The sequence below is a fragment of the Conservatibacter flavescens genome, assembly GCF_002795425.1.
Lineage (GTDB): Bacteria > Pseudomonadota > Gammaproteobacteria > Enterobacterales > Pasteurellaceae > Conservatibacter > Conservatibacter flavescens.
Genome location: NZ_PHHA01000002.1, coordinates 173,015 through 230,685, shown reverse-complemented (window position 1 = coordinate 230,685; position 57,671 = coordinate 173,015). Strand labels below are relative to the sequence as shown.

The 57,671-nt window shown below is 38.0% G+C and carries 59 protein-coding genes and 1 riboswitch (2 of these 60 running past the window's edge); of the genes, 38 read left to right on the top strand and 21 right to left on the bottom strand.

Annotated features, from left to right (window positions below):
• The 24 genes from CVP05_RS01100 to dld form a co-directional block, all read left to right on the top strand.
• On the top strand, nucleotides 1–287 hold the 3' portion of the coding sequence (locus tag CVP05_RS01100; RefSeq protein WP_100287715.1) for a helix-turn-helix domain-containing protein. The gene continues 34 nt to the left of window position 1, outside the view; the window shows 287 of its 321 coding nt (coding positions 35–321); its start codon lies off the left edge, out of view; its stop codon occupies nucleotides 285–287.
• Nucleotides 288–1,618: 1,331 nt separating this feature from the next.
• Nucleotides 1,619–2,086: a hypothetical protein gene (locus CVP05_RS01095; protein WP_100287714.1), complete on the top strand. Its 468-nt coding sequence runs from the start codon at nucleotides 1,619–1,621 to the stop codon at nucleotides 2,084–2,086.
• A gap of 246 nt (nucleotides 2,087–2,332) precedes the next feature.
• Nucleotides 2,333–2,617 (top strand): hypothetical protein, encoded by a 285-nt coding sequence (locus CVP05_RS12530; RefSeq protein WP_133118691.1) that lies wholly within the window; start codon nucleotides 2,333–2,335, stop codon nucleotides 2,615–2,617.
• Nucleotides 2,618–2,626: 9 nt separating this feature from the next.
• Nucleotides 2,627–2,767 carry a hypothetical protein gene (locus tag CVP05_RS12555; RefSeq protein ID WP_165773104.1) on the top strand — a complete coding sequence of 47 codons (141 nt, stop codon included), beginning with the start codon at nucleotides 2,627–2,629 and terminating at the stop codon, nucleotides 2,765–2,767.
• A gap of 114 nt (nucleotides 2,768–2,881) precedes the next feature.
• Nucleotides 2,882–3,244, top strand: coding sequence for a phage tail terminator protein (gene gpU, locus CVP05_RS01090; RefSeq protein WP_100287713.1), 363 nt, complete (start codon nucleotides 2,882–2,884; stop codon nucleotides 3,242–3,244).
• Nucleotides 3,245–3,287: 43 nt separating this feature from the next.
• A complete protein-coding gene (locus CVP05_RS01085; RefSeq protein ID WP_100287712.1) occupies nucleotides 3,288–3,944 on the top strand; it encodes a hypothetical protein in 657 nt (218 codons plus the stop codon).
• A 69-nt stretch (nucleotides 3,945–4,013) separates the two neighbouring features.
• Nucleotides 4,014–4,427, top strand: coding sequence for a hypothetical protein (locus tag CVP05_RS01080; RefSeq protein WP_100287711.1), 414 nt, complete (start codon nucleotides 4,014–4,016; stop codon nucleotides 4,425–4,427).
• Between the two features lie 44 nt (nucleotides 4,428–4,471).
• The gene (locus tag CVP05_RS01075) at nucleotides 4,472–4,699 is read left to right on the top strand and encodes a phage tail assembly protein T (protein WP_100287710.1); all 228 of its coding nucleotides are present in this window, start codon (nucleotides 4,472–4,474) and stop codon (nucleotides 4,697–4,699) included.
• 169 nt (nucleotides 4,700–4,868) lie between these two features.
• Entirely contained in the window at nucleotides 4,869–5,201 is a 333-nt protein-coding gene (locus CVP05_RS01070; RefSeq protein ID WP_100287709.1) for a hypothetical protein, read from the top strand.
• Nucleotides 5,202–5,481: 280 nt separating this feature from the next.
• Nucleotides 5,482–6,045 carry a YajG family lipoprotein gene (locus CVP05_RS01065; protein WP_243389184.1) on the top strand — a complete coding sequence of 188 codons (564 nt, stop codon included), beginning with the start codon at nucleotides 5,482–5,484 and terminating at the stop codon, nucleotides 6,043–6,045.
• A gap of 496 nt (nucleotides 6,046–6,541) precedes the next feature.
• Nucleotides 6,542–7,867: a chromosome partition protein MukF gene (mukF, locus tag CVP05_RS01060; protein WP_100287708.1), complete on the top strand. Its 1,326-nt coding sequence runs from the start codon at nucleotides 6,542–6,544 to the stop codon at nucleotides 7,865–7,867.
• A gap of 43 nt (nucleotides 7,868–7,910) precedes the next feature.
• Nucleotides 7,911–8,645 (top strand): chromosome partition protein MukE, encoded by a 735-nt coding sequence (gene mukE / locus CVP05_RS01055; protein ID WP_100287707.1) that lies wholly within the window; start codon nucleotides 7,911–7,913, stop codon nucleotides 8,643–8,645.
• Nucleotides 8,645–13,168 (top strand): chromosome partition protein MukB, encoded by a 4,524-nt coding sequence (gene mukB / locus CVP05_RS01050; RefSeq protein ID WP_100287706.1) that lies wholly within the window; start codon nucleotides 8,645–8,647, stop codon nucleotides 13,166–13,168. The genes mukE and mukB overlap by 1 nt, the downstream gene beginning before the upstream one ends.
• A 172-nt stretch (nucleotides 13,169–13,340) precedes the next feature.
• Entirely contained in the window at nucleotides 13,341–14,021 is a 681-nt protein-coding gene (locus CVP05_RS01045; RefSeq protein ID WP_341476348.1) for a Fic family protein, read from the top strand.
• A 66-nt stretch (nucleotides 14,022–14,087) separates the two neighbouring features.
• Entirely contained in the window at nucleotides 14,088–14,957 is an 870-nt protein-coding gene (locus CVP05_RS01040) for a hypothetical protein (protein WP_100287704.1), read from the top strand.
• Between the two features lie 12 nt (nucleotides 14,958–14,969).
• Nucleotides 14,970–16,391, top strand: coding sequence for an exodeoxyribonuclease I (gene sbcB / locus CVP05_RS01035; RefSeq protein WP_100287703.1), 1,422 nt, complete (start codon nucleotides 14,970–14,972; stop codon nucleotides 16,389–16,391).
• Between the two features lie 88 nt (nucleotides 16,392–16,479).
• Nucleotides 16,480–17,205: a potassium channel family protein gene (locus CVP05_RS01030; RefSeq protein WP_100287702.1), complete on the top strand. Its 726-nt coding sequence runs from the start codon at nucleotides 16,480–16,482 to the stop codon at nucleotides 17,203–17,205.
• 776 nt (nucleotides 17,206–17,981) lie between these two features.
• The gene (gene ftnA, locus CVP05_RS01025; protein ID WP_100287701.1) at nucleotides 17,982–18,470 is read left to right on the top strand and encodes a non-heme ferritin; all 489 of its coding nucleotides are present in this window, start codon (nucleotides 17,982–17,984) and stop codon (nucleotides 18,468–18,470) included.
• Between the two features lie 13 nt (nucleotides 18,471–18,483).
• Nucleotides 18,484–18,981: a non-heme ferritin gene (gene ftnA, locus CVP05_RS01020; RefSeq protein WP_100287700.1), complete on the top strand. Its 498-nt coding sequence runs from the start codon at nucleotides 18,484–18,486 to the stop codon at nucleotides 18,979–18,981.
• Nucleotides 18,982–19,168: 187 nt separating this feature from the next.
• Nucleotides 19,169–19,807: a stringent starvation protein SspA gene (gene sspA / locus CVP05_RS01015; RefSeq protein WP_100287699.1), complete on the top strand. Its 639-nt coding sequence runs from the start codon at nucleotides 19,169–19,171 to the stop codon at nucleotides 19,805–19,807.
• A 1-nt stretch (nucleotide 19,808) separates the two neighbouring features.
• Nucleotides 19,809–20,267 carry a ClpXP protease specificity-enhancing factor gene (locus CVP05_RS01010; RefSeq protein WP_100287698.1) on the top strand — a complete coding sequence of 153 codons (459 nt, stop codon included), beginning with the start codon at nucleotides 19,809–19,811 and terminating at the stop codon, nucleotides 20,265–20,267.
• Nucleotides 20,268–20,403: 136 nt separating this feature from the next.
• Nucleotides 20,404–21,231 carry a 2,3,4,5-tetrahydropyridine-2,6-dicarboxylate N-succinyltransferase gene (gene dapD / locus CVP05_RS01005; protein WP_100287697.1) on the top strand — a complete coding sequence of 276 codons (828 nt, stop codon included), beginning with the start codon at nucleotides 20,404–20,406 and terminating at the stop codon, nucleotides 21,229–21,231.
• 153 nt (nucleotides 21,232–21,384) lie between these two features.
• A complete protein-coding gene (locus tag CVP05_RS01000) occupies nucleotides 21,385–22,098 on the top strand; it encodes a hypothetical protein (protein ID WP_243389183.1) in 714 nt (237 codons plus the stop codon).
• An 88-nt stretch (nucleotides 22,099–22,186) separates the two neighbouring features.
• Nucleotides 22,187–23,881 carry a D-lactate dehydrogenase gene (gene dld, locus CVP05_RS00995; RefSeq protein WP_100287696.1) on the top strand — a complete coding sequence of 565 codons (1,695 nt, stop codon included), beginning with the start codon at nucleotides 22,187–22,189 and terminating at the stop codon, nucleotides 23,879–23,881.
• 38 nt (nucleotides 23,882–23,919) lie between these two features.
• Here dld and CVP05_RS00990 read toward each other — a convergent pair whose 3' ends face one another.
• From CVP05_RS00990 to CVP05_RS00980, 3 genes are read right to left on the bottom strand one after another with little or no spacing between them, the layout of a single operon-like run.
• Nucleotides 23,920–24,498: a UbiX family flavin prenyltransferase gene (locus CVP05_RS00990; protein WP_100287695.1), complete on the bottom strand. Its 579-nt coding sequence runs from the start codon at nucleotides 24,496–24,498 to the stop codon at nucleotides 23,920–23,922.
• Nucleotides 24,498–26,006 carry an amidophosphoribosyltransferase gene (purF, locus tag CVP05_RS00985; protein WP_100287694.1) on the bottom strand — a complete coding sequence of 503 codons (1,509 nt, stop codon included), beginning with the start codon at nucleotides 26,004–26,006 and terminating at the stop codon, nucleotides 24,498–24,500. The genes CVP05_RS00990 and purF overlap by 1 nt, the downstream gene beginning before the upstream one ends.
• 28 nt (nucleotides 26,007–26,034) lie before the next feature.
• Nucleotides 26,035–26,520: a CvpA family protein gene (locus tag CVP05_RS00980; RefSeq protein WP_100287693.1), complete on the bottom strand. Its 486-nt coding sequence runs from the start codon at nucleotides 26,518–26,520 to the stop codon at nucleotides 26,035–26,037.
• A gap of 242 nt (nucleotides 26,521–26,762) precedes the next feature.
• Between CVP05_RS00980 and hpaC the strand changes: the two genes are divergently transcribed.
• Nucleotides 26,763–27,248 carry a 4-hydroxyphenylacetate 3-monooxygenase, reductase component gene (hpaC, locus tag CVP05_RS00975; protein ID WP_100287692.1) on the top strand — a complete coding sequence of 162 codons (486 nt, stop codon included), beginning with the start codon at nucleotides 26,763–26,765 and terminating at the stop codon, nucleotides 27,246–27,248.
• A gap of 1 nt (nucleotide 27,249) precedes the next feature.
• On the opposite strand, the gene yfbV is transcribed toward hpaC, so the two are convergent.
• Nucleotides 27,250–27,690: a terminus macrodomain insulation protein YfbV gene (gene yfbV, locus CVP05_RS00970; RefSeq protein ID WP_100287691.1), complete on the bottom strand. Its 441-nt coding sequence runs from the start codon at nucleotides 27,688–27,690 to the stop codon at nucleotides 27,250–27,252.
• A gap of 289 nt (nucleotides 27,691–27,979) precedes the next feature.
• On the opposite strand from yfbV, the gene CVP05_RS00965 reads away from it, so the two are divergent.
• Complete coding sequence (locus CVP05_RS00965) at nucleotides 27,980–29,185, top strand: acetate kinase (RefSeq protein WP_100287690.1); 1,206 nt, start codon at nucleotides 27,980–27,982, stop codon at nucleotides 29,183–29,185.
• Between the two features lie 71 nt (nucleotides 29,186–29,256).
• Nucleotides 29,257–31,395, top strand: coding sequence for a phosphate acetyltransferase (gene pta / locus CVP05_RS00960; protein WP_100287689.1), 2,139 nt, complete (start codon nucleotides 29,257–29,259; stop codon nucleotides 31,393–31,395).
• A 45-nt stretch (nucleotides 31,396–31,440) separates the two neighbouring features.
• Here pta and CVP05_RS12525 read toward each other — a convergent pair whose 3' ends face one another.
• The gene (locus CVP05_RS12525; protein WP_133118690.1) at nucleotides 31,441–31,620 is read right to left on the bottom strand and encodes a hypothetical protein; all 180 of its coding nucleotides are present in this window, start codon (nucleotides 31,618–31,620) and stop codon (nucleotides 31,441–31,443) included.
• Between the two features lie 101 nt (nucleotides 31,621–31,721).
• Here CVP05_RS12525 and CVP05_RS00955 point away from each other — a divergent pair, with 101 nt between their 5' ends.
• The 3 genes from CVP05_RS00955 to uspE all read left to right on the top strand — a co-directional run bounded on the left by CVP05_RS00955 (nucleotide 31,722) and on the right by uspE (nucleotide 35,956).
• Nucleotides 31,722–32,492, top strand: a complete 771-nt coding sequence (locus CVP05_RS00955) for an FNR family transcription factor (protein ID WP_100287688.1) — start codon at nucleotides 31,722–31,724, stop codon at nucleotides 32,490–32,492.
• A 151-nt stretch (nucleotides 32,493–32,643) separates the two neighbouring features.
• Nucleotides 32,644–34,869, top strand: a complete 2,226-nt coding sequence (locus CVP05_RS00950; protein ID WP_100287687.1) for an NADP-dependent isocitrate dehydrogenase — start codon at nucleotides 32,644–32,646, stop codon at nucleotides 34,867–34,869.
• A 157-nt stretch (nucleotides 34,870–35,026) separates the two neighbouring features.
• On the top strand, nucleotides 35,027–35,956 hold the full coding sequence (gene uspE, locus CVP05_RS00945) for a universal stress protein UspE (RefSeq protein ID WP_100287686.1): 930 nt from the start codon (nucleotides 35,027–35,029) through the stop codon (nucleotides 35,954–35,956).
• Between the two features lie 25 nt (nucleotides 35,957–35,981).
• Here uspE and CVP05_RS00940 read toward each other — a convergent pair whose 3' ends face one another.
• The 7 genes from CVP05_RS00940 to sohB form a co-directional block, all read right to left on the bottom strand.
• Entirely contained in the window at nucleotides 35,982–36,140 is a 159-nt protein-coding gene (locus CVP05_RS00940; RefSeq protein ID WP_100287685.1) for a YoaH family protein, read from the bottom strand.
• A 64-nt stretch (nucleotides 36,141–36,204) separates the two neighbouring features.
• Entirely contained in the window at nucleotides 36,205–36,627 is a 423-nt protein-coding gene (locus tag CVP05_RS00935; protein WP_100287684.1) for a universal stress protein, read from the bottom strand.
• A 9-nt stretch (nucleotides 36,628–36,636) separates the two neighbouring features.
• Entirely contained in the window at nucleotides 36,637–39,273 is a 2,637-nt protein-coding gene (locus tag CVP05_RS00930; RefSeq protein WP_100287683.1) for a TRAP transporter permease, read from the bottom strand.
• Nucleotides 39,274–39,355: 82 nt separating this feature from the next.
• A complete protein-coding gene (locus tag CVP05_RS00925) occupies nucleotides 39,356–40,315 on the bottom strand; it encodes a TAXI family TRAP transporter solute-binding subunit (RefSeq protein WP_100287682.1) in 960 nt (319 codons plus the stop codon).
• A gap of 162 nt (nucleotides 40,316–40,477) precedes the next feature.
• Nucleotides 40,478–41,245 carry a tRNA pseudouridine(65) synthase TruC gene (gene truC, locus CVP05_RS00920; RefSeq protein ID WP_100287681.1) on the bottom strand — a complete coding sequence of 256 codons (768 nt, stop codon included), beginning with the start codon at nucleotides 41,243–41,245 and terminating at the stop codon, nucleotides 40,478–40,480.
• Nucleotides 41,238–41,558, bottom strand: coding sequence for a YqcC family protein (locus CVP05_RS00915; RefSeq protein WP_100287680.1), 321 nt, complete (start codon nucleotides 41,556–41,558; stop codon nucleotides 41,238–41,240). The genes truC and CVP05_RS00915 overlap by 8 nt, the downstream gene beginning before the upstream one ends.
• A 55-nt stretch (nucleotides 41,559–41,613) precedes the next feature.
• Complete coding sequence (sohB, locus tag CVP05_RS00910; protein ID WP_100287679.1) at nucleotides 41,614–42,678, bottom strand: protease SohB; 1,065 nt, start codon at nucleotides 42,676–42,678, stop codon at nucleotides 41,614–41,616.
• A gap of 169 nt (nucleotides 42,679–42,847) precedes the next feature.
• Between sohB and trpE the strand changes: the two genes are divergently transcribed.
• The 5 genes from trpE (at nucleotide 42,848) to trpCF (ending at nucleotide 48,092) form a co-directional block, all read left to right on the top strand.
• The gene (gene trpE, locus CVP05_RS00905) at nucleotides 42,848–44,389 is read left to right on the top strand and encodes an anthranilate synthase component I (protein WP_100287678.1); all 1,542 of its coding nucleotides are present in this window, start codon (nucleotides 42,848–42,850) and stop codon (nucleotides 44,387–44,389) included.
• 184 nt (nucleotides 44,390–44,573) lie between these two features.
• Nucleotides 44,574–45,173 (top strand): aminodeoxychorismate/anthranilate synthase component II, encoded by a 600-nt coding sequence (locus CVP05_RS00900; protein WP_100287677.1) that lies wholly within the window; start codon nucleotides 44,574–44,576, stop codon nucleotides 45,171–45,173.
• On the top strand, nucleotides 45,170–45,556 hold the full coding sequence (locus CVP05_RS00895; RefSeq protein WP_100287676.1) for a tautomerase family protein: 387 nt from the start codon (nucleotides 45,170–45,172) through the stop codon (nucleotides 45,554–45,556). The genes CVP05_RS00900 and CVP05_RS00895 overlap by 4 nt, the downstream gene beginning before the upstream one ends.
• A 10-nt stretch (nucleotides 45,557–45,566) precedes the next feature.
• Complete coding sequence (gene trpD, locus CVP05_RS00890) at nucleotides 45,567–46,568, top strand: anthranilate phosphoribosyltransferase (protein ID WP_100287675.1); 1,002 nt, start codon at nucleotides 45,567–45,569, stop codon at nucleotides 46,566–46,568.
• 102 nt (nucleotides 46,569–46,670) lie between these two features.
• Nucleotides 46,671–48,092, top strand: coding sequence for a bifunctional indole-3-glycerol-phosphate synthase TrpC/phosphoribosylanthranilate isomerase TrpF (trpCF, locus tag CVP05_RS00885; protein WP_100287674.1), 1,422 nt, complete (start codon nucleotides 46,671–46,673; stop codon nucleotides 48,090–48,092).
• A 48-nt stretch (nucleotides 48,093–48,140) separates the two neighbouring features.
• On the opposite strand, the gene moaE is transcribed toward trpCF, so the two are convergent.
• From moaE to moaA, 4 genes are all read right to left on the bottom strand, one after another.
• Nucleotides 48,141–48,599 (bottom strand): molybdopterin synthase catalytic subunit MoaE, encoded by a 459-nt coding sequence (gene moaE / locus CVP05_RS00880; RefSeq protein ID WP_100287673.1) that lies wholly within the window; start codon nucleotides 48,597–48,599, stop codon nucleotides 48,141–48,143.
• Complete coding sequence (gene moaD, locus CVP05_RS00875) at nucleotides 48,600–48,845, bottom strand: molybdopterin synthase sulfur carrier subunit (protein WP_100287672.1); 246 nt, start codon at nucleotides 48,843–48,845, stop codon at nucleotides 48,600–48,602. It lies immediately after the preceding gene.
• A 2-nt stretch (nucleotides 48,846–48,847) separates the two neighbouring features.
• Nucleotides 48,848–49,327, bottom strand: coding sequence for a cyclic pyranopterin monophosphate synthase MoaC (gene moaC / locus CVP05_RS00870; RefSeq protein WP_100287671.1), 480 nt, complete (start codon nucleotides 49,325–49,327; stop codon nucleotides 48,848–48,850).
• Between the two features lie 23 nt (nucleotides 49,328–49,350).
• Complete coding sequence (gene moaA, locus CVP05_RS00865; RefSeq protein WP_100287670.1) at nucleotides 49,351–50,361, bottom strand: GTP 3',8-cyclase MoaA; 1,011 nt, start codon at nucleotides 50,359–50,361, stop codon at nucleotides 49,351–49,353.
• Nucleotides 50,351–50,487: riboswitch (molybdenum cofactor riboswitch) on the bottom strand. It overlaps the preceding gene by 11 nt.
• A 222-nt stretch (nucleotides 50,488–50,709) precedes the next feature.
• Here moaA and CVP05_RS00860 point away from each other — a divergent pair.
• Both CVP05_RS00860 and CVP05_RS00855 read left to right on the top strand, forming a co-directional pair.
• A complete protein-coding gene (locus CVP05_RS00860) occupies nucleotides 50,710–51,630 on the top strand; it encodes a gluconeogenesis factor YvcK family protein (protein WP_100287669.1) in 921 nt (306 codons plus the stop codon).
• 110 nt (nucleotides 51,631–51,740) lie between these two features.
• Complete coding sequence (locus tag CVP05_RS00855) at nucleotides 51,741–52,286, top strand: NADPH-dependent FMN reductase (RefSeq protein WP_100287668.1); 546 nt, start codon at nucleotides 51,741–51,743, stop codon at nucleotides 52,284–52,286.
• A gap of 131 nt (nucleotides 52,287–52,417) precedes the next feature.
• Here CVP05_RS00855 and folE read toward each other — a convergent pair whose 3' ends face one another.
• The 5 genes from folE to CVP05_RS00830 all read right to left on the bottom strand — a co-directional run bounded on the left by folE (nucleotide 52,418) and on the right by CVP05_RS00830 (nucleotide 57,478).
• The gene (folE, locus tag CVP05_RS00850) at nucleotides 52,418–53,074 is read right to left on the bottom strand and encodes a GTP cyclohydrolase I FolE (RefSeq protein ID WP_100287667.1); all 657 of its coding nucleotides are present in this window, start codon (nucleotides 53,072–53,074) and stop codon (nucleotides 52,418–52,420) included.
• 109 nt (nucleotides 53,075–53,183) lie between these two features.
• Nucleotides 53,184–53,720: an elongation factor P hydroxylase gene (locus tag CVP05_RS00845; protein WP_100287666.1), complete on the bottom strand. Its 537-nt coding sequence runs from the start codon at nucleotides 53,718–53,720 to the stop codon at nucleotides 53,184–53,186.
• Nucleotides 53,721–53,770: 50 nt separating this feature from the next.
• Nucleotides 53,771–54,634 (bottom strand): protease HtpX, encoded by an 864-nt coding sequence (gene htpX / locus CVP05_RS00840; RefSeq protein WP_100287665.1) that lies wholly within the window; start codon nucleotides 54,632–54,634, stop codon nucleotides 53,771–53,773.
• A 116-nt stretch (nucleotides 54,635–54,750) separates the two neighbouring features.
• Nucleotides 54,751–55,830 carry a DNA polymerase IV gene (gene dinB, locus CVP05_RS00835; RefSeq protein ID WP_100287664.1) on the bottom strand — a complete coding sequence of 360 codons (1,080 nt, stop codon included), beginning with the start codon at nucleotides 55,828–55,830 and terminating at the stop codon, nucleotides 54,751–54,753.
• 73 nt (nucleotides 55,831–55,903) lie between these two features.
• The gene (locus CVP05_RS00830; RefSeq protein ID WP_100287663.1) at nucleotides 55,904–57,478 is read right to left on the bottom strand and encodes a DUF2813 domain-containing protein; all 1,575 of its coding nucleotides are present in this window, start codon (nucleotides 57,476–57,478) and stop codon (nucleotides 55,904–55,906) included.
• A gap of 87 nt (nucleotides 57,479–57,565) precedes the next feature.
• Between CVP05_RS00830 and CVP05_RS00825 the strand changes: the two genes are divergently transcribed.
• A protein-coding gene (locus CVP05_RS00825; RefSeq protein WP_100287662.1) for a LysO family transporter crosses the window boundary here: on the top strand, nucleotides 57,566–57,671 show its 5' end (the start). The gene runs 803 nt beyond the window's last position; only the first 106 of its 909 coding nucleotides appear in the window; the start codon lies at nucleotides 57,566–57,568; its stop codon lies beyond the right edge, outside the window.

Below are 57,671 nucleotides of genomic sequence, written 5' to 3'. Positions count from 1 at the left end.
TAATGGAAGGGCTAGAGGCGATGAAAGCACACATAGAGGGTAAAATCACTTTACCAAGTTATACCCTTACACGCCCACAAAAAGAAACTATCACGCAACAAGAGATCAAGGCAATAAGAGAACAGCTAAATCTATCTCAAGCCGTTTTTGCTTTACAGCTAAGAGCAAGCCTAAAAACTTATCAAGGTTGGGAACAAGGCAAAAGCAAACCAAATCCGCAGGCAGCATTTTTGATCCGTTTGGCACAACGAGAACCCGAACTATTTCAGCAAGTAGCGTTATCGTAGGCTCAAATTTGAGCTTGTTTAACGTTACCATATGACTACAGTTAAACCGTGTTCTATAGCAAACGGCTACGTATTGAGCCTAAAACCGCACAAATCCACCACCAACACTTAAACACCTCAAATAAAAGGAAACTGAAAGCCCTTAACCAATCTAGCAGGAGGGGAGGGGTTTTCTTGACTGTGTACATCACGAGTTTTGCTAATCAAAATCGCCCCAAAATGAGCAGCAACACTTTTTATTACTCACAGATGAAGAATGATGGTGGATTTATTCAAGTGTTAGAAGCTTAGTTTTTGCCGCTAAATTAAAAGGTACTCCCACCGGCACACCCTTTACACGGGGTCACGCACTCACGGCAAACGGCAGATTTTCACATTCTAAGCCGTCATCATCATTGAGCCGTTAAAGCCCTTATAACCGTTGATATATAATAAAATGATTAAATAATAAGCTAAAAATCACCTATCACAGAGCCAAAACCGCCAAAAAGTGAAAAAATAGTGAAAGAATGAAAATTCATTTCACTTTTTCACTATTCCTTTTAAATCAATATATTACAGGGCATTTTTGAGCAAGTTTGAGTGAAAAGAAGTGAAATAAAAAATCATCACTATTTTTAGTAAAATCATAGTGTTAAGTGCTAAAAAAGTGAAAAAGTGAAATGAAATTTTTTAGATTTTTATTTTTATTCTTTGTGTGCTTTTAAAATTCATAACCAAAAGGAATAAAAAGTAGTCTTTGCTATGATGGACTATGGCGGCTATTTATTGGCATAATCCACCATGAACCACAGAGCAAAATTAAAGGCTAATTTTTAGCCTTTAATGGGGTGACTTTGAATTTTAGTGATACGTTTAGTGATACGTTGACTAATTCCACTTACGAGAACCTAGTAATAACAAGGCTTGAAGAGGGGTAATTCAGATGACCCCAGCCCAATACAGTCCAAAGAGATACAATAAAGCCTTGAGCCATAACGGTTTAAGGCTTTTTTCTTGTCCTATCCGTACCTATACAGTCCGATGAAATCCTAGCTTTTTTGTACCATCTTTTGTACCATAAAGAAGATGGTACTAAATTTGCGTGGTACAAAAACACGAAAAACACCAGTATCTAAAAGGCTTGAGAGGTTTTTTCATATGGCAAAAACAGTTAAACCACTAAAACACAGAGAGAGAATGCTAAATGCTAAACCTCTTGATGAGCTGAACGATGTAAGAGCTTATCTTTAGTGGTAAATAAGGCAAGGTATAAGATATGGCGGCTTAAATATGTAATCAGTATAATATAAATAGTGGTGCTTCATTATTTTCACGACAAGGAGATGACTATGTCCGAGATTTCAGCGGTGGTTACCGCTATTTGTGCTGTTTTAGGTTTGTTCGGTGGCTTTTGGGTTTGGTTTCATAATATTGCCCAATCAAGAATGCCTTTTGTTCATTTTCAAGTAAAATCCTCTGCTTATGATAGGAATATTCTGATTGTTAAGCTTATTCCTCAACGTATCGATTATGCTTATCAGGTTGAGAATATTCGCTCAAGCCTAGAAATTTATTCTAAATTTAGTGGAGTTGATATATTAGGCAATGGAAAGATGAAACTTGAAAATCCACTCTCTTTATCTGAACGTCAGTTGATTGTTCCTTCAAAAAATCAAGTATTAGATGATGAGAAGATCATTAATTTTTATATTGATTTAAGAAACTGCCCTCGTGCTTTTCATCGTATTCAGGTTGATTTGAAATCTCAATATTTTCCGTGGAAATGGGCAAGACCGATTGATGTACCTGTTTGTTAATCCGATGTGAGGCTTTCTTTCAAGTATCTTAGCCCTGAGCATAAAGATTTGAGGCTTTTTATTAGTGAAATAAAGGAGCTATCCCGTAACAGGGAAATACAATAGAATAACACACACTCACTATTGACAGAAATTGTTGAAATTGATCCTGAAATATCAGATGATATCCTATGTAATAGTATTCCTTTAGAGGAGTTGAATGAGAATCCTAAACTTTTTGATTACTGTTTCAATCGTTTTTAAATCATGAAAAAACAACTATTTTCTTTATTAAGCCTATTGCCTTTATGTGTCAATGCACAAATTTATCCCCCTCAAAATGTCTATTTTTCTTGTAGGCTAGAGAATGCGGAATATATCAAAATAACTCAAGAGGAAAATCAATTTGTACTTAGGGTAGGACAGGATTTATCTCACCCTCGTATTAAGGTCATGCATGATGTAAAAGATAGGACTTTTAGAGGCTCACAAAGAATTTTTGATGATAAAGGTTATCCGCACGTTACGGGGTATTATTTTGATTTTAGGTAAGGAGATTCAATGTATTTTGTTGAGTTTAGCTTGCCTGAATATGAAAAAATGACCAATTATTATCCTTTTGGAATTTTGACAATTGATAACAAAGGTGAAGATGGAATTATGTGCGATGCTAATACCATTTTTATCAAAGATTTTTGGTAATTAAAATTTACTAACACGAACCCGCTTTTTAGCGGGTTTTTTATTACTTAAAAAAACAGGAACTCAAAATGGCTAAAAACGTTATTCAAACTTAATCAATCTCTGAGGTAAATCATGTTAATTCATAAAAAAATTCGCGAAGAATTAACCGCACTTTTGGAAGCAGATATCAATCTTGATGCCGCTTTTTATGCTGGACGACCAGTTTCTATTGACTTGGAAAATCAGCCTATAGCAATAGTCGTTCTTATTGATAAAGCTACTCGCCAGAAAAACACGCTCTGTGATGATGAATGGGCTGCAACACTGAGTGTTGTGATTTATCACAAAAGCTTTGAGGGCGAGGGGAAATTGGATGATATTGCTGAACAAATTATTCATCTTCTTGAAAATGTAGAGCTTAAACATTTGGCAAGTCACGAATTAGTACAGTATGAGTATGAGAAAGATACTCAACAGCGTATGGTATATCGCTAATTTGCGGTATGAAATTACTTATCAACATAATGAGGAATAAATTATGGCAACACAAACTACGCCTTTTCAGGGCACGAAATTTTATATTGGCACAGGTTTAGGGGCTGAAAAAGCGATTTCTGATTGTACAGTCACGCCTAATGCCACCATCACAGTAAGTGGTCATGGCGCTAAAACAGGGGATTTTATCAAAATTACCGGTTTGGGTTCTCTTGATGGATATTATCCGGTAAAAGCAGTTGCAACGGATAAGCTCACTCTTGCCGATGAAGTAGATTGGTCAACACAGGATAAACCAACTGATTTCACCAAGGCTACTGTTTCGGTGGTAACGTGGTCATCTAATTTCTGTGCGATTAAAAATATTGAGGGAGATGGTGATACCTTAACCGAAGAAGATATTACGACCATGTGCAGTGAAGGGACAGAAACCGAGCCGGGCGCAATTGAATTAGGTTCAATTAAACTCACATTCTTTTACGCACCAGCCACCACAATGCAACAAGATTTGCGTAAAAAATTCTTTGCGAAAGACACTTTTCCGTACATGTTAGTATTAAAAAACAATCAAGGTTCTTTATATGGCACCGGATTTATTCAAACTAGCCCAAACTTTAGTGGTGAAGTAAAAGGGAAATTTGAATCAGGTGTAACCATCAAAAAAGCTAAACGAGATTATCTATTAGCTGTAAATGAGTAAACATTGGATTGCATCTTGATAGCCCACTTTCATTTGTGGGCTTTTTAAATTTAATAAAAGGGAAATATTATGACAATCGGTACGCGTGAAACTTTACTGGCTAAAAAACCAAAACTTACCCAAATTACCATTGATAATGAAACCTATCATTTGCGTAAATTTACGGTGGGTGAAATGAATAACCTGCTATTCGGCCAGCAACAAGAAATGATCAAATTAGCAGAACAACAAGGCATTGAGTTAGATTTTGACAATGAAGAAACGCTGACCAAACAGCTTGCTAAAATCCACGATCCGCACCGTTTAGCACGCACATTGGCTATGCGTTTATGTGATAAAGAGGGGAATAATCTATTTGATGTGAATAATCCGGAAGATTTGACCGCACTTTCACAGCTAGATAAGTCTGTATTTGAACAGCTTAACAAAGCCATTGCGGAACAATCCCCAAAAAACTCAACGCCCGACGCAAGTTCCAAATAACCCTGTCTCTTGCGTTGGGTAAAACACTCTCGGAAATCGAACAAATGTCCGAGAGCCATTTGGTTGAATATGAATTATTTTACCAAGAACAACCGTTCGGGCTGTGGCGTGAAGATTACCGAACTGCTCAGATTTCGCATTTATTGGCGATGATAAACAGCGATCCCAAAAAAGAGCGGTCAACATTGAACGATTTTATGCCGTTCTTTCCGCAAGAAAAACAAGCGGAAAATATTGATGACGGTTCGGCGGAATATTTGGCGAATAGGTAAATTGGCTTGAAAAGTGCGGTTAAATTTGCTACTTTTTTCTTATTGAATAAGGGGCATATTATGGAAAATAAAGGTACCGCTCTTTTTTAAATGATCTTGGGAAATGTATGCTGAGATTGGGATTACTTTAGCCATTTTGATTATAATGCTCAGAATCTTTGGAGGAACGATGAAAAAATTGTCTATGGTATTTTTTGTTCTCTTGCTTTCAGCTTGTTTTTCTGAAACCACATTAATAAAAAATGAAAATGTCGCTATAGAAAAAGTCACTCAATCCATTGAAAAGCATAAATTAACTTCATTACATCAGGAATGTTTATTGTTTATCTCTGATGATAAAGTCGACTATTATGAAGTTGAAGTTAGAGAAAAGCACAATGAAACGTGCGGGGGCGATCCGCAAACTTCGCCAAGATTATTTACTTATGAAATCAATAAACGAACAGGAAAAATGCGAACAGATGAGCCGGTTTGGTCTGGGATTATGAGAGATATTAATTAGTTGCTAATAATCTTTATGAAAGCCTATTAAGATTTATTCTTAATGGGCTTTTTTATTCATAATTTAAGGGAGGTAAATATGGCAACAAAAGCACAGATTGATGGATTTATGGCTATTCGTGAAGCTGCAGAAAATGCACAGCATTTGGTATTTCTCAAGCTCAAAAGATAAAACTGCAGTGAAAAATATTTGAGTGACGTTTTGATATTGCGATCTCAGTCTCAGAAATCCTTATAAAAGTGCTGTAGAATCTACCGCACTTTTAACTTAGGGAGATTTAATGATGAAAAAATTGTTGTTAGTTGGATTGGCTAGTGCTTTATTAGTTGGGTGTTCTGCCCCTGCGGCATTAAATTTTACACCGACTGATCTTGCTCCAGTGACACCAGCTCAAAAAATCAACTCAGAACTAAAAACAATTAGCGTATCTATTGCAACAAAAGAAGAACAAAAGGGAGAATTACAAGTTGGTTTTATGGGAAATGATTATGAACAATCATTCAAAACAACCTTTAAAGATTCGTTAGAAGATTCTTTTGCTAGAACAGCAATTTTTAGTGATGATGCTTCAAATAAATTGAGTTTATCTGCAAAAATATTACGTTTTGAAACTCCCGGAATGGGGTTTACTTTTGATACAAAATTATTAGTTCGTTATGATTTTATTGATAGGAAAAAGGGCATAAGTCAATATGTTACGGAAATTGAAAGTGATGGTTCAGTGCCACTTGATTATGCCTTTATGGGAGCGATTAGAGCAACAGAAGCAAGAAATCGAGCGGTGAAAGCGAATATTCAGAAATTAATTAATGATTTGAAATTAAATACAAGTAAGTTTAAGTAATTGGATTTAAACCCTGCTTGATAACAGCAGAGGAAATTACTTAGTTTCACAAATCCCACTTTCCACAGTGGGATTTTTTATAAAAGTGGTTTCAGGGGAATTTGTCGGAGGTGCAGTCAAGCAAGGTAATATCTATTACCTAAAGGGAGTTTAAGCTATTCCTTTTATGATGAATTTACCGATCCTTATGATACCTTTAATATTTATCCAACAGATATTAATTTGGGTTGGACTGACTATAACTTTTCTCATATTAAAACAAATATGGCGAAAGCATTTATTATTTAGAATTTTTTATTGTTTAATAATTCTATTATATGTATTCGCATTATGCGTATTTCTTATTCCTCATTTTATAGGCTATTTTAACAATAGCTTGTTTCATTTTTGTCTATTTTTCTTGCTGTAGTTATGGCAAAAAAACTGTATAATGCGTAATATTTTTAAGTAAATTTTATTTTTCCCCTAAAGTGCGGTCGTTTTAGAGAATTTTTTAATGAGTGAAATTTCGCAGACAATTCCGGAGCTAGTATCCTGGACAAGAGAACGGGAGTTCTCTTTGAGCTTATCCACCGAACGCCTTGCGTTTTTGCTTGCCGTTGCTATTTATAATAACGAGCGCTTAGACGGTGAAATGATTGAAAGCGATTTGGTTGATATGTTCCGCTTGGTATCCAATGCCTTTGGTCAAGCGGAGGAAACCATTACCCAGCGTGCGAATAATGCTATCAATGAATTAGTGAAACAGCGATTTCTTAACCGATTTAGTAGTGAATTTACTGAAGGTTTAGCGATTTACCGCTTAACGCCACTGGGCGTGGGGGTTTCGGATTATTATATTCGTCAGCGCGAATTTTCAGCCTTGCGTTTATCCGTGCAACTTTCTATTGTGGCAGATGAAATTCAACGCGCCTCTAATGCGGCAGAAGAAGGTGGTGATGAACATTATTGGCGACGTAATGTGTTTGCGCCGTTGAAATATTCTGTTGCAGAGATTTTTGACAGTATTGATTTATCACAGCGCATCATGGACGAAAATCAGCAAAGCATTAAAGAACAAATCGCTGATTTATTAACTAAAGATTGGCAAGCCGCGATTATCAGTTGTGAACAACTATTAAACGAAACCTCTGGTAATTTGCGTGAATTACAAGACACCCTCAATGCGGCAGGTGATAAGTTACAAGCGCAATTATTACGTATCCAAGATTGTGTGATTGGTCATGAAGAACTTTATTTTATTGATCAATTGATCACAGATTTACAAGCCAAGTTAGACCGTATCATCAGCTGGGGACAACAGGCTATCGACCTATGGATCGGCTATGACCGCCACGTACATAAATTCATTCGTACTGCTATAGACATGGATAAAAATCGTGTCTTCTCTCAACGTTTACGCAATTCTATTCATCAATATTTTGATGCACCTTGGTATTTATGGACTGCACAAGCCGAGCGCTTAGTGGACTTACGTGATGAAGAGTTGGCATTGCGTGAAGAAGATGCATTAGGTGAACTGCCGGAAGAGTTACAGTATGAATCCTTAGCAGATTTACATGACCAAATCGTCGAACATATGCAACTCTTGCTAATTAAATATCGAGAAAATAATCAGCCGATTAATTTAAGTTTGGTGCTGAAAGAACAGCTGGAAAGCTACCCGCTATCTCGTCATTTTGATGTGGCACGGATTATCGTGGATCAGGCTGTACGACTTGGTATGGCAAGCGAAGATTTTTCAGGTTTCTATCCACAATGGCAGGAAATTAACGATCATGGTGCCGAAGTGCAAGCGAATGTGATTGATGAATATAAATAAAGTGCGGTATAAATTTTAAGAATTTTTAATAAAGAGATACACAATGACAGACAACAATCAACCCGAAGTAATTTCTCCGAAATTGGCGAATGCCATTGCCAATCCGTTATTTCCTGCAGTGGACAGCCAATTGCGCAGTGGTCGTCATATTAGTCAGGAACATATTGATAATTATGCTTTTTTAGCCGATTTTCAAACCGAATTGGATTTATTTTATCGCCGTTATAATGTGGAATTAATTCGCGCTCCGGAAGGCTTTTTTTATTTGCGTCCTAAAGCGACAACCTTAATTGCTCGTTCTGTATTGACGGAGTTGGAAATGCTAGTTGGTAAAGTGTTGTGCTATTTGTATCTCAGCCCTGAGCGTTTGGCGCAACAAGGCATTTTCAGTGTTCAGGAAGTATATGATGAACTGCTTAATTTAGCTGATAATGAAAAATTGCTGAAAGCAGTGAACCAACGCTCTTCCGGTTCAGATTTAGATAAACAGAAATTAGCCGAAAAAGTCCGCGCCGCCATTGGACGATTACGCCGTTTAGGTATGATTTATACCGTCGGAGATCAACACAGCGGGAAATTTACCATTTCTGAATCCGTGTTCCGTTTCGGGGCTGAAGTACGCGCTGGCGATGACCCACGTGAGGCGCAATTACGCTTAATTCGTGATGGTGAAGCGGCAACACCGGATTCATTACGTTTAGAAAAAGAAGCTTTAGCCGAAAGTGCGGTGGAAAATGATGAAGAATTTGATGAAAATGATGTAGAGGAATCAGCATAATGTCAGACTTAGAATTAGAACAAGAAAAATTTGAAGCCCTTGATTCCATTGATGAGGTTCATGATAGCGATGATACTTCGCCTCAAATATTCACCCCGCTAACAGGTCAAAACCAAGTAGAACGTGGTAAATTCCGTTCACTAACCTTAATTAACTGGAATGGTTTTTTTGCCCGTACTTTTGATTTAGATGAATTAGTGACGACCTTGTCTGGAGGTAACGGAGCAGGGAAGTCGACCACTATGGCCGGTTTTGTTACTGCCCTGATTCCGGATTTGACCCTTTTACATTTCCGCAATACCACAGAAGCAGGCGCAACCAGTGGTTCACGAGATAAAGGTTTACACGGTAAATTGCGACCGGGTGTGTGTTATGCTGCTTTAGATACTATCAATTCCCGCCATCAACGTATTTTAGTCGGTGTACGTCTACAACAGGTAGCAGGGCGAGACCGCAAAGTAGACATTAAAGCATTTTCTATTCAAGGATTAGCGCTCTCAGTTGAGCCGACAGAGGTATTTACTGAAAAAGTCGGCGAGCGACAAGCCCGAGTATTGAATTTAAATGAGCTGAAAGACAAAATTGAAGGCGCTGGCGCACAATTTAAGCAATATCATTCTATCAGCGATTACCACAGTATGATGTTTGACTTAGGGATTATCCCAAAACGCTTACGTTCTTCTTCTGATCGTTCAAAATTTTATAAATTGATTGAGGCCTCGTTGTACGGCGGGATTTCCAGTGCCATTACCCGATCATTACGGGATTATTTATTACCGGAAAATTTAGGCGTGCGCAAAGCGTTTCAGGATATGGAAAGTGCGTTACGTGAAAACCGTATGACTCTTGAAGCCATTAAGGTTACTCAATCAGATCGAGATTTATTCAAGCATTTAATTACCGAATCCACAAACTATGTGGCAGCAGATTATATGCGTAACGCCAACGAACGACGTGGCAATATTGAAAATGCGTTGGGATATCGTAAAGAATGGTATGCTGCTAAAAGTGAATTAGATTTGTCTCAACATCGTTTCGTGGATTTAAGCCGCGAAGCGCAAGAGCTGAGCGAAAGCGAGAGAGCGCTTGAAGTGGATCATCAAAGTGCTTCCGATCACCTGAATTTAGTATTAAATGCTTTACGTCATCAAGAAAAAATCACGACATATCAAGAAGATGTGAATGAACTCACAGAAAAACTGGAAGAACAACAGGTTGTCGTAGAGAGTGCGAATGAACAATTGGAAGAAGCGCAAGCACAATTTGAACAAAGTGAGCAGGAAGTCGATCAATTGCGTGCGCAACTGGCTGATTATCAGCAAGCCCTAGATGCTCAGCAAACCCGTGCATTGCAGTACCAACAAGCGATTCAAGCCTTAGAAAAGGCAAAACAATTATGCGGTTTGGCTGATTTAAGTGTTAAAAATGCAGAGGCTTATCACGAAGAATTTGAAGCGCAGGCGGAAGTTCTCACCAATAAAGTATTAGAACTTGAGCAGAAAATGTCAATTTCTGAGGCGGCAAAATCTCAATTTGACAAGGCTTATCAGCTCGTTTGTAAAATCGCAGGAGATATTCCACGTTCAACTGCTTGGGAAAGCGCAAAAGAATTGTTGCGTGAATATCCAAGCCAAAAACTACAAGCTGCTCAAACACCACAATTGCGGGCAAAATTGCATGAACTTGAACAACGTCATGGGCAACAGCAAAACGCCATACGTTTGTTAAATGAATTTAATCAACGCCATGATCTCAATCTTGAAAGTGCGGTGGAATTGGAAGAATTTTATGCTGAGCAGGAATCATTGATTGAAGATTTAAGTGCCGAATTATCCGAACAAGTAGAGGAGCGTTCCACCCTGCGACAAAAACGGGAAAATCTGACCGCACTTTATGAGGAGAATTCACGTAAAGCACCAAGTTGGCTCACCGCTCAAGCGGCATTAGAACGTTTGGAAGAGCAGGCCGGTGAACATTTTGAAGATAGTCAAGATGTAATGAATTTTATGCAAAACCAATTGGTGAAAGAGCGTGAATTCACCATTGAACGTGATCAGCTGGCACAAAAACGTCAGCAATTAGACGAACAGATTTCCCGCTTAAGCCAACCGGACGGTTCAGAAGATGCCCGTTTGAATGTATTGGCCGAGCGCTTTGGCGGTGTATTGTTATCGGAACTTTATGACGATGTGCCGATTGAAGATGCACCTTATTTCTCCGCACTTTATGGACCGGCTCGCCATGCTATTGTTGTGCGTGATTTAAATGCAGTGCGTGAACAGCTTACGGACTTAGAGGATTGTCCAGATGATTTATATTTAATTGAGGGCGATCCGGCAGCATTTGACGATAGTGTATTATCTGCGCAAGAATTGAGCATGGGCGTTGTGGTGCAAGTGTCCGAGCGGGAGTTACGTTATTCTAAATTCCCTGAAACACCATTATTTGGACGTGCCGCCCGCGAGAAATATTTAACCGAACTGGAAGCACAGCGAGAAGAAGTGGCAGAGCAGTATGCGCAACGTGCTTTTGATGTACAAAAATGTCAACGCTTACACCAACAATTCAGCCAATTTGTTGGCTTACATTTAGCCCTCGCATTCCAACCGAATCCAGAAGAGGAAATGAAGCGCTTAAATGCACAGCGTAATGAGATTGAACGTGAATTAGCGCAATTTAATTCAACGGAACAGCAATTGCGTATACGTTTAGACAGCGGTAAAGAAAAAATGCAATTGCTGAATAAAATCATTCCGCAATTAGCTTTATTGGCTGATGAAGCGTTAGTGGATCGTATCGAAGAATGCCGTGAACAATTGGATTTGGCAGAGCAAGATCAGCGTTTTATTCAACAACATGGCGCGACGTTGTCACAATTAGAACCGATAGCCCCCACTTTACAAAGCGATCCAGAAAATTATGAGCATTTAAAAGCAGATTTAACTCAAATTTCCGCTCAACAAAAACAAGCACAACAACGTTTGTTTGCGTTGGCTGATGTAGTGCAACGTAAGGCCCATTTCAGCTATGAAGATATGGGACAATCGGAAACATCTGAATTAAATGAACAATTGCGCGCCCGTTTAGAAAAAATGCAGCAACAGCGTGAATTGCAACGTGAACAATTGAAACAAAAACAACAACAATTTACGCAATATAACCAGGTGCTGATTGGCTTGCGCAGTGCTTTTGATGCCAAAAATCAAATGTTAAAAGAACTGATTGATGAAATCAGCCAATTAGGTGTTCGTGCGGATGATGGCGCAGAAGAGCGTGCAAGATTACGTAAAGATGAGCTGTATCAGCAATTATCAACGAACCGCCAACGTCGTGCTTATATTGAAAAACAGCTCACCTTAATTGAAAGTGAAAGTGAGAATTTAAACCGCCGTATTCGCAAAGCGGAACGGGATTATAAAACACAACGTGAATTGGTTGTGGCGGCCAAAGTGAGTTGGTGTGTGGTGTTACGTTTATCTCGCAATAGTGATGTGGAAAAACGCTTAAATCGTCGTGAATTGGCGTATCTTTCGGCCGATGAATTACGTTCTATGTCGGATAAGGCTTTAGGCGCATTGCGCAATGCCGTTGCGGATAATGAATATTTGCGTGATGCCTTACGTTTATCTGAAGATAATCGCAAACCGGAAAATAAAGTGCGTTTCTTTATCGCGGTATATCAACATCTACGTGAACGTATTCGTCAAGATATTATCAAAACCGATGATCCAATTGATGCTATCGAACAAATGGAAATTGAGCTTTCCCGTTTAACAGATGAGCTTACCGGTCGAGAACAAAAATTAGCGATTAGTTCAGAAAGCGTGGCAAATATTATGCGCAAAACCATTCAACGCGAACAAAACCGCATTCGTTTGTTAAATCAAGGATTGCAGAATATCGCTTTCGGTCAGGTAAAATCCGTCCGTTTGGTGGTCAATATTCGAGATACTCATGCCATGTTATTAGATGCACTTTCAGGTAATCAGGAAGAATATCAGGATTTATTCACCGATAACCGGATCACATTCTCCGAAGCTATCGCAAAATTGTATCAACGTTTAAATCCACACATTGAAATGGGGCAGCGCACCGCGCAAACCATCGGTGAAGAATTATTGGATTACCGTAATTATTTAGATTTGGAAGTGGAAGTTTATCGTGGGGCGGACGGTTGGTTACGTGCGGAAAGTGGCGCATTATCAACGGGTGAAGCCATCGGTACGGGGATGTCAATTCTCTTAATGGTAGTACAAAGTTGGGAAGAGGAAAGCCGCCGTATTCGTGGCAAAGACATTGTGCCGTGTCGCTTATTGTTCTTAGATGAAGCTGCGCGTTTAGATGCAAAATCCATTTCTACACTATTTGAATTGTGTGAACGTTTGGATATGCAGTTACTGATCGCCGCCCCTGAGAATATCAGCCCAGAAAAAGGGACAACGTATAAACTGGTGCGTAAAATTGCTCACAACCAAGAACACGTACACGTGGTTGGCTTACGTGGATTTGGTGCGGCAGAATAGCGTTTTCAGAAAAAAGGTTATGTTAGAAAGTGCGGTACAAAATTTAAAACTTTTTGAAATTTAACCGCACTTTTTATATTGAACTCATAAAAGGAATAGTATGAATATTCTACAACGCCTTAATGAAATGCGTGATATTTTGAATAAAAATAGACCATTACATTCAAATATCTTGCAGCAGATTCAAGCTGATTTATTGCTGAAATATAATCAGCAATCTAACGCTATAGAAGGAAACGCGTTAACCATTTTTGAAACTAAAGTGTTATTGGAGAATGGGATTACCGCCAATGGCAAACCGTTTAAAGACCATCTAGATATACTCAATCATCAAGAAGCAATTTTTTATTTAATTGATTTAGTCAAAGAAAATGCCCCTCTGAATGAAAAAATTATAAAAGATTTTCATTACTTACTGTTACAAAAAACAAAAGATGAAAGGGAAGCTGGAAAATATCGAACTATGCCGGTGGTTATTTCAGGAGCCGAGCATCAGCCACCACAGCCGTATTTAATCGAACCACAAATGCAAAGCCTCATTCACTGGAATGAGGATAATTTAGAGAAGCTACATCCCCTTGAACGTATTGCTATGTTACATAGTAAATTCGTGGCAATTCACCCTTTTATTGATGGAAATGGGCGTACAGGGCGGTTAATTTTAAATTTGGAACTCATGAAAGCTGGTTTTCAAGTCTGTGTATTAAAAGCTGAAAAACGAGCAGAGTATTACCAAGCTTTAGCATTAGCCGATAATGGCAACTATCAAGCCATTATCAACTTTGTAGCGCAAGCTGCAATAGAAACGATGGAAAGAACATTAAGTATTATTGATGTGAATAACGAATGTTAACAACTGCGGTACAAAATTTAAAACTTTTTGAAATTTAACCGCACTTTTTTGCCATGAGGAAAAACTATGCACTATTTAATCCTAGCTATTTTTTGTAGCGTATCCGTTGCTGTATTACTTAAAGTTGCTCGTAAAAAGGGCATTGTGATTGAACAAGCTATTGCCTTTAACTATATTGTGGCGATTAGTTGGTGCTATTTTCTATTGAAACCCGATTTTAAAGGCTTAAGTTTTACCGATTATTTTCTGCAAAGTGACGCTCAGCCGATTTTCCTTACTTTAGGTATTTTATTACCTACGGTGTTTGTATTTATGTCTAAATCCGTAGAGTATGCGGGTATAGTGCGTTCCGATGCGGCACAGCGCTTATCTCTTGGATTACAAATTTTAGCTGCTGTCTTTCTGTTTAACGAAACACTTAGCCATTTACGTATCGTTGGGGTTGTATTTGCCTTTTTAGCATTAGGCTGTTTATTATTTAAACCTGCTGGCAATATGGAAAATGCGACAAAAGCAATGATTTTTCTGAGCTTAGTTTGGCTAGGGTATGGCTTATCGGGCATTTTATTTAAAATGATCGCTAAAATGGGCGGCGCATTTCCGACAACCTTATTTATTTCTTTTGTGCTGGCGGGCTGTTTAATTTTTATGTTTTTACTGTTCAAACGCACTAAATGGACCGTACCAAGTTTAGTCGGGGGAATTATTCTTGGTTGTTTGAACTTCTTCAATATTTTATTTTATATCAAAGCCCATCAGCATTTTCATGAAAATCCGACTTTAGTTTTTGCCGGTATGGACATAGGGGTAATTTGTTTAGGCACAATTGTCGGAGCCTTATTTTTTAAAGAAAAAATCAGTAAAATTAATGCGTTAGGTGTATTGTTAGGTATTACAGCAATCCTTTTCTTATTTTATGAAAATTTATTTGCTTAGAAAGGAGAGGGCGTGAAAAACGATTTTTCTTTTTTCATTTATGATTATGAGAGCTTCGGTGTAAGCCCTTCATCGGATCGCCCCGCGCAATTCGCAGGCATCCGTACTGATATGGATTTTAATATCATAAGTGACCCTGTCATGTTTTATTGCAAGCAAACTAACGATTATTTGCCTTCTCCTGAAGCAGTGCTTATTACAGGCATTACACCACAATTATGTAACGAGCAGGGGATTCCCGAACCAGAATTTGCCACACGTATTTTAGCCGAATTTAGTCAACCAGGCACTTGCATAATGGGGTTTAATAATATCCGTTATGATGATGAAGTGACTCGTTATACATTTTATCGTAATTTTATAGACCCTTATGAGTACAGTTGGAAAAACGGCAATTCCCGTTGGGATTTATTGGATTTAGTGCGTGCTTGTTATGCATTACGTCCGGAAGGAATAGAATGGCCTTTTGATGAAGAAGGCATGCCGTCTTTCCGTTTAGAAAAACTCACCAAAGCCAATGGAATAGAGCATAGTAATGCCCATGATGCAATGGCCGATGTGTATGCGACCATTGCTATGGCAAAATTAATTAAAGAGAAACAGCCTAAATTGTTCCAATTTTTCTTTGAAAATCGAGGTAAAAAACACATTGAAGCGATGATTGATACCGCTAATATGACACCATTGGTGCATGTTTCGGGCATGTTAGGCAACTATCGAGGTAATACGACCTGGATTGCACCGTTGGCATGGCACCCAACGAATCAAAATGCCGTCATTGTCTGTGATTTAGCGGGTAATATTGATGATCTGTTATCTAAAAGTGCGGTGGAATTACGGGAAATTTTATATACCAAAAAATCAGAATTAGAAAGCAGGGGAGTTGCCTCCGTTCCTTTAAAGTTGGTTCATATTAATAAATGTCCGATTGTTGCTCCTGCAAAAACATTGTTACCTGAAAATGCAGCGCGTTTAGGAATCGATCGTGAATATTGTTTGCAAAATTTGCAGCGATTAAAACAATCTTTTGATATTCGAGAAAAAGTCACTGCGATTTTTAGCGATGAACGTCAGTTTGAAAAAAGTGACAACGTAGAAACTGAGTTATATTCAGGCTTTTTTAGTCAGGCAGATAAAAATAACATGGCAATTTTGCGTGATTTAGCCCCTGAAAATCTAGCTGAACATGGCTTGTCATTTGCAGATGAACGAATTCCATTACTCTTATTCCATTATCGTGCAAGACATTTCCCGCAAACCTTAACGCGTGCTGAACAAATCAAATGGCAGAAATACCGTCGACAAAAATTAGATCAAAGTGCGGTGGCTTTTGTGGAAGATTTACAGCGTTTAGTAGCTGAAAACCAAGAAAATCCGCAGAAGTTAACGTTGTTGCAACAACTTTATGAATATAGTGAAAAACTGATGCGCTAAACATTACTGCTAGAGAGTTGCCTAAGTGAGAAAATCTCTTAAAATAAGATACTCAATTTTTAAGAGCATTTATTTTTAGCAGGTGACTATGAAGTTTTTGAAGCGTTGTTATGAAGTTTTTTTCCTTTTACTTGCAGTGACATCCGTTATATTGATGTTTTTTGACCGCCAAGAATATGAGAGCTTCGACAACCTGATTTTGGCTATTTTTTATGTAGAATATTTTATTCGGTTACTCTTTGCAAAGCAGAAATGGCAATTTATTAAAAATCACCCTTTAGATCTATTAGCCCTAATGCCTTTTGATAGCTGGTTTAGAGGTATTCGGTTAATTCGATTATTTTCTGTATTAAAGCTCAACGTTTATTTTAAACAGAAATTTCCCATTCTTATTAAGGTATTCACCAATAACCAGACTGGTATTTTATTATTGTGGCTAGTGGTAATTATCTTTTTAATCAGTGTTCCTATTTCCTATATTGAACCTAAAATGCATGACTATTATGATGCTTTATGGTGGGCAATTGTGACTGTGAGCACTGTTGGATACGGAGATTTAGTGCCGGTTACGCCTATTGGGAAAGTTATTGCGGTTATTTTAATGATTTTAGGTATTGGTACAATGGGTGCATTAATGGGGAATATCGCTCAGATTCTCAGTACACGCCAATTTAAAAATAAGGCTCAGTTACCATTTTATATAAAAGATTTTGAGCGTTTAAATGATGAGGCTAAAGCACGAGTGATTTCACGCTGTCAACGAGAAATTGAACTAGAATTATTTCATCAAACAAATACGCAAAAACAGAAGTAACGATTAAAATTAATTGCGGGTGAAAATATTCGCCCGCTAAATTTCCCTACATACATTCTTACCTATATTTCCTCTGAAAAACTATCAGATTTCACGTAGCGTTATCAAAATTTATACCGGTTATTTTTCTATAAATAATATTATTTATAAGCTGAAATTCTATTTACACAGTTCATTTACCCGTGAGTAATTATAATTTATTTATGTGACAAGGTTTGAAATCTCCTTGTGGAATGCTGTTTAACCAGTAAAAGTGATCTGTGCATAAGTCTGTGATTTACTTAATACGTAGTTTTTACTTACCCGATAACCAATTTCGCACAATGTATATTATGTTAAATAATAAATATAAATGTCACATTGTACATAGCCTATTCCGCCGGTATTTAAATATGTAATAAAAATAGTTAATAAGATCAGGCAAACCAATATTTGTTACCCTGTAAGTTGAATCTATATATTGAAATAGAAATAACGATGAAAATTTGAATTTAATATATTGATCAATACTGATATTTATGGCGTACCACGCATACTTGATTTCTATAAATAAAATTCATCTTGTTATGTGAAAAGACTTAGCGACGTTTATCGTTTAATAATTCTAACGAGAATCTTTTTCCTTAACTAAATAGAAATGATTCCCATTGAAAATATCTTTAAAAATTAATGAGTTATATAAAATATTTTTCTAGTTAACTATTCCCTATTTATAAAAAGTCAGTTAAAATGCTTACATCTTGTACAAAATAAGTACGCTAAACAGAGGGCAAAATATGTTAAATCAATCTATTACTGAAAAACTCAATGAACAAATCAATTTAGAGTTCTATTCATCGAATGTATATTTGCAGATGAGCGCATGGTGTTCTCATCATGGTTATGAAGGCGCCGCAGCATTTTTATTACGCCACGCCGATGAAGAAATGGAACATATGCAAAAATTATTTACTTATGTGAATGAAACAAGTGGTATGCCTGTTTTGGGTAAAATTGATGCGCCTAAAAGTGACTATTCTTCTTTAAAAGAAGTATTTGAAATCACTTTAGAGCATGAAAAACATGTTACCGCTAAAATTAACGAACTGGTTGAAGTAACTTGGGAAAATAAAGACTACTCTACCTTTAATTTCTTACAATGGTACGTAGCAGAACAACACGAAGAAGAAAAATTATTTAGTAGCATTATCGATAAATTCAATTTAATGGGCGAAGATGGCCGTTCTTTATATTTCATCGATCGTGATTTATTAACATTAGAATAAGAGGAATAAACAAATGTTATCAAAAAATGTAATTGACTTACTCAATGCGCAAATGAATTTAGAGTTTTATTCTTCAAATCTCTATTTACAGATGAGCGCTTGGTGTGAACAAAACGGCTTTGAGGGTACGGCAAAATTTTTAGCAGAACATGCGGCTGAAGAGATGCAGCATATGCGTAAATTATTTACCTACTTAAATGAAACTGGCGCAATGGCAGTTATTACCGCAATTGATGAACCGCCTCATGAGTTTGATTCATTAAAACAAGTGATTGAAAAAACATATGAGCATGAGAAATTTATTACCGCTAAAATTAATGAGTTAGTTGGAAAAACTTTTGAAGAAAAAGATTATTCAGCCTTTAATTTCTTACAATGGTATGTAGCTGAACAGCATGAAGAAGAGAAATTATTCAGCAGCGTCTTGGATAAATTAAATCTTCTTGGCACTGATGGTAAAGGTCTATATCAAGTGGATAAAGATTTAGGAAAATTAGTATCTGCCAAATAAAATACAATCCCAGAGAAATTTTCTTCTCTGGGATTTTTCTTCTCTCCTACCCTTTAAGTATATTATTTCCTTTCGTAACACCTTATAAAAAAACAAATTTTATTGAATATTTGGAAATATAAGGGAGTTTTGTGATAAAATACTCAATTATTTTCTTTTTTATTCTATTTTGGTCGTCGGAGGAATAATGACAACCTCAGCAAACAAACGCTCAATAATGACACTTTTTTCTGATAAGTCCGATATTTATTGTCATCAAGTGAAAATTGTATTGGCCGAGAAAGGAGTCGCCTATGACTCAGAAGTGATTGATCCAAACGCAATTTCTGAAGATTTAATGGAACTTAATCCTTATGGCACAATTCCTACCCTTGTGGATCGTGACTTAGTATTATTTAATTCTCGTATTATTATGGAATATCTTGATGAGCGTTTTCCTCATCCCCCACTTATGCCCGTTTATCCTGTAGCGCGTGGTAAAAGCCGTTTGTTAATGTTACGTATTGAGCAAGATTGGTACCCTACTCTATTAGTTGCGGAAAATGGTTCTGAGGCGGAAAAAAGCAAAGCATTAAAACAACTTAAAGAGGAAATTCTTGCCATTGCTCCGATTTTTAGTCAAACGCCTTATTTTATGAGCGAGGAATTTAGCTTAGTCGACTGTTATATGGCGCCTTTATTATGGCGTTTACAAGACTTAGGTGTAGAATTTACTGGCGCTGGTAGCAAAGCGATTAAAACCTATATGGCACGTGTATTTGAGCGCGAGTCTTTTGTACAATCTCTTGGACATTCAACGCCTAAAAATTTAATGGACGATAAATAAGATGACAAAACCTCTCTCCCCAAAACGCCCTTATTTATTGAAGGCTTATTTTGATTGGTTAGTTGATAATGAGTTAACACCTTATCTTGTTGTGAATGCAGAATATTTTGGGGTAAAAGTCCCTACGGAATATGTCAAAGACGGACAAATCGTATTAAATTTATCTATAAATGCAGTAGGTAATTTAGAAATCACAAATGATTTTATCCAGTTTAGCGCGCGTTTTCGTGGCCAGCTGCAAAATATCCATATTCCAATGGGGGCTGCCATAGCCATTTACGCGCGTGAAAATGGTGAAGGGGTGATGTTTGAAGATGAATTACAATATGTTGAATCACTACAAGATCAGCCAATGGGGTTTGAAAATATTGTTGATTCGGACACTCAATTAAAATCCAAAGAAACCAATACAACGAAAAAACGAAAGGCAGACACCTCACATCTTCGCATAATCAAATAAATTGAATTTGAAAAAGCGTGCAGAAAGATGATTTTTGTTGGTTTTGATCATTTACAAAAAACCAATGCGTTTTTAGCTAAAATATGTTAAAAATGTCGTTTTAATATAAATTATGTTGAACTAATTAGGAAGTTATATGTCAAATTTACAAGCGATTATTGAAACTGCGTTTGAAAAACGTGCGGATATTACCCCAAAAACCGTAGACGCTGAGACTAAAAATGCAGTTGAAGCGGTTATTGCTGGTTTAGACAGTGGTAAATTTCGTGTTGCAGAAAAAATCAATGGTGAATGGATTGTTCATCAATGGCTTAAAAAAGCAGTATTACTCTCTTTCCGAATTAACGATAATCAGTTAATTGAAGGTGGTGAGACAAAATACTATGACAAAGTCCCTATGAAATTTGCTGATTATGACCAAGCACGTTTTCAACAAGAAGGCTTCCGTGTAGTTCCACCTGCAGCTGTACGTCAAGGTGCATTTATTGCAAAAAATACTGTATTAATGCCATCTTACGTGAACTTAGGTGCTTATGTTGATGAAGGAACAATGGTTGATACTTGGGCTACAGTAGGATCTTGTGCTCAAATTGGTAAAAATGTACATTTATCTGGTGGTGTAGGAATTGGTGGTGTATTAGAACCTTTACAAGCAAATCCTACAATTATTGAAGATAACTGCTTTATTGGCGCACGTTCTGAAATTGTAGAAGGCGTAATCGTTGAAGAAGGTTCTGTGATTTCTATGGGCGTTTTTATCGGCCAATCGACCAAAATTTATGATCGTGAAACCGGTGAAATTCATTATGGTCGTGTACCTGCTGGTTCAGTGGTGGTATCCGGTAGCTTACCGTCAAAATGCGGTAAATATAATTTATATGCAGCGGTAATTGTGAAAAAAGTTGATGCCAAAACACGTGGTAAAGTTGGTATTAATGAATTACTTCGCTCTATTGAGGAATAATTAAGCACATTTAGGCTAAATTATTATCATTTTGATAAGGATTCTAAGGATTAGATTTTTCTGATCCTTAATTTTATGCTAGACTTTTTGAAGTCCTGACTTTAAAAAGGAAGTATATTTTTTATTATAGACTAATCATACTTAGGAGAAATTATGAAAAAGTCACTATTAGCAACATTAGTTTTAAGTGCAACACTTGCTTTATCTGCATGTAACGATGAAAAAGTTAATCAAGCTGCGGATAAGGTGAAAGACGCTGCGACTGATGTAAAAGATGCAGCAGCTCAAAAAGTAGAAGAAGCTAAAAATGCAGTTTCTGATGCTGTTCAAGCCACAAGTGATAAAGCAGGCGAATTAAAAGATTCTGCGGCTCAAAAAATGGAAGAAGCTAAACAAGCAGTTTCCGATGCGGCTAAGGCAACTGAAGATAAAGCGGTTGAATTAAAAGATGCAGCTGCTCAAAAAGTAGAAGAAGTGAAAGCGGCGGCAGCAGAAAAGACTGCTGAAATTAAAGAAGCAGTTTCACAAAAAACAGAAGAAATGAAACAAATGGCTTCTGATGCAGCGAAATCAACTGAAGATAAAGCAGCTGATACAAAAGATGCTGTAGCAGCTAAAGCGGAAGCAGCTAAAGAAAATGTAGAAGCAAAAGCTGATGCAGTCGCTCAAAAAGCAGAAGAAGCGAAAGCTGCTGCTGCAAATAAATCAGACGAAGTAAAAGCTGATGTAAAAGAAAAAGTAGAAGCTGTCGTTAAAGATGCTGAAGAAGCAAAAGATACTGCAGTAGAAAAAATCAAGTCTGCAGCAGAAAAAGCTGAAGATAAAATTGAAGAGATGAAAAACTCTGCTGAGTCAAACGCTAAATAACAAGTATTTTTTCATACCATAGGCAGTTAAAAACTGCCTATTTTTTTAGTCGCAACATACGATAATCATACTAATGAGGATAAAGATCATGCCTGCTCAGCAATTGATTTCTCAATTAACCCAAATTGTTGGTACACAATATATCATTACTGATCCTGCTAAAACCGAAGTCTATCGTAGTGGTTATCGTTTTGGGAGTGGTAATGCGTTGGCTGTAGTACGTCCTGCTACGCTACTTGAATTTTGGCAAATATTAAAAGTGTGCGTAGAACATGATGTTATTATTATCAATCAAGCTGCAAATACTGGATTAACGGGTGGCTCAACGCCAAGTGGTGATGATTACGATAGAGATATTGTGCTCATTAATACAATGCGAATTAATGGTATTCAGTTAATTAATCAAGCTCAGCAAGTGGTTTGTTTACCTGGCTCTACTTTAAATGAATTAGAAATTAAACTAAAAGCCCATAATCGTGAACCACATTCAGTGATAGGTTCATCTTGTATTGGTGCTTCCGTTATAGGGGGAATTTGTAATAACTCAGGTGGCGCGTTAGTTCAAAGAGGTCCCGCTTATACTGAAATGGCCCTATATGCCCAGTTAAATGAACAAGGCCAATTAGAGCTTAAAAACCATTTAGGTATTGATTTAGGGGAAACACCAGAAGAAATTTTAATCAATCTGCAAGAAGAGCGCTACCAGCGTAAAGATATTATACAAGATTGTGGCCAAGGCCATGATCATCATTACTGCCATCATGTTCGTCAAATAGATGAAGACTCCCCTGCTCGCTTTAATGCAGATCCGAAAAGGCATTATGAAGCCTCAGGTAGCGCAGGAAAGTTAGCGATTTTTGCAGTACGTTTAGACACATTCCCTCTCGAGGAAAAAACCGCAGTGTTCTATATTGGAACCAATCAAACAGAAACCCTTAATGAACTCCGCCGTCATATGCTAGCAAATTTCTCACAATTGCCCATTTCCGGTGAGTATATCCATCGAGATGCTTTTGATATTGCAGCCCGTTATGGAAAAGATACTTTTTGGGTAATCAAGAAATTTGGAACCCATTGGTTACCAAAACTCTTTTCCGCTAAAGCTTATATTGATCGTATTGGTAAAAAAATAGCGTTTTTGCCACCGCACTTTAGCGATAAAGTCTTACAGCTTATTGGCAAAATTTTACCTGAACATTTACCAAAAAGCCTATGGCAATATCATCATCAATATGAACATCATTTGATTGTTAAAATGGGTGGTGACGGTATACAGGAAGCAAAAGACTTCTTTCAACATTACTTTCATGATAAAGCAAAAGGCAATTATTTTGAATGTAATCCAGAGGAAACACAAGCAGCAATGTTACATCGTTTTGCAGTTGCTTCTGCTGCAGTAAGATATCGAGCCATTCACGCTAATGAAGTGGAGGACATTGTCGCTCTTGATATAGCGTTACGTCGTAACGAACAAGATTGGTTTGAAACATTGCCACCTGAAATTGACACGAAAATCAGTCATAAGCTCTATTATGGACATTTTATGTGCCATGTTTTTCACCAAGATTATATTGTTAAGAAAGGCAATGATTGCATCGCATTAGAACATGATATGCTTAAATTACTCGATCAACGAGGCGCACAATATCCTGCAGAGCATAATGTTGGACATCTATATGAAGCAAAACCTGAACTACGAGAGTTCTATAAGTCTCTTGACCCAACAAATAGCTTTAATCCTGGTATTGGCCATACGAGTAAAAAGAAATTCTGGCAAAAATAACCGTTAAGGGCAAAATAGTTTGCCCTTACTTCCCTACTCTAATCTCCCCAACGCTGGAATAAATCTTGTTCTAATTCAATATCCAGTTGATCACACAAACGGTTAATACTTTGATTAATAATATCATCTAAAGTTTGAGGTCGATGATAAAAAGCGGGCATAAGGGGGGTAATTTTTGCACCTATCTCAGCAGCTTGTACCATAAGACGTAAATGCCCTAAATGCAATGGCGTTTCTCGAACACATAAAATCAATGGCTTACTTTCTTTTAAGCAAACATCCGCCGCACGCGTGATTAAATCGTTCGTGTAACTATGAGCAATTCCTGATAAGGTTTTAATTGAACAAGGTAAGATAACCATACCTAAAGTGCGGTAAGATCCTGAAGATATTTTAGCGCCTATATCACGGAAATCATGGTTTTCATCAGCCAAGGCGCGCACTTGCTGTACTGTATAATCCGTTTCGGCCACAATAGTTTGCTTTGCCGCCTGGCTCATGATTAAATGGGTTTCAATATCAGTATTTTTTAGAAGCTCTAACAAACGAACGGCATAAATAGCGCCAGAAGCGCCAGTTATGCCGATGATAAGCCTTTGTTTTTTTCTTAAAGTCATTATTCGTTATGTATCTCTAAATTAGTCGCATCTTTTGCACGTTTTTTCTTTGCACTATCGTTTCGCAAATTCGCTATGTTATCGAGATAGTCTTGAGTGACATCGCCCGTTACATAGAGACCTGTAAATACAGAACAATCAAAATCTTTAATTGTCGGGTTCTCTTCTTGGACGGATAAAGTTAACGCTTCTAGATCTTGAAAAATTAAGCGGTCTACGCCAATTAATTTAGCAATTTCATCAACTTCGCGGTTATAGGCTATCAATTCATGTTTAGTCGGCATATCAATGCCATAGACATTAGGATAGCGGATCTCAGGCGCTGCTGAAGCAAAATAAATTTTCTTAGCGCCGGCAGCTCTGGCCATCTCCACAATTTGCTCAGATGTTGTACCTCGCACAATGGAATCATCTACTAATAGCACATTTTTTCCCTTAAACTCTGCAGAAATCGTATTGAGTTTACGTCTTACTGCACTTGTGCGTTGTGCTTGGCCTGGCATAATAAATGTTCGTCCAACATAGCGATTTTTCACAAATCCTTGACGATACGGTTTATTTAATACATGAGCAATACGCAATGCGATATCATTTGACGTTTCAGGAATTGGAATAACAACATCAATATCTAAATCTTGCCACTCTTTAGCAATTTTTTGTCCTAAGCGTTCTCCCATATGCACCCGTGCAGCATATACAGATACGCCATCAATACAAGAATCCGGACGCGCAAAATACACAAACTCAAAAATACATGGTGTTAATTGTGGATTCTCTGCGCATTGCTGAGCATAGAGTTTCCCATCAAAAGTAATGTAAATCGCTTCGCCAGGTTCAACATCTCGAACAAATTCAAAGCCTGCTGTATCTAGTGCGACACTTTCAGAAGCAAACATATATTCCGTTTTTCCTGAATCTTCACGCTTACCCAAAACAAGCGGGCGAATACCATGTGGATCACGAAAAGCGACCATTCCATGTTGAATGATCATGGCAATACACGCATAAGCCCCACGAATCTCTTTATGAGTTGCTTTAATGGCGGTAAATATATCTTCTGGTGTTAAACTATCTTTATCAATTTGATCAAAATGATAAGCCAAAATATTTAACAATGCTTCTGAATCTGAATTTGTGTTGACGTGACGACGAGCGCGTTTAAACAAAACTTCTTTTAGCTCTTTTGAATTAGTTAAATTACCATTATGTACCAAAGTTAATCCATAAGGAGAATTTACATAAAATGGCTGTGCTTCTGAAACACTTGAACTTCCAGCTGTAGGATAACGAACATGGCCAATCCCGGTATTGCCCTGTAACCTTAACATGTGAACCTGTTGAAATACATCACTGACTAAGCCATTTGCTTTACGCAAGCGAAAACGATTTTCATCATCTATAGTGACAATACCTGCTGCGTCTTGTCCTCGATGCTGTAATACAGTTAATGAATCATAGATAGATTGATTCACAGGCTGATGACTGACGATTCCAACAATACCACACATAATGTGTTACCCTCTCATTATAAATAGATTAAAGATTTGATTTTAAAAAACTCGAACTGGCTTGTAGTTGTTGGAAGAACCACTCAACGACAAAACCAAAGTGCGGTATTAATTTAGATTCTTTCCACCATTCACTTTGATTAAACTGAGTAAATGTGTCTACAAAAAATAATAAAGCCGCGACAATGAGCACACCACGCAATAAGCCAAAACACGCTCCTAATACGCGATCAGTACCAGATAATCCTGTTTTATCAACTAGTTGACCCAACATATAATTGACTATCGCACCAACAATTAACGTGGCGATAAATAGAATCACAATAGCGACACCATTACGAATATATGTAGATTCAATTTGAGTAAAATAATTGGCTAAATAAGGGTAAAACTGGCTTGCAATAAAAAATGCTACTAACCAACTTGCAAGAGACATCACTTCCCTTACAAAACCTCTTAATAAGCTCACAATTATGGAAAATGCGATTATGCCAATAATAATATAATCAATCATGCCAATCTCTCATTTAAAACTCTATACGGGATTATCTTGGCTGCAACTATTTTAATAAAATTTGATAAAAAAGAAAACGTTTGCGTATGCAAATTTTCCTACGTAACGAGTTGTTGGTGAAACGAAAGTTGCAAATATAGCATTTTTTTCCTTATACTGAAAGAGCAACCCATTCACAATGCATTAACATTTGTTTTTAGAAATGATATGATGTTTTTATTTAGGACATAAGCACACATTTTATGGTAACACAACAAGAATTTAGAAATGCGATGGCGCACTTAACCGCCCCTGTCAACATTATTACCACAACGGGACAATTTGGCACTGTAGGATTAACAGTTTCCGCAGTTTGTTCTGTAACCGACTCTCCTCCAACAGTATTGATGTGCATTAACCAAAGTAGCGAACTTCATGATATTATCGCGAATAATGGTTTAGTGTGTATCAATATCTTAAATAGCGAGCAGCAAGAATTAGCTTTACATTTTGCTAATATGAAAGACAGCACTATGGCTGAACGTTTAGCTTGGGATATTTGGTCGATTAATGAAAAAGGGCTTCCAATACTCACTGAAGCCGTTGCCAATTTAGAAGGGCGAATTGTGAACCAACACCAAATGGGCAGTCATTCTGTTTTTATGGTGGAAATTGATGATATTCAAATAAATAGTCAAGCAGCATTGGGCTATTTTAATCGCCAATTTCATACACTGCCACACCTATAGTTTACACCTCTTGCCAAAAAGTGCGGTCTAATTTTTGTTGTGCTTTCTTTAAGACTTCAGCAAGGTGTTGATAAGTTGGCACATCTTTTACAGGTGGTAAAAAAACATTCACTTGCTGTAATTTTTGAATAATTTCATAAAACCAGACCGCACTTTGAGGAGATAAAGGGGTATTCGCACGTTTTCCAAGCCAATATAATCCCTGCATAGGCAATAACAAAGCAAAAAGCGCTGTTAACACAGCCGCTGATGTAGATACCATGCCGATGCTATAAAATTGTTGCCACACTAATGCAAATACGGCAAGAAAAGGCATTGTTTTTTGAGCAAATTGGGTGGCTTTAATAATTCTATTTTCTGGAAAAATGATACCTAGCTTAGATTCTAAAGGCCAAGTATTCAAATATTGCTGCCCATCTTTAAAAATACGCACTATCGACATAAATGACACTACCCTTTCTTGATATAATTTATGCTCATTGAAATTTCTTTCATTCTAACATAGCACAAATAAAAGATTAATCTAACTTTTATGCTTTGAATTTTTCAACGCCATTTCATTTTTATCAACATTTTTTAAAAAATTAAACTTTTTTTGAGTTAAATCGTGTTTTTATACTGTTCAGTAATTTATTTTAGTCGCTAAAAGGTGTATTCTATATAGGATAAGCTTTTATGGCTGTTCGTTCTCTGAGCGAATTCTTTTAACTCAATCAAATAAGGTTATATACATGTCTCAAAAATTGATCCTTATCTTAAATTGTGGCAGTTCCTCATTAAAATTTGCCATTTTAGACCCTCAAACAGGTGATGAGAAATTATCCGGATTAGCTGAAGCATTTTTCTTACCAGAAGCACGTATTAAATGGAAATTAAATGGTGAAAAAGGACAGGCCGAACTTGGTAGCGGTGCTGCACACAGTGAAGCACTAAATTTCATGGTAAACAATATCCTTTCCCTTGCTCCTGAACTCAAACAAAGTATCGTTGCCATTGGACATCGAATTGTTCATGGTGGTGAAAAATTCACATCTTCTGTCGTGATTACTGATGAAGTTGTCCAAGGTATTAAAGATGCAACACAATTTGCACCATTACATAACCCAGCTCATATCATTGGTATTGAAGAAGCGTTTAAAATCTTCCCTGAATTAAAAGAAAAAAATGTTGCTGTGTTTGATACCGCTTTCCATCAAACTATGCCTGAGCAAGCTTATTTATATGCATTGCCTTATTCTTTATATAAAGATCACGGTGTTCGTCGCTATGGTTTCCATGGCACAAGTCACTATTATGTGAGCCGAGAAGCTGCGAAACGTGTTGGCGTAGCTGAAGATAAAATCAACGTGATCACTTGTCATTTAGGCAATGGTGGTTCAGTCTCTGCTATCCGTCAAGGAAAATGTATTGATACTTCAATGGGATTAACGCCATTAGAAGGGTTAGTCATGGGAACTCGTTGTGGTGATCTCGATCCTGCCATTATTTTCTATATGCATGATACTTTAGGTATGAGCGTTGAGGAAATTAACACTACCCTAACCAAAAAATCAGGTCTACTTGGTTTAACTGAAGTAACCAGCGATTGTCGTTATGCAGAAGATAACTACGATAAAGAAGCACCAGCAAAACGCGCCCTTGATGTTTTCTGTTATCGTTTAGCAAAATATATTGGCTCTTATATGGCGGTTATTGGCGATCGTCTAGATGCCATTGTGTTTACTGGAGGAATTGGTGAAAACTCCGCTCTTGTGCGTGAAGTGACATTAAACCATTTAAAACTTTTTGGCTATGAAATTGATCAAGAGAAAAACTTAGCCGCACGTTTTGGTCATGAAGGCGCAATTACAAAAGACGGTACACCGTTAGCCATTGTTATCCCAACCAATGAAGAGCTTGTTATCGCTCAAGATACTGCTCGTTTATGTATTAAGTAACTTTCTCAAACTGCCGAACATCATCGGCAGTTTCTATTTTAACCAGTGATATTGAAGGTAATTTTTTTATTATGTCTCGTACAATAATCCTTATTCCAATTAGCGCCGGTGTTGGCTTAACGAGTGTTAGTTTAGGTCTCATGCACGCACTTGAACAAAAAGGTGCAAAAATTGGTTTTATGAAACCTATTTCTCAGCCGAGTTCTGGTGAAGATAAAATCGACCGGACAACATCTATCGTACGTACCAGCATGACGATAGATACTGCTGAACCTTTTATGTTAAGTGTTGCTGAATCTTTAATTGGGCAAAATCAATCAGATGTCCTATTAGAAAAAATAGTTGAACACCATCAACAATTATTAAAAAACAATGAAATTGTGATTGTTGAAGGCCTTATTCCAACGCGTAAAAACGCGTATGCGAATAGCATTAACTATGAAATAGCACAAGCTTTAGATGCTGAAATTATTCTCGTCGCAGCACCTTCAACAGAAACCCCTTCTGCATTAAAAGAACGCATTAAAGCCGCTGTATCGCAATTTGGTGGTCAAAATAATGCAAACTTACTCGGTGTAGTGATTAACAAATTTAATGCACCAGTTGATGAATCAGGTAGAACTCGTCCAGATTTGACTGAAATTTTTGATTCTTTCCAGCACAGCAATAATCAAATTTCTGAAGTACATAAACTTTTTGAAAAAAGCAAAATTAAATTATTAGCATGTATTCCATGGAAGCCTGAGTTAATTGCAACCCGAGCAATTGATTTAGTCAAACATTTAGGTGCTGCAATTATTCATGAAGGGGAAATCAATACACGACGTATCAGAAGCATCACGTTCTGTGCAAGAAGTTTACCGAATATGGTTGAACATTTTCGCGTTGGAAGCCTCTTAGTGACTTCTGCTGACCGTCCTGATGTTATCGTTGCTGCTGCATTGGCTGCAATGAGTGGTGTCAAAATTGGTGCTGTATTATTAACTGGCGGTTATAAAATTGACTCACAAATTAAGAAATTATGTGAACATGCCATTGAAAGCACCGGACTACCGATCTTCCGCGTTGAAGGGAATACCTGGCAAACAGCATTAAATCTACAAAGTTTTAATTTAGAAGTCCCTGTAGATGATAAAGAACGTATAGACAATATCAAGCAGTATGTCAGCGATGAAATTAACGCTTCATTCATTGATTCTTTGATTGCGAAAACATCACGTTTACGTCGCTTATCTCCTCCAGCATTCCGCTTCCAATTAACTGAGCTTGCGCGCGCTGCACAAAAACGCATTGTATTACCTGAAGGTGATGAGCCTAGAACCATTAAAGCAGCGGTACTTTGTGCGGAACGTGGTATTGCAGAATGTATCTTGTTAGCCGATCCGGTTGAGGTACAACGTGTTGCTGAAGCACAAGGTGTACAACTGACTAAAGGCATTACGATTATTGATCCGAAAACAGTACGTGAAAATTATGTCGCTCGTTTAGTTGAATTACGTAAAGCGAAAGGTATGACGGAAGTGATCGCTCAAGAACAACTTAAAGATAATGTTGTATTGGGTACCATGATGCTTGAAGCTAACGAAGTAGATGGATTAGTATCTGGTGCAGTACATACTACTGCAAATACTATTCGTCCACCAATGCAAATTATTAAAACCGCACCAGGTAGCTCAATTGTTTCTTCTATTTTCTTTATGTTACTGCCTGATCAAGTATTGGTATATGGTGACTGTGCGGTTAATCCAGATCCAAGTGCAGAACAGTTAGCTGAAATTGCTATTCAATCTGCTGATTCTGCTAAAGCTTTTGGTATTGATCCTAAAGTGGCGATGATCTCCTACTCTACTGGTACATCAGGTTCTGGTGCTGACGTAGAAAAAGTAAAAGAAGCCACTCGTTTAGCGCAGGAAAAACGTCCAGATCTTATCATCGACGGCCCACTACAATACGATGCGGCAATTATGGAAGACGTGGCTCGTTCAAAAGCGCCAAACTCACCAGTAGCAGGGAAAGCAACAGTCTTTATCTTCCCTGATTTAAATACCGGAAATACTACTTATAAAGCCGTTCAACGTTCTGCAGACCTCGTTTCTATAGGCCCTATGTTACAAGGTATGCGTAAACCAGTAAACGATTTATCACGTGGCGCTTTAGTTGATGATATTGTATATACAATCGCATTAACCGCAATTCAAGCCACACAGTAAGTCAGTATAGGGGGATATCAATCCCCCTTTTTATATGATTTCATCTCAATGATTAGCTTCTTTCTCTAAAATATTTTCATTTTGTACCGCACTTTCTCTCTGTTTCTCTACGGAAGATTCACCATAATGTTGATACGTTTTATAGAAAAATGCGGTCAGTAAAATAATCAACATCACTATAATCTGAATCAACCGTGTTTTGGTGAGCTTTTGAGCCGCCATCATTTACCTCTTTCTTTGTATTTTTACTTCTTTAATTGATAATTTAATGATATTATTTGAGATAGATCAATTTTACACGATTTCTCGTTGATAATGAGGATTAAATGGAAATTTTAACGTCAAAAATAAAAGTGGGGCGCCGAATTCAATCGGGTGGGTGCGCAATTCATTGTCAGGATTGTAGTATTAGTCAACTTTGTATTCCTTTTACGCTCAACGAACATGAACTTGATCAGCTTGATAATATTATTGAACGCAAAAAACCTATTCAAAAATCTCAAGTCATTTTTAAAGCTGGCGATGAATTAAAATCACTCTACGCTATCCGTTCTGGCACAATTAAATCCTATACTATCAGCGAAACCGGTGAAGAACAAATTACCTCTTTTCATCTGCCGGGAGATCTTGTAGGTTTTGATGCTATCAACAATATGCGCCATCCTAGTTTTGCACAAGCCTTAGAAACCGCTATGGTATGCGAAATCCCATTTGATATTCTTGATGATCTTTCTGGTAAAATGCCAAAGCTACGCCAACAAATTATGCGTTTGATGAGTAATGAAATCCGAAGTGATCAAGAAATGATTTTATTATTGTCTAAAATGAATGCTGAAGAACGTTTAGCTGCGTTTATTATCAACCTTTCTAATCGTTATTCCGCTCGTGGTTTTTCTGCTCGTGAATTTCGTTTAACGATGACACGTGGTGATATTGGAAATTATCTAGGATTAACGGTAGAAACTATTAGCCGTTTATTGGGACGTTTCCAAAAATCAGGCGTATTATCCGTTCAAGGCAAATATGTCACGATTAATGACCTTGCAGAATTACAACAAATTTCGGGTTCTGTGAATCCAAGAATAAAATTATTGTAAACAACAAAAAAGCGACTCGCTGTAAATTGAAAAACGGGAGTCGCTAACGTTTCTAATAATTGTCATATTTTCAGATTTCATGACCGTTATAAGAAATAACAACCTAAATTGTGCTAACTCTCTTAATCCTTTTATGAACAGGAGTTTATTCATGAGTAAATCAACTATCATCTATACTTACACCGACGAAGCCCCTGCCCTAGCAACTCATTCGCTACTACCCATTATTCAAGTCTTTACCAAAAGCGCTGATATCAACGTGGTGACTAGCGATATTTCTTTAGCTGCGCGTATTTTATCGCAATTTCCTGAATATTTAAGTGCAGAACAACATACCCCAGATGCACTGGCACAACTAGGAGAAATTGTTAAACAACCCGATGCCAATGTTATCAAACTACCAAATATTTCTGCCTCTGTGCCACAACTGCTCGCGACCATCAAAGAACTACAAAACAAAGGCTACGCCATTCCTGATTATCCAACCGACACTACCACTGATGAACAAAAAGAAATCCAAGCACGCTATGACCGAGTCAAAGGTTCTGCGGTAAATCCTGTTCTACGTGAAGGTAACTCAGATCGTCGCGCGCCAAAAGCAGTAAAAAACTTTGCTAAAAAATTTCCACATTCTATGGGCGCATGGAGCGCAGACAGTAAAACCCATGTTGCAACAATGGGGGCAAACGATTTTTATCATAACGAAAAATCCGTGACAGTACCAAATGAAACAACTGTCGACTTCGTTTTTACCGATAAACATGGCACAAAGAATACCCTACGTAAGCCATTGCCATTAAAAGCGGGTGAAATCTTAGATGCGACCGTAATGAATAAAAATGCGCTCATTACTTTCTTAAAGCACGAAATCCAAGATGCGAAAGACAAAGGTGTGTTATTTAGCTTACACATGAAAGCGACCATGATGAAAGTATCAGATCCAATTATCTTTGGTCATGCTGTAAAAGCTTTTTTTGCGCCAGTTTTTGAAAAATACGGTGACAAATTGGCACAAGTTGGTGTTAATGTGAACAATGGTTTGGGCAACTTATTTGCCAATCTTGAAAAACTAGATGAAGAAACACGTCTTGGAGTCGAGGCGCTCATCACTCAATCTTACACTGATGGCCCAGATATTGCTATGGTTGACAGCGATAAAGGCATTACCAATCTACATGTGCCTAGCGATATCATTGTCGATGCTTCTGTACCCGCTATGATTCGCTCATCAGGCCGTATGTGGAATCGACATGGTGAGCTACAAGATACTAAAATCACCATTCCGGATAGCACTTATGCAGGGGTATATCAAGCGGTGGTAGATTTTTGTAAAGAACACGGTGCATTTGATCCAACCACAATGGGAACCGTTCCAAATGTAGGGCTAATGGCTCAAAAAGCGGAAGAATACGGCTCACATGACAAAACCTTTGAAATGACAGCGGACGGTAAAGTAGAAATTATTGATGCTGCGGGTAATGTCTTGCTTGCCCATGATGTGCAAGCTGGTGATATTTGGCGCGCTTGCCAAACTAAGGACGCTGCTGTTACTGACTGGGTACAATTAGCCGTTAATCGTTCACGCCTAAGTGGTATGCCGGCAGTATTTTGGTTAGATGAAAAACGTGCTCATGATGCGCAACTCATCAAAAAAGTTAATGCTACATTAGCAACGCTTGATACAACAGGCTTAGATATTCGCATTTTACCATTAGTGGAAGCGGCTAAACATACACTTAACCGACTAAAAAATGGCGAAGATACCATTAGTGTCACCGGTAACGTTATGCGTGACTACCTCACTGACTTATTCCCAATCTTAGAGCTTGGCACATCTGCTAAGATGTTGTCCATTGTGCCTTTGATGAACGGTGGTGGCATGTTTGAAACAGGCGCTGGCGGTAGCGCACCAAAACACGTTCAGCAATTTAATGCAGAAAACCATTTGCGTTGGGATAGCTTAGGTGAGTTTTTGGCATTAGCCGTATCTCTTGAGCATACTGCCCAAAAAACGGGTAATGCCAAAGCGCAAGTACTCGCTGATGCCCTAGATGCAGCCACTGAAAAATTGTTACTAAACGACAAATCACCAAAACGTAAAGCGGGTGAAATAGATAATCGTGGTAGCCATTTCTATCTTGCATTATATTGGGCGCAGGCATTAGCTTCGCAAAGCAAAGATAGCGATTTAGCAGCAGAATTTGCACCTATTGCAGAAGCCCTTTCAATCCAAGAGCAAACCATTATCAATGAACTTAATGCTGTTCAAGGTAAGGCGGTAGATGTTCACGGTTATTATGCCGCAGATCGTGAACTTATCACCGCAGCTATGCGTCCTAGCGCAACCTTTAATGACATCATTGCGCGTTTAGGATAAATCATCAGAGAGGCAAGCTACACGGGCTTGCCTCTATAAATATACGTTGTAATACAATAAGTTATTTCTGAAAGTTTTTTATCTATCTACTTGTTATTCTGCTTTAAATCCCCTATGCTATAAATAACCCACATATAATATCGGAGGTTATAAGTATATGAAGTTCACTAATATTTTAGTTGTTTTAAATCCTGAAACGGAAAAACAATATGCTCTTGCTCGCGCCGTGCGCTTAGCAAAAGAACAAAAACATGAACATCCTATCAAAATTACCCTATTCCTTACTGTTTATGAACTGTCTTATGAAATGAGTGCGTTACTTTCTTCCGAAGAGCGAGAGGAAATGCATAATGGTGTTATTCAACAACGCTTAGAGCTTTTACAGCCTTATTTAGAAAAATATGCTGATCCAATGATTCAATTTGAGTCTAGTGTTGTTTGGAATAGTAATGAAGCCGAAGCCATTGTTCAGCAAATTACTGAAAAACACTATGATTTAGTTGTTAAATATACAAAAGAAGAAGATAGTCTTGCAGCGTTGATCTTTACGCCAATGGATTGGCAACTACTCCGCAAATGTGAAGTCCCGATTTTAATTGTTAAAGATGGCGATTGGAAACATCAACGTCGAATATTAGTTGCCGTGAATGTATCAGGCGATGAAGAATATCATGAGAGTTTTAATCAAGAACTCATCACCATGAGCATGGATTTAGCCGAAACTTATGAACGAGGCAATATTCATTTAGTCAATGCCTATCCTCCGACACCGGTCAATATGGCAATTGATTTACCTGAATTCAATGCTTCAGAATACAGTAATAGTATTCGCGGACAGCATCTACTGAATATGAAAAAATTACGCCAGCAATTTGGAATTGATGAAGATCATACCCATGTGTACGAAGGTTTTCCGGAAGAGGTAATCCCTAAAGTTGCTCAAGAGCTGGGAGCAGAACTTGTAGTATTAGGAACGGTTGGACGTACTGGCTTATCCGCTGCTTTTTTAGGTAATACTGCAGAACATGTTATTAGCAAATTAAATTGCAATTTGCTTGCAATTAAACCGAGTAAAAAGGTTGAATAATATCGTTTGAAATAACGGGCAAAATTTAATTTTTGCCCTCATTCTTTTTATCCGCATTTTGTTCACGTAATTCTTTGGCAACTAAAGCGATAGCCTGCCCACTTCCCATTCCTTCCGCCATCAGTTGTTGAATTCTTTCTACGGCTTTTTGTTGTTCTTCGTGAGTTAAATTAAGATCAATCATATATTCTCCAAGTAAAAGTGCGGTCAAAAAATAAAATTTTTTAACCGCACTTCTCTAATAAAATTTAACGTAAAATTAATACAGGTTTGTCGCTATAACGCGCAACTTTCACCGTGTTAGAGCTTAACCCCTCTTTGTGTGCATGAGTGGCCATCATAATGATTAAATCAATATTTTTTTCATGAGCAATTCGATTGATTTCCTCATAAACCACACCATGTGCCACAATATGTTGCACTTTTGCATTATCAGGGAAATATTTCTGAGTGAATTCGTGTAAAGCTTTATTTGCTTCTTTCATCACATCTTTATCAAAATTACTCGGTAAAAATGAAGACACGAAGCTACTGCCCAACTGAGGAATAACACTCATCACCCGGTAAATAGCATCAGGGTTATGCTTTGTGATTTCTAAGGCGGTTTTCACCGCCTGCTGCGCATCATCTAAATGACTTAAATCTGCTGTAATAAGAATTTTATTAAACATAGGCTATCCTTATTCATTAATTCTGCGACGTTGCAATATTGCAAGCCCGAAAATGAGTAATAACGCAGGAATAAATATCCATTCTTTTGCTAATGCATTTTTAACTGGTAATGCAACATCTAATAAGACTTGATCCCAATTTAATCCCGCTTTCGCTGCAGGGGAATCTAATTCCACATTATCAATAATAATTTTGTTTATTTCTTCCCCGTCATATTCTATTTTGTCTTCCGTAGTTAACAAGGTTAACCCCAATTTTTGTAAACGCTCCTCTCCTGTACTACCTTCCGGCACCGATAATTGTGTATAAAACTCTATCGGCGAACCGTATGGATTAATACCTGAGACTTTTAACGTTAATGCTTCACCAACCGGTGCTTTTTGCAATTCTTCAACTAAATGAGTTGGCGCAGTATGCTGTTCACTTGGCGAAATATATTCCATAAAGAAACCAGGACGGAATAAAGCAAACGCAAGCACAATTAATGCAACGCTTTCCCATAAGCGATTACGACGGAAAAAGTATCCCATTGTTCCTGCGGTAAACACTAAAATACCAATCGTTGACACAATAAAGACCATAATCCCTTTCCATAATCCAACATCAATTAATAATAAATCCGTATTAAAGATGAATAAGAAAGGTAAAATCGCCGTACGTAAACTATACATAAATGCCGTTAAACCGGTTTTAATCGGATCTCCGCCAGACACAGCCGCTGCCGCAAAAGAGGCTAAACCAACAGGAGGCGTAACATCCGCCATAATACCAAAATAGAAAACAAATAAGTGTACTGCGATTAAAGGAACAATCAATCCATTTTGACGCCCTACTTCAACGATGACCACGGCCATTAACGAAGAAACCACAATATAATTAGCCGTTGTTGGCAATCCCATTCCTAGAATTAAACTAAAACCCGCCACGAGAATTAACATCAATAAAATGTTCCCCATAGACAAGGTTTCAATAATTGAAGAAAGCTGAACACCGAAACCGGTTAACGCAACAACACCAACAATAATCCCGGCTGTCGCGGTTGCAATACCGATACCAATCATATTGCGCGCCCCCGTTTCTAACCCTTCAACTAAATCTTTCCAACCTTTTAAGAATTCCGCTTTATATTGATGTTGTTTTCTGAAAAACGCTAATAATGGACGCTGTGTCACTAAAATAACAATAAGTGTTAATGTTCCCCAGAATGCCGATAACCCTGGTGACATCTGTTCAACCATCAAACACCAAATTAAAATCACAACAGGTAATAAGAAATGCAAACCCGCATTGACCGTTGGTCTAACAGATGGTAAAACCACTACTGGCGCATGAGGATCATCCACTTCTAAATCTGGGAATTTCGCTACACGAGCTAATAATGCAATATAAACGATGGCAATTGCAGCTAAAATAATCGCAAAGGCAAAATCAGGCGTAAGCGCTTTAATCCACCCTAAACCATACTCAACCACAAAATAAAGCAAACAGATTGCGATAAACGTGCCTAAAGCGCGTAGTAATGACACAACCCAAGGTTTTGCAACATCTGTGCGTGGTAAACCCTGTAGATTAAGCTTACAAGCTTCTAAATGAACGATATATACTAATGCGATATAAGAAATTAACGCAGGCAAAAATGCATGGGTAATTAATTGGCTATATGGCATATTCACATATTCAATCATTAAAAATGCAGCTGCGCCCATTACTGGTGGCATAATTTGTCCATTTACTGAAGATGCCACTTCAACCGCACCAGCCTTTTCAGGTGAAAAACCAACGCGTTTCATCATAGGAATAGTAAAGGTTCCTGTGGTCACAACATTAGCAATAGAGGAGCCTGAAATTAAACCGGTTAATCCTGAAGCAACCACAGCGGCTTTAGCTGGCCCGCCGCGTAAATGACCTAAATAAGCAAAAGCACTTTTAATAAAATAGTTCCCCGCTCCCGCTTTATCTAACAAGGCACCAAATAAAACAAAGAGGAAAACATATTTAGTCGATACCCCTAATGCCACACCAAACACCCCTTCGGTTGTAATCCATTGTTGGTTAATGATGTGGGATAAGGAACCCGTGCGATGACTAATAAGCCAATCACTTGGCAAAAATTGTCCAAAGTAATTATAGAGTAAGAATACAATGGCAATAATCACCAATGGCAAGCCTAGACTGCGACGAGTAGCTTCTAATAGTAATAAAATCCCGATACACCCTACAATAATATCTTGTGTATTAGGCGCACCAAAGCGACCAATTAGGCTTTCATAGAAAAAGAGATAATACGCCGCTAAAAAAGCACCAACAGTTGCAAAAATCCAGTCAATTAACGGGATATGGCGTTTTGGTGAGTTTTTAAAGGCAGGATAAGACAGATAAGCAAGAAATAGCGCAAAGGCTAAGTGAACTGAGCGTGCTTTGGTATCATCTAAAACAACATTAATACCGCCTAAACCCATACTCCTTAAGCCTTCCTGTAGCCAAAATGGTACTGGAGAAGCATAATAAAGTTGAAATAATGACCATAATATAGCTACGCCAATAATTAATTTTTTCGGGAACCCTGATGGATCACGTCCTCCTGTGTCGCTTGAGGCGACCATATCTTGCAAATCATCATAATCGATTTGATTTTTCGCAGACATTTTATAACTCCTTAAAAACAGAGAATAAACCAAAAAAGGCAGGAAACACCTGCCTTAAAGAATCACTTTAAAAGATGAGAAATTATAACCAACCTTTCTCTTTATAATAACGTGCCGCACCTTCATGTAATGGCGCTGATAAGGCATTTTTAATCATATCTTCTTCTTTTAAGTTAGCAAATGCCGGATGTAAACGTTTAAAGCGGTCAAAATTATCAAATACTGCTTTTACAACTGCATACACAGAATCCGCATCAACGTCAGAAGAGGTGACTAAGGTTGCATATACCCCGAAGGTCTCAACATCGTTATCTGTGCCTGTATATAAACCACCTGGAATAATCGCTTTCGCATAATAAGAATTATCCGCGATAAGCTTATCAATTTCAGGCCCTGTAATCGGCACTAAATGAGCAGAACAAGAAGCTGCGGCTTCTTTTAACGCGCCATTTGGGTGACCTACGTTATAAGTAATCGCATCAAGGTTGTTGTCACACATTACAGAAGCCATTTCAGCCGGTTTTAACTCTGAAGCCACTTTGAAAATTGAAGTGTCTAATCCTTTTGCCGCTAAAATAACGTTCATTGTTGCGCGAGTACCGGAACCTGGATCCCCGACATTAACACGCTTACCTTTTAAATCATCAAAATTGTTAATATTTGCATCTGTACGAGCCATTAAAGTAAATGGTTCTGGGTGAAGAGAAAAGACTGCACGTAATTTGTCGTTTTTCTTACCTTCAAAAGAACTCGTACCGTTATAGGCATGATATTGCCAATCAGATTGCGCAACCCCTAATTCCATTTGGTTAGCAGCAATGGAGTTTAAATTTGCAACAGATCCACCTGTTGATGGTGCATTACATTTCACACCTGTTTTTGCAGAATCACGATTCACTAATTGGCAGACTGATTGACCAACGACATAATACACCCCAGTTTGTCCACCTGTTCCAATGGTCACAAACTTATCGGCAGCCATCGCAGCTGTTGAAGAAAGCATTGCGGCCGTAACTAGAGAAAATTTTAGAAATTTTTTCATAATAAAATCCCTTAATTGTTTTGAATAAAAAGTAAAAAAACGCAAGCTAATATTCTCTCTCACGCCATACCATTAAGAAATATCAAACATTTTCAGACTTTGCAACAAAATATTTACGATTTGGACAAGCTTTTGTTAAAAGTGTGACGGAGTTTATAATTTTTATGCTATAAACCAACCAAATTGCCTCATTAAACTTTGCCAATTAGTCTCTAGTGGCGCAGTAAGTTTTACCATTTGTTGTTTTTTTGGATGAATAAACTGCAAGGTTTCTGCGTGTAACATTAATCTTGAACAATTTGTTTTTTCTGCAAATAATCGGTTTTGATGTAAATCCCCATATTGCGTATCGCCTAAGATAGGGTGAAAAATATGCTTCATGTGACGACGTAACTGATGTTTTCGTCCCGTTTGAGGTATCAAGCGAACTAAAGAGTAACGACATGTTTGATAACGCCCCAAAGGATAAGGCATTTCCACAGTGTTTAATTCTTGGTAAAAAGTGACCGCACTTTGTGGGGCTTTATCTGCCTGGCTAAATTTATCTGCAATTTTATCTAACTTCACCTTTAAAGGATAATCAATGCAGCCTTCTCCTCGCAAATAACCACGCACAACGGCAAGATAAGACTTTTGCACTTGCTTATTCTCAAATCGTTGACACATTAAATTGGCGGTTTCACTATCCAGTGCAAATAGCAATACACCTGAAGTTGGGCGATCGAGGCGATGAATTGGATAAACATGTTGGCCTATTTGATCACGCAATGTTTGCATAACAAATTGCGTTTCATGGCGATCTAACCAACTACGATGAACTAACATGCCAGCAGGCTTATTCACCGCAACAAGGTATTCGTCCTGAAAGAGAATCTCTAAAGTAATGGGGACTTCTGTTGTATCAAGCAAAATTTCTGTTGTTTCAGCCATTTTTTACACACTGCTCAATTGCGATGATCGGGATTAATAAATCCGCCAAGCCTTCGTGTTCTTTTAAGGCTTCCTCCAAATATGGAGAAATTGCTATTTGCTGCGGTAACGTAGCACCACTCTCAATAATAGCATACATACGAGGAATAAAAATCCACTGTAACCATTCTGTTGCACTCATTGTATCTAAAGCAAAAGGTTGTTCACTTAAAAATGCCGACTCTGGTGGTGGCATACTCTGCCATAAATTATAGCGCTCTAATGTCGATTGTAGCGCCAATAAATGAAATTCAATGGAATTGGAATGCGACATATTTTCTCCAAAAATGAATAGTGGGTAAAATTTACCCACTCTCTAATAAATCTAATTAATAAAAAGTCTTGTTGTGACGATGTAACAATTTATTCAGTATATTATCGCTACTTTCTTCAGCTTGCTTGCCTAATTTTTGGATTAATGACTTTTTCGTTGCATATTTAACTTCGATCACATTTTTATCTTTAATCGCATTAAGGATTAAATCATCGCTCGTCGCAATATCATCAACTAACCGTAATGCTAAGGCTTGTTGACCAAACCAATGTTCTCCTGTTGCGATCTCATCAATCGCTAAGTGCGGTCGATTTTCTGCCACAAATTGTTTAAAGAGTTCATGGGTTTCTTCCAATTCTTGTTGGAATTTTCGTTTGCCTTTTTCCGTATTTTCGCCAAAAATCGTGACGGTGCGCTTATATTCTCCCGCCGTCATTACATCCACATCAATATCATAGTTTTTTAATAAACGGTGTACATTCGGCACTTGAGCAACGACACCAACAGAACCAATAATGGCAAAAGGCGCAGCGACAATTTTATCTGCAACACATGCCATCATATATCCCCCACTTGCCGCGACTTTATCCACCGCCACTGTTAACTTCAAACCATGTTGTTTTAATCTCGTCAATTGAGAGGCTGCTAATCCATAACCATGTACCACACCACCAGGACTTTCCAAACGTAATAACACTTCATCGCGCTCGGGTTTTGCGACCGCGATTATCGCACTCACTTCTTCGCGTAATGCTTGTGTTTCAGAAGCATGGATATCTCCCTTAAAATTCAATACATACACACAAGGTTTAATCTCTTCTTGTGGTAATTCTTTACCATTTTTCAACCGCTCTTTTTCTGCTTTTGCTTTATCTTTTTCGGTTTTTTTCCGCTCTTTTTCAGCCGCTTTTAACGCTTCTTCACTCATATGAAAATCACGTAACTTTTGCTGATTCTCCTGATAAGTTTTATTCAAATCTGTGACCAGCAATTCCCCATGCTGTCCTGGTTTTTTTTGTTTTAAAAAGATAATGACCGCAATAATCGCACCAATCACTAACAAAATTGTCAGAATTTCTAAAATAAATAAAGCATAACCTATGGCTAAATCAGACCACATTATTGTTTTCTCCTCTATAATAAAACATCGATCATACCTTATTTGTTTCTAATAAGAAATCGTTGTATTTTTAAAAATATGGGCTAGAGACAATATAAAGATAAAAGACTTGACAAAAAACAACCGCACTAGTTTAATAGTACAAAATTTTATGTAATGAGAGTGAATTATGTTATTTCCTTATGTGCAAACTTTTGCCAAATCTGTCCCTTATCATGCTGATCCCACAGCTGTTTTTGCCAGTTTATGTAAAAATCAGCAAAATACCTTATTACTCGAATCTGCTGAAATCAGTAGCAAAAATAGCTTAAAAAGTTTGTTATTAGCAAAGACCGCCGTTAAAATCACTTGTTCAGGTCAAACGGTCACTTTTAGCGCGTTAACACCTAACGGGCGTGCCATACTGCCAATTATACAGCAAGATCTGCAGTCTAAAGCTGTACTCAATATTCAAGATGAAGACTGCTTTCTTGCGCAATTCTCTCCCCTGAATCCTAATTTAGATGAAGATAATAAATTACAAGCAGCGACGGTTTTCGATGGATTACGCAGTTTAACTACCCTATTCCAATATAGCCAAACGCCGATTTTTATCGGAGGGTTATTCGCTTATGATTTGGTGGCTAATTTTATTCCGATGGAAGGGATAAACTTAAAAGATGACGGTCTTACTTGCCCTGATTACACATTTTATCTTGCAGAACAACTTCTGACCTTTGATCACGGTAGCCAACAAGCAGAATTATTTACTTATTGTTTTACGCCAGAACAAGGTGAATCTTTGTTAAAAAGTGCGGTAGACATTACAAAAAAATTAGAGAAAATCGAACCGCACTTAGATATTCAAGCTGCAGATACAACAGTAAATATCAATATTGAAGATGATGAATTTAAACAAATCATTCAACAACTTAAACATCATATTAATATCGGTGATGTTTTCCAAATCGTACCGTCACGTCGCTTTTCATTAGCCTGTCCGAATACGTTGGCCACTTACCGACAATTAAAAATGAATAATCCAAGCCCTTATATGTTTTTTATGCAAGATGAAGATTTTACCCTGTTCGGTGCGTCGCCTGAAAGTGCGTTAAAATATACGGAAAGCTCACGCCAACTTGAGATCTACCCTATTGCAGGTTCTCGCCCCCGTGGCTTCGATAGCAACGGTAATATTGATGCGGAACTAGATGCGCGCCTTGAGTTAGAATTGCGGTTAGATCAAAAAGAATTGGCAGAACATTTAATGTTGGTAGATCTTGCGCGTAACGATGTCGCCCGAGTTTGCCAAAGTGGTACACGCCAAGTGAAAGATTTAATGCAAGTGGATCGCTATTCTCATATAATGCACTTAGTCTCGCGTGTAGTTGGCACACTCCGCCCTGAACTTGATGCGTTGCATGCTTATCAAGCCTGTATGAACATGGGAACACTCACTGGTGCTCCAAAAATTAAAGCGATGCAATTAATTTATCAATTTGAACAACAAAAACGCCATAGTTATGGTGGTGCCGTAGGCTATTTAGACTCCAATGGCAACTTTGACACTTGTATCGTTATTCGTTCAGCATTCGTACAAAACGGAATCGCCCATGTCCAAGCGGGTTGTGGCGAGGTATTAGACTCAGATCCTCAAATGGAAGCTGATGAAACGCGTCACAAAGCGCGCGCCGTGATTAATGCGATTATTCAAACTAACTCGTTATCTTAATTTGTTCGAGGGAATCTTGTGTTTCCCTCACTCTTTCTCACGCCTATTTCTGATAATTTTACAATAGCGTATGATAAAAAATAGTGAGACGATGTCGATACCGCAAGTAAGTTCAATCAAAACCCCTTGACAAAATTCTATTACACTAGTTTAATAGTACAAAATTATTTCAGAGTAAACTACGATGGCAAATATACTTTTTATTGATAACTTTGATTCCTTTACCTACAACCTTGTCGATCAATTTCGCACCCTTGGGCATCAAGTGCAAATTTATCGTAATGATTGTGACTTAATACTCTTACAAGAACTCGCACTGGCGGAACCAGAGACTATTTTGGCTCTTTCACCTGGACCAGGCAATCCAAGCGAAGCGGGTAATCTACTTCCTTTAATCAAACAGTTAAAAAACAAAGTGCCAATAATCGGTATTTGTTTAGGCCATCAAGCCTTAATAGAAGCTTTTGGTGGCAAAGTCGTTCATGCGGGTGAAGTATTACATGGTAAAGTGTCTAAAATTAATCATGACAATCAAGGAATGTTCAAGGACTTACACAATCCCATGCCGGTCGCTCGCTATCATTCACTTATGGGAGCAGATCTTCCTGAGGAATTAGAAATTAATGCCGAATATAACGGGATTGTTATGGCCATTCGTCACAAACATTTGCCTATTTGTGGTTTCCAATTTCACCCAGAAAGCATTTTGACTGTGCAAGGTGGAAAATTACTCTCTCAAACGATTGATTGGTTACTTGAAGTGGCTAAAGGAGAGAAAAAATGATTACCGTTTATGGTTTAAAACATCGTCTTTCTCCTAATAAAACAACTATTATGCAGGTCATATTTAACTGTTTACATATTGGTCTAGGGATCCCGCCTCGTAAACATGCACTGCGTTTTATCGGTTTGGAAGCTGATGATTTTTATTATCCAGAAGGGCGCAGTGAAGATTTTATTGTGATTGATATTAATCTGATGGAAGGTCGAACAGAATTTACGAAAAAACGCTTAATCAAAATGTTATTCTGTGAACTTGAAGACAAACTGAATATTGCGCCCATTGATGTAGAAATTACCATTAAAGAACAGCCGGCACACTGCTGGGGCTTTCGCGGCATGACAGGCGATGAAGCTAAAGATTTAAGTTATGATATTCATAAATAAGGATTTAATTATGCAAAGCGATCATCTCTTACAAAAACTTTTTGATAATCAACCGCTCTTACAAAATGAAAGTGCGGAATTTTTTAGTGCCGTCATTAAAGGCGAAGTACAACCTGAACAATTAGCTGGTGCATTAATTGCATTAAAAATACGTGGAGAAACCATTGATGAAATAACCGGTGCAGTGACCGCTTTACTGGCGGCGGCAGAGCCTTTTGATGCGCCAGACTACCCTTTTGCCGATATTGTAGGCACTGGCGGTGATGGCGCGAATACCATCAATATATCAACGGCCTCAGCCATTACAGCTGCCAGTTTGGGGTTAAAAATCGCTAAGCACGGGAATCGTAGTGTATCGAGCAAAACCGGCTCTAGCGATGTGTTAACAGCTTTAGGGGTAAACATTAATATGTCTTCAACACAAGCTCGTAAAGCGTTAAATGACGTTGGTTTGGCCTTTATTTTTGCTCAACAATATCATCTCGGTTTTAAACATGCCGTTCCTGTCCGCCAAGCATTAAAAACACGTACAATTTTTAATATTTTAGGGCCATTGATTAACCCCGCCGATCCTAAACGACAATTACATGGCGTTTATACCCCTGATTTGCTCAAACCTTATGCCGAAACCAATAAGCGCTTAGGGCATGGACACAGTATTATTGTACATGGTTGTGGTTTAGATGAAGTGGCTATTCACGGTACAACGCAAGTTGCGGAATTGCGTGACGGTATTATCGAATATTACTCGTTATCGCCAAAAGATTTTGGTTTTGAGCCAAAACCATTAGAAAGCTTACGTGGTGGCGAACCCTTAGAAAATGCGCAAATTATTACCGCACTTTTACAAGGTAAGGGAAAAGCGGAGCATGCTCAAGCCGTTGCCATGAACACTGCTCTATTGATGAAACTATTTGGTTTTGAAAACCTCAAACACAATGCACAGCAAGTGTTAGATACATTAGCAAGTGGTAAACCGTTCGAGACTTTGGTAAAACTTACAGAATATTAAATTGTCGCTACGATAAGGCAATAATTGCCCTCATTAGACCAATATTCAGTTTATATGCGGTGTAAATAAACCGGCTACTTAATTGTACTCACAAGGAACACTATGAATTTTATACAAAAAGATACGCCCACTATTTTGCAAAAAATCGTGTTAGATAAAGCAGAATGGGTAAAACAAAAATCAGCAGATTTTCCTTTGGCTGAATTTCAGCAAAAACTCACAAAATCCGACCGCTCTTTTTATGCAGCATTGGAACAAGGCACACATCAATGCCCTGCTTATATTTTGGAATGTAAAAAAGCTTCCCCGTCTAAGGGATTAATTCGGGCGGAATTTAATCTTGCTGAAATTGCCGGTGTATACAAAAATTATGCCTCCGCAATTTCTGTGTTAACCGATGAAAAATATTTTCAAGGGGATTTTGCCTATATTTCACAAGTACGCAATATCGTGCCACAACCTATATTGTGCAAAGATTTTATGATTGATGAATATCAGGTTTATTTAGCTCGTTTTCATCAAGCAGATGCCATTTTATTAATGCTATCTGTGATAGATGATGACACTTATCAACGCCTTGCCGCACTTGCTCATGAATTAGGTATGGGGGTGTTGACTGAAACCAGTAACGAAGCTGAGTTTGAGCGCGCGCTTGCCTTAAATGCTCGCATTATCGGGGTAAATAATCGCAATTTACACGATTTAAGCATTGATATGAACCGAGTAAAACAGCTTACCCAAAAATATGCTACGAAAATTCCTGCCAACACTCGTATTATCAGTGAGTCCGGGATTTATACTCATGCGCAAGTCAAAGACATTCAGCCTTTTGCACATGGCTTTCTAATCGGTTCCAGCCTCATGGGGAGTGCGGATTTAAATAACGCTATTCGTGCCGTTATTTGTGGAGAAAATAAAGTATGTGGTCTAACTCGACCTCAAGATGTTAGCCTGGTATATGAACATGGCGCACTCTATGGTGGTTTAATTTTTGCCGATAAATCTCCTCGCTGTTTAAGTTTACGTCACGCGCAAGAATTAGTTACCCAAGCTCCACTACGCTTCGTGGGCGTATTCCAAAATCAATCTATTGATTTCATTACTCAAATTGCAGCTCAGCTACAACTTTTTGCCGTACAATTACATGGCGCAGAAACAGATGAATTTATTAGCACCCTTCGCCATGCCCTTCCTGATCATATCCAAATCTGGCGCGCGGTTTCTGTTGATGTACATAATCCAAGTGCAGTCAAAATTCCTGAACATTCTGCGGTGAGTCGCTATATATTAGACAGTAAACTCGGTAATCAGCAAGGTGGTACAGGGAAAACGTTTGACTGGTCAACCATTCCAACTGAATTAAAAGATAAAATCATTCTTGCCGGTGGTATAAGTCCGGATAATGTCTCACTTGCTTTACAACAAGGCTGTTTAGGTTTAGATGTAAATTCAGGTGTGGAAAGTTCGGCAGGAATAAAATCGCCTGAAAAAGTGCGGTTGGTTTTTGAAAAGATTTTAGGATAACGCTCTTAGAGTAAAGGCGATTCTATTCGCCTTTACTCTATAACATTTTTATTGCTGCCATTTCTCAGCCGCTAATTGATCGCTCTCTCGCCCTTCTATCCAGCGTTCGCCATGTTGAGTTTGTTCTTTTTTCCAAAATGGTGCGCGTGTTTTTAAATAATCCATAATAAATTCATTCGCATGATAAGCATCACCACGATGAGCTGAACTTACTCCCACTAACACAATTTCATCGCCAGTTTGCAGCAAACCCACTCTATGAATAATCGAAACCCGTTGAATATCCCAACGTGCCTGAGCTTGTTCAACAATATCTGCCAGTGCCTTTTCTGTCATTGCCGGATAATGCTCTAAATATAAACTTGATACACTATCCCCTAAATTAACATCGCGCACTTTCCCCACAAAAATCACCGTAGCCCCAACAGCATGTGGGGCGGATAGCCATTGATATTCTAATTGTTGATCGAAAGGGTGTTCTTGTACAGCTATACGTAATTGTTCCATTTAACCTCCTGTTACCGGTGGAAAAAATGCAACTTCATCACCATTTTTGACCGCACTTTCTAAAGGCAACAAAGTTTGATTAATGGCAACCAATAACTTTCCGGCCTCCAATGCCAACGCCCATTTCTCTCCTTTCTGGCTTAAATGGAAGCGAATGTCTTCAGCCGTGCTAAAATCATCATTTAATTCGATTTCATCGACACCGATTAATTCCCGCGTTTGCGCAAAAAACAATACTTTAATCATGCTTATGCCTCAACCTTAAAATGCCCAGACTTCCCACCACTTTTTTCTAACAAACGCACAGTTTCAATCACCATATCTTTCTGCACAGCTTTACACATATCATAAATCGTCAATGCTGCCACACTCGCGGCTGTTAGGGCTTCCATTTCTACCCCTGTTTTGCCCGATAATTTACACAAGCTCTCAATGCGTACTTGGTTACTTTCTGAAATAGGGGTAATGTTCACTTCCACTTTAGACAGTAACAAGGGGTGACATAGCGGGATAAGCTCCCATGTACGTTTTGCTGCTTGAATACCGGCAATACGAGCAGTGGCAAAAACATCCCCTTTATGATGATCACCCTTTAAAATCATTTGCAAGGTTTCTTGTGACATGGTCACAATTGCTTCTGCTCTCGCTTCGCGTACACTATCTTGTTTATTTGATACATCAACCATGTTCGCTTCACCATGGCTGTTAATATGAGTAAAAGTTGTCATTTAATATTCTCAATCGCCAAAAACTAGCCACCTATCGTGGACAAATTGCTTCTTACACCGCTATCACCGATGTGTAAATAATGATGTTCCCGTTTGCCTTGCAGAGCAGAAAATAAACGAGCTTGTAATAATAGCTGTTGCTCATCAGATTGTAACAAATCACGTAAATCCACGCCTTCTTCACCAAATAAGCAAAGATGCAATTTACCTTTTGCGGATACACGCAGACGGTTGCAACTGGCGCAAAAATTCTTTTCATAAGGCATAATCAGACCGATTTCCCCCATATAATCTGCATGGCGAAATACTTTTGCAGGCCCGTCTGAACGCCCCTTAGACTGTAACTCCCACCCTTGTTGCAATAACTTTTGTGCAAGCACTTCCCCTGATAAATGATATTTATCAAAAAAGCTGTCCATGTCTCCGGTTTGCATAAGTTCAATAAAACGCATTTGGATAGGCTTATCTTTGACCCAGTCTAAAAATCGCTCAAATTCATGAGCATTCAAACCTTTCATCAGGACAGAGTTCACTTTCACCTTGTGATAACCCACTTCGAAAGCGCGATCGATGCCTCGCATAATCTCATGAAATTTATTTTCGCCTGTGATGGTATGAAACATTCTTGGATCAAGGCTATCAACACTCACATTCAGAGAAGTAATGCCTGCTTTTTTCCAAGCTTCCACATCTCTAGCCATACGATAACCATTGGTTGTAAGCGCAACATTGCGAATATTTTCAATAGATGAAATGGTTTCTGCTATTGCCAAAAAATCTTTACGTAACGTAGGTTCTCCACCTGTTAAACGCACTTTTTCTGTCCCCATAGCGGCAAATGCTTTCGCCACGCGACGGATTTCATCTAAACTTAAAAAGCTTGATTTATGTGTTTCAGGTTGATAGCCATTAGGCAAGCAATAGTTACAACGAAAGTTGCACACATCAGTAATTGATAATCGTAAATAATAATATTCACGTTGGAACGGATCGACTAAGCGATCTGCGCCTACATTTTTGATAGGAATATGCATTTGGACACCTTTCTAAATACGAGTGGATAAACCGTTTCCAGTATTATCCATGGATATTGAATACAATATCGGCATTGCCACCATGCCAAAAGGTTTAGGTAAACAAGCTCGGAGTGATGCAAAATATAAATTATGGGAACATTGTAAAAGATAACGCTGTAGATGTACAACACAAAAGTGCAAAAAGTTTGATATATCAATTATATAGATAATTATATAAAGCCTATCTCATACCTATTTTTGATTAAAAAATCTGACATCAATCTCAGAATTTTTATTTCTATATTTATCCTTTAAACAAAAAATGGTAGATTACCCATCTGACTAAAACCGGATTAAGGAAATCTTATGGACTGCCAATCTCACCATCTATATTTGAAAAACATCCATCATATAGTTGCAATTGGTGGTGGGCATGGTTTAGGACGGGTGATGTCAGCCCTGAGTTTTATGCAGGAGCGCCTAACGGGTATTGTCACAACAACAGATAATGGTGGCTCAACAGGACGTATTCGCGTTAATTATGGCGGTATTGCTTGGGGAGATTTACGTAATTGTTTGAACCAAATCATCACGGAACCCAGTACAGCTTCCGCCCTCTTTGAATATCGTTTTAGTGGGCAAGGAGAACTATCAGGCCATAATTTAGGCAATCTTATGCTTAAGGCATTAGAAAATATGCATATTCGCCCACTTAAAGGGGTAAACCTTATCCGTGATTTATTGAAAGTAAAATCCTTTATTATTCCAATGTCTGAATCACCGGTTCATCTTGCAGCCAAATTACATTCAGGCGCCACGATTTTAGGTGAAGTAAGCATTGATAATCTGACTGAATTACCTCGTGATATTCAATTAATCCCCCAAGTAAAAGCAACGCCTGAGGCAGTGAACGCCTTAAAGCAAGCTGATTTAATTTTATTTGGACCGGGTAGTTTTTTGACGAGCATTATGCCTCCTCTATTGCTTGAAGAAATTCAAACTGTGCTACAACAAAGCAACGCAAAGAAACTTTTCATTGATAATTTAGGAATTGAGCATAGCCCCGCTGCAAATTTATCGCTTATTGATCGTATTACATGGATTGAGCGCACAGTTGGCAAACAAATTATTGATGGGATTATCGCTCCGCCAGAACACGCTGAAGACATGCGCGCCCATAAGATAAAATTAATGGCCCGTAAACTCAATGCCGATGATGTTCGCTATCGCCACGATCGTAATTTATTATGCCAAGCGATTGATGAATTATTAGGTGAACTGTCCTAATTTAATTATTTCTTTTTAGTAAAAAATCTATTTACTCTTGGTGGGCTAGTCAATCAGCACTTTCCTACTTATAATATCAAAGAATTTTTTACATGATTAAGGAACTTATTATGACAAAACAAATCGCAGTATTAGTCGGCAGTGGTAGCAAAACTTCATATAACCAAATTGTTGCAAAACATCTTGTCAACATTGCCCCAGCTAACTTGCAATTAAACTTGATTGATATTAGCAAACTTCCACTATACGATCGTGATTTGGATGAAAATAGCCCAGCAGAATATGAGGCATTCCGCCAAGCCATTGCACAAGCTGACGGCGTGATTTTTGTCACCCCTGAGCATAATGGTGGATTCTCAGCGATGATTAAAAATGCGATTGATGTCGGTTCACGCCCGATGGGACAAAGTAAATGGATTGGTAAACCTGCGGGCTTAGTTTCTGTTTCAGCCTCAGGTAGCAATCGCCCATTAGATCAGTTACGTACTATTGCTTCCGGTGCGTTTATTAATATGCCTGTAGCACCATTTGGTGCGACTGTTGGTGGTATTTTCAGTGGTGCATTTAATGAGCAAGGTGAACTGACTTCTGAGCAAGGTTTAAGTACATTACAAAACTTTATTAATGCTTATGCCGATTTTGTCGCTAAATTCTAAAAACGACTTATAGGAAAAAGATTTCCACCGTAGCAATAGGGACAGCAAATCGCTGTCCCTATACATATCAATAATATCCCTATGTTGATAGCTTTATAACTAATACTATTCGTCGCGTAAAATAACCAATATTATTTATTAATTAAGGTTAAAAATTCTTTGCGTGTTTCGCGATCATTTAAGAATACCCCACCGAATGCTGATGTGACCGTGTAACTATTACTATCTTTAATACCGCGACATTTTACGCAAAAATGTGTCGCTTTCACATAAACGGCTACATCATCTGTTTCTAAAATGGTTTGAAACGCGAGTAACACTTGTTCAGTCAAACGCTCTTGAACTTGAGGACGCTGCGCAAAAAAGCTCACCACTCGATTAATTTTAGATAAACCGATTACCCATTTTTTAGGGTAATATGCAACAGAAACTTTCCCATCAATAGTAACAAAATGATGTTCACATGTACTCGTTAATGTCACATCATTGACTAACACCATCTCACTCACTTGCATACGATTTTCAATATTCGTAATTTTCGGGAAATTAGCATAATCTAAACCACTAAAAATCTCATCAACAAACATCTTTGCTAAGCGTTTAGGCGTTTCTTCCAAACTATCGTCATTTAAATCTAAACCAATGAGCTTCATCACTTCTCGCATATGATTTTCAATACCTTCACGGCGCTCATGTGGACTCTTATGGGATTCGATTATGGGAGTTTCAATGCCTTTTTCTTGTAGTGCTTGTCGAACTCTCGCAGCTTCAGGGGAAATGTTGTTCATGTTTTTGCTTCCTATAAAAATAAGGGACTATTCTAGCAAAGCTAGAAAAAATAACAAAATGGGAATATAAAAAGAATCAAACGCCTAAAAAGTCATAAAGCTACGCCGATTAAATTCTAGTGACATCAAATTTTGATAATTCAATCTTATCATCTGTGCCGTAAAATGCACATAATGCTTTACGCATCTGTTCAGCTCGCTTAGGCAATCCTTTTTCTGCATAGGTTTTAACTTGTTCATAAACGGCTTGCTTAAAAGGGGCTGCATCACCTGGTTCCCCATTAATATTATCATGGCTCGCGAAAAAACGAAGTCCGGCAGCCTCTGACAAAATCCATTCTATTGCTTGCGGTTTAATTTCCACTTTCTCAAATTCACGCTGACGCGCTGGACTACGTCCATCAGGCTCATACCAGTAACCAAAATCTTCTAACTGGCGACGAGCTTCACCCGCAACCAACCAATGCGCAATCTCATGTAACCCACTACTATAAAAACCGCGCGCAAAATAAATGGCGTGATAAGGCACATGCTCATTGGCGGGCAAATAAATCGGCTCATCTCCGCCTTTGACTAAACGGGTATTATATGCCTGTTCAAAACATTGATTAAAAATATAAATGAGATCATTATAATCGTGTTGCATAATTACTCTAAAAAAATAGACTCCCAAATGAGAGCCTATTTTATGAAAACTTAGCCGTTTAAGCTATCTAAATTTCTTAATGCTTCAATACGCTTTTCAAGAGGTGGGTGGCTCATAAAGAGTGAAGCAATCCCACCACGTTTGCCATTAATCGCAAATGCCGCTAACTGGCCTTCTAATTCTTGTGGCTCGTGTAAACTTTGCAGACGTTGTAAGGCTGCAATCATTTTTTGTTTACTTGCTAATTCAGCTGCGCCAGCATCTGCTTTAAATTCACGATGACGAGAGAACCACATGGCAATAATACTTGCTAAGAAACCAAATACTACTTCAAGCACCATCGCAACTAAAAAATACATACCAGAACTTCTTTCACCATCACGACTGCTTGATACCACATTGGCAATAATACGAGAAATAAAGATCACAAAGGTATTCAGCACGCCCTGTAATAAGGTCATCGTTACCATATCGCCACTTTTAATATGGCTCACCTCATGCGCTAATACAGCTTCCGCTTCATCACGTGTCATCGCATTCAATAATCCTGTACTGACCGCGACTAATGAGCTATTTTTACTTGCACCCGTTGCAAATGCATTAACATCTGCAGAATGATAAATTGCAACTTCTGGCATAGGTAATCCCGCTCGTTCGGTTTGCGTACGAACAGTGTCTAAAAGCCAGCGCTCTTGTTCATTGCGTGGCGTTTCAATCACTTGTGCGCCTACTGAACGTTTTGCCATGCTTTTTGACATAAAAAGTGAAATTAATGACCCCGAAAAACCAAATAAAGCGGCCATAATCAACAATCCCATCGCATCTTGAGATTGGATACCGGTTAAAGTCAAAATAATATTAAAAACAAACAAGACCGCCATATTGGTGGCTAAAAACAAAATAATTCGCATCATAAGGGGGAATGTTCTCCTAATTGATTGGTTGATAAAAACATGTAATTAACAGGTAAAATGGTTACTAATTTGTTAAATTTCAAGGGGATTCTAGCATAATTTTTATTCTCTGCCACTCACCATAAACTCATTTGATCTTGTTTTTGACGATTTTGTTCAGTATTATCCGGCAAATGCACATGAACACCAATTAAACGAACTTTTCGCCCGACTCGTCTTTGCCATATTTGGGTTAATAATTGCCAAAAACTTTCAGAGGAAAAAGTCATGGTACTTTTTTCTAATGTGGTTGTTTGAAAATCATCAAACTTTAGCTTTACCCCTAATTTATTAAGTTGGGATAATGTAATCTCCTGATGTTTTTTTAATCGACTTAACAATTTCTCATAAAGATCATCAAAAATAAATCTAGCTTGTTCAAGAGTATCAATATCTTCCACTAAGGTCATCTCCACACCAACGGATTTACGTACACGGTGTGGCTGTACTTCTCGAGCATCAATTCCATGACTAAAATCCCAAATTCGCTGCCCTATTTTTCCAAAAGCAGCTAATAACTTAGGTTTTGAATAGCGCTGTATCTCTCCACAGGTATGTAGCCCCATACGCATTAATTTTTCAGCCGTCACCTTACCGACCCCAGGTATTTTCCTTAATGCTAATGTTTGCACAAAGGCAGGTACGTCTTCTGGCGTAATGACAAATTGCCCATTAGGTTTATTCTGATCTGAGGCAATTTTAGCTAAAAATTTAAGGGGGGCTACGCCTGCAGAAGCGGTTAGATTCAATTCTTGAAAAATCGCTTGTCGAATTTCCTGTGCAATCCATGTCGCAGAGCCTGAGCATTGCTCACAATCCGTCACGTCTAAATACGCTTCATCTAAAGATAATGGCTCAATAATCGTAGTATAACGTCGAAAAATTTCATGTATTTGTGTCGATATTTGTCGATATAAGGCAAAATTCGGGGGAATTAGAATCAGTTTTGGACAATATTTCATCGCTTGTGCCGAAGACATCGCACTATGCAAGCCAAACTTACGGGCTTCATAATTACAAGTTGCCAGCACACCTCGCTGTGAGGGAGAGCCGCCTACTGCCACAGGTTTACCTTGTAAACTTGGGTCTTCTCTCATTTCGACAGCCGCATAAAAACAATCCATATCAATATGAATAATCTTACGTGCTTTCTCCATACAACTCTCTCAAAGTGCGATTAAAAACTTATTCTATTTTAACCGCACTTTACTGTATAAACAACCAGTTTATTTACATGCCTTTTGCTAAAATAAGGACTTTAGAAAATAAGCGTTTAAATAAAGAAGGAATTGACTGCTTTCCTCGTTTTCTCATTTCTTTCGATAAAGCGATAGCAAGATCTGGCTTTGAAGTGCGCTGAATGGCTTTTTGAATAATTCTTGATGCTGGAAGATATTGATTTTTTTGTACAACCCAATGGGCAAGACGAATAAATACTGATTCAAAACCTTCGACATAAAAGAAATGCTCAATATCTCGCTTGGGCAACGTGGTAATACGACTAGAGAGATTCTCATTTTCCCCCAACATACTTTTAACTAATTCCGTATATTGCAAACCCGCTTTGTCTCCATCTGTTAATACATACCATTCAATCCCCATTGCCTGTACATATTTTATTAGAGGTCGTAATCCTGATTGCGCAAACTCCACAATCCTAATCCCTTCCATTTCCAAATTAATTTCTAATAATTTTGCTAATTCGGACAACATCCATACTTCTGTCTCCCCTTCTACAAGAATCCAAGTACGTGAAAATAACGCCAAGCTACGATTATAATGGATATGGAAATTTAACCGACGTAACTCCTCTTTGCCTAAATGCTTATCTAACTGAAAAGCATGTGTTCTATCACTATAACGCACTAAGCGACAAATCGAGCGTAAGTCAACTTGTGAAAGTAATTCAACGGAATTCGTTGTGGTAATGCGTTGAATCGGTAAATAATTCGCAAGCTCCCAAGCTATCGCCAACATTCTCGGATGCAAGCGAGACTCCGGATCTTCGAATAAAATAATGGGTTTAACATGCTGTTTCACAGTATGTTGATATGAATTGGCGAATAAAGAAGAGAGCGATAAGAATAACTGTTTTTGCAAACGCGAGGTTGAATCTTGCCGCAACCTCTGACACAGCGATTGCACTTTTTGCCATAACTGCGTAGTATCTTTCACTTGATTAAGCAATTGTGGATAATCATCGTGTCGAATAAAGTAGTACTGTAGTAATAGCGATACTGCGTGAATTTCCTCCCCAAACTCGCCTATTTTATCTATCTTGGAACCTGACTGAGTATGGTGATAGCGGGATTTTAACCGCGCATCACGAAAACGATAAACCGGATAATGGGCCATTAATTGTAATACTAATTTCTCAACATCAATTCCGTCAATTGGCAATCCCTGCGCATCTAAAAATGAATATTCTGTTTTAACTTGTTGATCATTAAGTAAATCGCCTGTCACCCGTAAATAAATACGTTGGAATCCATCTTCATGAGGGCTAAGAACATCGCGATAAAATCCTTTAGCATGATTTCCCGTTTCATAAGAAGCCTGTTCTGAGAACGTAAATAGCAAAGTGATATGGCGACACAACCCAACGTCTTCCGCATAACATAAATGGAAATCATCGGAATTAAATTGATATAAAGACTGTGTAGGGTTCAAAATTAAACATAACGCATCCAATAAACTGGATTTACCCCACGCATTTTCACCAATAAGCACCATATCCGCGCGTAAATTCAGAGATAATCGATTAATTCCCCTAAACCCCACGACTTCAATTTGTCGTAAATACATAATTCCTCTAAAAACTTTTCGAAAACTAAGCGCACTTTGTTATACTCTAAGGCTATCATTTATTGAATAAAAAAACGAATTTTAATTATGATTGAAGGATTGCTCATTGTCTTAGGCCCCATGTTTTTAGGTTATTTGATTAAAACAAATCACATCAAATTCTTACATTATATTAATCAACTTGTCATGTTAT

Bases quoted from the DNA above. Each gene is read 5' to 3' on its own strand.
- CVP05_RS01075 (WP_100287710.1), top strand. From the start codon at position 4,472: ATGTCCGAGAGCCATTTGGTTGAATATGAATTATTTTACCAAGAACAA.
- trpCF (WP_100287674.1), top strand. From the start codon at position 46,671: ATGAATTTTATACAAAAAGATACGCCCACTATTTTGCAAAAAATCGTG.
- dld (WP_100287696.1), top strand. From the start codon at position 22,187: ATGCCTGCTCAGCAATTGATTTCTCAATTAACCCAAATTGTTGGTACA.
- CVP05_RS01095 (WP_100287714.1), top strand. From the start codon at position 1,619: ATGTCCGAGATTTCAGCGGTGGTTACCGCTATTTGTGCTGTTTTAGGT.
- CVP05_RS00830 (WP_100287663.1), bottom strand. From the start codon at position 57,478: ATGTATTTACGACAAATTGAAGTCGTGGGGTTTAGGGGAATTAATCGA.
- sohB (WP_100287679.1), bottom strand. From the start codon at position 42,678: ATGTGGTCTGATTTAGCCATAGGTTATGCTTTATTTATTTTAGAAATT.
- CVP05_RS00845 (WP_100287666.1), bottom strand. From the start codon at position 53,720: ATGCAACACGATTATAATGATCTCATTTATATTTTTAATCAATGTTTT.
- mukB (WP_100287706.1), top strand. From the start codon at position 8,645: ATGTCAGACTTAGAATTAGAACAAGAAAAATTTGAAGCCCTTGATTCC.
- gpU (WP_100287713.1), top strand. From the start codon at position 2,882: ATGTTAATTCATAAAAAAATTCGCGAAGAATTAACCGCACTTTTGGAA.
- moaC (WP_100287671.1), bottom strand. From the start codon at position 49,327: ATGACAACTTTTACTCATATTAACAGCCATGGTGAAGCGAACATGGTT.
- dinB (WP_100287664.1), bottom strand. From the start codon at position 55,830: ATGGAGAAAGCACGTAAGATTATTCATATTGATATGGATTGTTTTTAT.
- ftnA (WP_100287701.1), top strand. From the start codon at position 17,982: ATGTTAAATCAATCTATTACTGAAAAACTCAATGAACAAATCAATTTA.
- CVP05_RS12555 (WP_165773104.1), top strand. From the start codon at position 2,627: ATGTATTTTGTTGAGTTTAGCTTGCCTGAATATGAAAAAATGACCAAT.
- CVP05_RS01085 (WP_100287712.1), top strand. From the start codon at position 3,288: ATGGCAACACAAACTACGCCTTTTCAGGGCACGAAATTTTATATTGGC.
- truC (WP_100287681.1), bottom strand. From the start codon at position 41,245: ATGGCTGAAACAACAGAAATTTTGCTTGATACAACAGAAGTCCCCATT.
- CVP05_RS01040 (WP_100287704.1), top strand. From the start codon at position 14,088: ATGCACTATTTAATCCTAGCTATTTTTTGTAGCGTATCCGTTGCTGTA.
- trpE (WP_100287678.1), top strand. From the start codon at position 42,848: ATGTTATTTCCTTATGTGCAAACTTTTGCCAAATCTGTCCCTTATCAT.
- moaE (WP_100287673.1), bottom strand. From the start codon at position 48,599: ATGGAACAATTACGTATAGCTGTACAAGAACACCCTTTCGATCAACAA.
- mukF (WP_100287708.1), top strand. From the start codon at position 6,542: ATGAGTGAAATTTCGCAGACAATTCCGGAGCTAGTATCCTGGACAAGA.
- CVP05_RS01000 (WP_243389183.1), top strand. From the start codon at position 21,385: ATGAAAAAGTCACTATTAGCAACATTAGTTTTAAGTGCAACACTTGCT.
- CVP05_RS00980 (WP_100287693.1), bottom strand. From the start codon at position 26,520: ATGATTGATTATATTATTATTGGCATAATCGCATTTTCCATAATTGTG.
- CVP05_RS00855 (WP_100287668.1), top strand. From the start codon at position 51,741: ATGACAAAACAAATCGCAGTATTAGTCGGCAGTGGTAGCAAAACTTCA.
- CVP05_RS00860 (WP_100287669.1), top strand. From the start codon at position 50,710: ATGGACTGCCAATCTCACCATCTATATTTGAAAAACATCCATCATATA.
- sspA (WP_100287699.1), top strand. From the start codon at position 19,169: ATGACAACCTCAGCAAACAAACGCTCAATAATGACACTTTTTTCTGAT.
- CVP05_RS00990 (WP_100287695.1), bottom strand. From the start codon at position 24,498: ATGACTTTAAGAAAAAAACAAAGGCTTATCATCGGCATAACTGGCGCT.
- moaA (WP_100287670.1), bottom strand. From the start codon at position 50,361: ATGCATATTCCTATCAAAAATGTAGGCGCAGATCGCTTAGTCGATCCG.
- trpD (WP_100287675.1), top strand. From the start codon at position 45,567: ATGCAAAGCGATCATCTCTTACAAAAACTTTTTGATAATCAACCGCTC.
- CVP05_RS00925 (WP_100287682.1), bottom strand. From the start codon at position 40,315: ATGAAAAAATTTCTAAAATTTTCTCTAGTTACGGCCGCAATGCTTTCT.
- CVP05_RS00950 (WP_100287687.1), top strand. From the start codon at position 32,644: ATGAGTAAATCAACTATCATCTATACTTACACCGACGAAGCCCCTGCC.
- CVP05_RS00930 (WP_100287683.1), bottom strand. From the start codon at position 39,273: ATGTCTGCGAAAAATCAAATCGATTATGATGATTTGCAAGATATGGTC.
- CVP05_RS00935 (WP_100287684.1), bottom strand. From the start codon at position 36,627: ATGTTTAATAAAATTCTTATTACAGCAGATTTAAGTCATTTAGATGAT.
- htpX (WP_100287665.1), bottom strand. From the start codon at position 54,634: ATGATGCGAATTATTTTGTTTTTAGCCACCAATATGGCGGTCTTGTTT.
- CVP05_RS00915 (WP_100287680.1), bottom strand. From the start codon at position 41,558: ATGTCGCATTCCAATTCCATTGAATTTCATTTATTGGCGCTACAATCG.
- ftnA (WP_100287700.1), top strand. From the start codon at position 18,484: ATGTTATCAAAAAATGTAATTGACTTACTCAATGCGCAAATGAATTTA.
- mukE (WP_100287707.1), top strand. From the start codon at position 7,911: ATGACAGACAACAATCAACCCGAAGTAATTTCTCCGAAATTGGCGAAT.
- pta (WP_100287689.1), top strand. From the start codon at position 29,257: ATGTCTCGTACAATAATCCTTATTCCAATTAGCGCCGGTGTTGGCTTA.
- CVP05_RS00940 (WP_100287685.1), bottom strand. From the start codon at position 36,140: ATGATTGATCTTAATTTAACTCACGAAGAACAACAAAAAGCCGTAGAA.
- CVP05_RS01010 (WP_100287698.1), top strand. From the start codon at position 19,809: ATGACAAAACCTCTCTCCCCAAAACGCCCTTATTTATTGAAGGCTTAT.
- CVP05_RS12525 (WP_133118690.1), bottom strand. From the start codon at position 31,620: ATGATGGCGGCTCAAAAGCTCACCAAAACACGGTTGATTCAGATTATA.
- folE (WP_100287667.1), bottom strand. From the start codon at position 53,074: ATGAACAACATTTCCCCTGAAGCTGCGAGAGTTCGACAAGCACTACAA.
- CVP05_RS00965 (WP_100287690.1), top strand. From the start codon at position 27,980: ATGTCTCAAAAATTGATCCTTATCTTAAATTGTGGCAGTTCCTCATTA.
- CVP05_RS01080 (WP_100287711.1), top strand. From the start codon at position 4,014: ATGACAATCGGTACGCGTGAAACTTTACTGGCTAAAAAACCAAAACTT.
- hpaC (WP_100287692.1), top strand. From the start codon at position 26,763: ATGGTAACACAACAAGAATTTAGAAATGCGATGGCGCACTTAACCGCC.
- CVP05_RS01065 (WP_243389184.1), top strand. From the start codon at position 5,482: ATGATGAAAAAATTGTTGTTAGTTGGATTGGCTAGTGCTTTATTAGTT.
- purF (WP_100287694.1), bottom strand. From the start codon at position 26,006: ATGTGTGGTATTGTTGGAATCGTCAGTCATCAGCCTGTGAATCAATCT.
- CVP05_RS12530 (WP_133118691.1), top strand. From the start codon at position 2,333: ATGAAAAAACAACTATTTTCTTTATTAAGCCTATTGCCTTTATGTGTC.
- dapD (WP_100287697.1), top strand. From the start codon at position 20,404: ATGTCAAATTTACAAGCGATTATTGAAACTGCGTTTGAAAAACGTGCG.
- yfbV (WP_100287691.1), bottom strand. From the start codon at position 27,690: ATGTCGATAGTGCGTATTTTTAAAGATGGGCAGCAATATTTGAATACT.
- CVP05_RS00895 (WP_100287676.1), top strand. From the start codon at position 45,170: ATGATTACCGTTTATGGTTTAAAACATCGTCTTTCTCCTAATAAAACA.
- CVP05_RS01070 (WP_100287709.1), top strand. From the start codon at position 4,869: ATGAAAAAATTGTCTATGGTATTTTTTGTTCTCTTGCTTTCAGCTTGT.
- CVP05_RS01030 (WP_100287702.1), top strand. From the start codon at position 16,480: ATGAAGTTTTTGAAGCGTTGTTATGAAGTTTTTTTCCTTTTACTTGCA.
- moaD (WP_100287672.1), bottom strand. From the start codon at position 48,845: ATGATTAAAGTATTGTTTTTTGCGCAAACGCGGGAATTAATCGGTGTC.
- CVP05_RS00900 (WP_100287677.1), top strand. From the start codon at position 44,574: ATGGCAAATATACTTTTTATTGATAACTTTGATTCCTTTACCTACAAC.
- CVP05_RS00955 (WP_100287688.1), top strand. From the start codon at position 31,722: ATGGAAATTTTAACGTCAAAAATAAAAGTGGGGCGCCGAATTCAATCG.
- uspE (WP_100287686.1), top strand. From the start codon at position 35,027: ATGAAGTTCACTAATATTTTAGTTGTTTTAAATCCTGAAACGGAAAAA.